Genomic DNA, 54854 nt, shown 5'->3' with positions numbered 1-54854 from the left:
TTCGTCATGGGGCAATATGCGTGGGCGAACAGCGATGCGATCATGATTGCCTATATTCGAGATGACTCTTCAGTGGAGGAGCATCTTTCGTCGTTCCTAGCTGCGGGCGTTCAGAGCCGACCCGATCCTTGGCAAACCCACCGTCTACCCATGGCAGCCACAGGACTTCGATCGACGATCTCATCATCCCACCACCTCCGCAGATTTAGCTATCCAGCGGGAGTTGGTTCAGGCGCACCAGGTAACATCGCTATTTGGCATGTGTGGTTAGATAACCGTAATAGCGTATGATCGGCGGTTGTAGCGAAGGGCTGTGCTGACTGGTAGAGCGTGCGAGAACCCCTGCCGGTAGGTAATCGGCCGCAAGGCGCTATCTGTTTGATAATTCAAGAAATGGCCGGCCAATTTGTGCGGTAATCGGCGGTGTTTGGCGGACCGCGTGGGATTCGAACATATACGGCGAAGTAATCGGCTGGCGATCGGTTATTCCATAAGCAATGTCGGCTTTCGGGAAGTCTCAAGTGTCAGTCGAGCGACTGAAATGGGACGCTGAGCGGTCATTCCTGCGAAGCTCCTATAGGATTGTGAAGGGTCCAACCGAGACTTCCCCGTGAAATCTTTTTTCAGCCCTTTTCTCCTTCTCAATCGTCACAGCGAGCCCCCTCACCCCATCATCGCATCCCCCCTCACCGCCTCCACCACGAACTCCATCACCGCCTTCACCCGTTGCGGCAGGTTCCGCCGTGAGGGGTAGACCAGCGTGATCGGCAGCCTGGCCGGCGGGAAGTCCGGCATCAGGCTGATGAGGCGGCCGGCCGCGATGTCGGGGCCGGCGAGGATGTGGGAGAGGATGGCGAGTCCCCCGCCGGCCAGGGTGGCGCGATGGATGGCGACGGCGCTGTCGGCCGTCAGCCGCGGGGCGATGCGAAGGCGCGTCTCGTCGGCGCCGTCGGAGAAGGACCATTGGCGCCCGTCGCCGGCGCGGGCGTAGCAGATGCAGTCATGGCGAGGCACCTCCTCCGGCCGCGCCGGGGCGGGGCGCCGCTCGAGATAGCAGGGCGCGGCCACCAGGAAGGCCGTGGTCCAGCCGATGCGCCGGCCCGTCAGGCTGGAATCCTCGACGGCGCCGAGCCGCACTTCGAGATCGATGCCCTCGCCGACGAGATCGGAGGGCGCCTCGCGCAGCAGGAGATCGACGCTGAGGCCGGGATGGCGGGCAAGCAGCTCCGGCAGGCGCTCGGCGAGGGCAAGGCCGAGCGGGGCAGGCAGGGAGAGCCGCACCTTGCCGGCGACGACAGCCTCGCCGGTGCCCGCGCTCTCGCCCAGCGCCTCCACCGCCTCGATCACGCGCAGGGCCATCGGGATCAGCCGCTCGCCCTCCGCCGTCAGCGCCAAGGCCACGGTGGTGCGGTGAAGCAGGCGCAGGCCGAGCCGCGCCTCCAGCGCCGAGACCTGGCGCGACACCGCCGGCTGGGTGAGATCGAGATCGGCCGCCGCCGCGGTGAAGGAGCCCGTCTGCGCCACGCGCAGGAAGGTCCGCAAGGCGCCAACGATGTCCATTCCCCACCCCCCATACTTTTGCGCATAGGCCTTATGCCCGGAGTTTAGGCAGGTAAGGCTTTACTGTCCAGCTATTACGGATATTTTATATCCATAAGGATATTAGATATCCTTAATAAGGGAAACGGACATGAGCCAGCGCCTGAATTACGCCCAGCAATCCCCGGAACTCTTCAAGAAGCTCTCGGATCTCAGCATGGTCCTGAAGGGCAGCGTGATCGAGGAGAAGATCCGCGATCTCGTCAACATCCGCGCCTCCCAGCTCAATGGCTGCGCCTTCTGCCTCGACATGCATGTGAAGGAGGCCAAGATCCACGGCGAGAGCGAGCTGAAGCTCTACCACGTCGCGATCTGGCGCGAATCCAACCTGTTCGTGCCGCGCGAGCGCGCGGCCCTCGCCTGGACCGAGGCGGTGACGAAGCTGCCGGAAGGCGGCATTCCCGACGAGCTCTATGAGCGTGTGCGCGGCCAGCTTTCGGAGAAGGAGGTTTCCGACCTCACCTTCGCGATCGCCATCATCAACACCTGGAACCGCGCCTCCATCGCCTTCAAGGCGGTGCCGGGCTCGGCCGACAAGCTCTACGGGCTGGATAAGGCCGGGCTGAGCTGAGGACGGAGCGCGGAGTCTCCTGGGATCGCAGGCGTCCTCGTCTGCATCTTCCTTCCTGAAAGCGCAGCGCTTCCAAGAGCAGGCGAGGACGCCTGCGATCCCAGGGAAGAAAACCTCATCCCCGATCATCACCAGCGGCACGCGCCTCACCGGCGCCATGGCCGCGCACAACAGGAGGCCAGCATGAGCCTGAACGACACCTTGACGCCCGCCAGGGCCAAACCCGACGAGCTCGTACCCTCGCGCTATGCGGTGCAGATCGGCGAGATCGACGTGCTGATCGTCAGCGACGGCGTGCTGCCGCTGCCGACCCAGATGCTGGGCCACAATGCCGACCCGGCCCAGCGCGCGGCCTGGCTCGACGACATGTTCCTGCCGCAGGACGCCTTCGACTGGGCGCTGAACGTGGTGGTGGTGCGCAGCGGCGCGCAGACCATCCTCATCGATGCCGGGCTGGGGCTCGACCCCGACCTCAACCTGCCGCGGGCCGGCCAGCTGATCAAGCGCCTGGAGGCGGCCGGCATCGATCTCGGCGCCGTGACCGACGTGGTGCTCACCCATATGCATATGGACCATGTCGGCGGCCTGCTGGTCGATGGCGTGAAGGAGCGGCTGCGGCCGGACCTCAAGATCCATGTGGCTGAAGCCGAGGCCAAGTTCTGGGAAGCACCTGATTTCTCCCATGTCGCCATGCCGGAGGGCTTCCCGGACGCACTGCGGGCGACCGCCACGCGCTTCGCCAAGGAATATGCCAGCCAGCTGCGGCTGTTCGAGGAGGAGCACGAGGTGGCGCCCGGCGTGGTCGTCTCCCGCACCGGCGGCCACACGCCGGGGCACAGCGTGGTTCGCCTCGCCTCCGGCGGCGACAAGCTGATGTTCGCCGGCGACGCCATGTTCGCGGTCGGTTTCGAGCATCCCGACTGGTTCAACGGCTTCGAGCACGACCCCGAGGAAGCGGCCCGCGTGCGCGTCCGGCTGCTGCGGGAGCTGGCGGGGAGCAACGAACTGCTGGTCGCCACCCACTTGCCCTTCCCCTCGGTCGGCCGCGTGGCCGTCGACGGCGAGGCCTTCCGCTGGGTGCCGGTGTTCTGGGATTACTGAGCGCTTTGCCCCGGTAGCGCAGCTCCTCCGAGTGCGGACACCCCATCATACGCGCCAAGATGCGGTGAAAGGTGCAACGCCAGCCACTCCTTCGCCCCGTTCTTACGAGGCGAGGGGGCACACACATCGAGCCCTGTCGGTATCCGGTCATCTCGCCCGCCCCTTCGTCTCGCGTGCGTATAGGCGAGACGTCCGCGCTCCCGGAACCATCACAAAGGAGATTCCCATGAAAATCGTCATCATCGGCGGCACCGGCCTGATCGGCTCCAAGACCGTCGCCCGCCTCGTCGCCAAGGGCCATGAGGTGATCGCCGCCTCGCCCAATACCGGCGTCAACACCATCACCGGCGAGGGCCTCGCCGAGGCGCTCGAAGGCGCGCAAGTGGTGATCGACCTCGCCAATTCGCCCTCCTTCGAGGACAAGGCCGTGCTGGCGTTCTTCGAGACCTCCGGCCGCAACCTGATCGCGGCGGAGAAGGCGGCCGGCGTCGGGCATCACATCGCCCTCTCGGTCGTCGGCACCGAGCGCCTGCAGGACAGCGGCTATTTCCGTGCCAAGCTCGCCCAGGAGAAGCTGATCAAGGCCGCCGGCATCCCCTTCACCATCGTGCACTCCACCCAGTTCATGGAGTTCCTCGGCAGTATCGCCCAGTCGGGCGCGGTGGATGGCAGCGTGCATCTGTCGCCCGCCTTCGTGCAGCCGATCGCCTCCGACGACGTCGCCGACGCCATGGCCGAGGTGGCGCTGGCCGCACCGGTGAACGGCACGGTGGAGATCGCCGGCCCGGAGCGCTCGCGCCTCAGCGATCTCGTCGCCCGCTATCTCAAGGCCAGCGGCGATCCCCGCACGGTGGTTGCCGACCGCGAGGCCCGCTATTTCGGCGCCCGCCTCGAGGACGGCTCGCTGGTCAGCGACGACAATCCCCGCCTCGGCCGCATCGGCTTCGAGGAGTGGTTCGCCAAGAATCCGAGGAAGTGAGCAGCGGCACCTCGCCGCGAAGAACGCAGGTAGCCTTCTCCACGCAGTGGGGAAGGTGTCGGTGCGAAGCACTGACGGATGGGGTGTGGCGGGCAACACGCAGCGCTTGACCAGATGGCGCGACGGTTGCGCGAGCTTCCGAGAAGACATCGCACTGCTCGCCACACCCCATCCGACCCGACTTCGTCGGGCCACCTTCCCCACTACGTGGAGAAGGCTTCCCGCGCCAGATCATCCCCCCAACCAGGAACCCCAGCCATGATCCGCCCGCTTCTCGCCGCTTTCGCGATCTCCGCCTTGCTCACCGCCCCGGCTGCCGCCGACGGCAAGGCCGCCAAGGTCTCGCTCGTCTATGAGCATGAGCTACCCAACGTGCCGGGCAAGAGCCTGAAGGGCGTGCTGGTCGAATACGGCCCCGGCGGCTTTTCCGAGGGCCACACCCATCCCACCTCGGCCTTCATCTACGCCACCGTGCTGGAAGGGGCGATCAAGAGCCAGGTCAATGACGGGCCGGTGAAGGTCTACCGCGCCGGCCAGAACTTCTCCGAAATGCCGGGCGACCGCCACGGCGTCAGCGCCAATGCCAGCAAGACCCGGCCCGCCAAGCTGCTGGCAGTGTTCGTGGTCGACACCGCCCAGAAGGAACTGACCTTCCCGCTGCAGAAATAAGGCGTTGCGGCTGGGCTTGGCGCAGCACGAAAAGCCCTCTCCACGCAGTGGCCGATGCACACATCTCCGCATTGCCGATCCATGGCGGCGGAAATCCTTCCCCGACTTCGGGGAAGGTGTCATTTCGCAGAAATGACGGAAGGGGGAGAGTGGCACCAATAGGCCGGAAAATGGTGAGAACGCGCCACTCTTCCCCACCCGAGCCGGCTTTACCGGCCCGGCGCGCACAAACTGTGCGCGCGACCTCCCCGAAACCGGGGAGGGATCCCCGCGCTTTACCTGTCCTGGTCGAGGGCTTTTCGAGCCGTTCTCGACATGGCCGAGATACCCGCATTTCCCCCACCGAGTCCCAGCCATGGTCGATGATCCCGCTTTCCTGCCCCTCGTGCTGATCGACCTGCTCGGGCTAGCCGGCATCATCGTCTGGCATCTCCAGGGGCGCCGGCGCCCGCGGGCGCGCCTGATCGTGCAGATCCTGTTCTTCGCGGCGATGACGGCCCTCGTCGCGTTCAACGGCATCTGGCCGCATCAGCTCGGCGCCAACGAGACCACCGGCCTTGCCGCCTTCGTCGCGAAATCGGCGCGGGTGCTGTGGTGGACGCATCTGGCCTGGGCCGTCATCGGCGTGATGCACATCTATATCGCCATCGATCGCCGGCCCCGCGAGGCCCATCTCCTGCAGGATCTGTTCGTGGCCCTCGCCTATCTCGGCGTCGCCCTCTCGATCCTGGGCTTCGTGTTCGGCGCGCCGGTCGGCACGCTGGTGGCGACCTCCGGCGTGGTCGCCGTCATTCTCGGCCTCGCTTTGCAGAACACGCTCGGCGACGTCTTCTCCGGCATCGCGCTGACCTTGGGGCGCTCCTATGCCATCGGCGACTGGATCGTGCTGAGCGACGGCACCGAGGGGCGCGTGGTCGAGACCAATTGGCGCGCCACCAACCTGGTCACCGGCGCCCATAACCTCGTGGTGCTGCCCAACAGCCTGCTGGCCAAGCTCAGCCTGACCAATCTCAGCCGCCCCGACGAGACCCACTGGATCAGCCAGAGCGTACGGATCGCGGCCAGCCACAACCCGCACGACAGCATCGAGACGCTCAGGGCCGTGCTGCGGGCCTGCGACGAGATCCTCACGGATCCCGCGCCGATCGTGGCGCTCAAGACGATCGATGCGCTGGCGATCGAGGCCGAGCTGCAGTTCTGCGTGGCCAGTCCGGCGCGCCGCACCCCGGCGCGAAACGAAGTGCTCGACGGGCTCTACCGGACCTATGGCGCGGATGGCCTCGCCTTCGCGCCGGCGGTGGGCCTCATCCAGCCCGCGACAGCACCCAATCGAAGCTATCCTTCCACAGCTGCTCGGGAATCTCCTGCGACAGGATGCCGACCAGATCGGACAGCCTGACGTTGCGCAGCTTCTCGCGCCAGGCCTCGTCCGCCTCCCACATGATGCGCGCCACGGCGCAGGGCCCGCTCTCGCAATAACCCTTGGGGCGACAGGGATTGTTGGCGCGGATATTGCTGCACACGAAGGTGCGCGCCGGCCCTTCAACCGCCTCGACGATCTCGAGGAAGGTCAGCTCGGCCGGGGGCCGCGCCAGCCGGTAGCCGCCGGAGGGACCGAGCGTGGTATCGACCAGCCCGGCCTGCGACAAATGCTGCAGGGCCTTGGAGAGATATTCCTTCGGCACGCCGTGGAACTCGGCCAGCGCCTTGGTCGAGAGGTAGCGCCCCGCCGGCAGGCCGGCGAGGATCGCACAGCAATGCAGCGCCCATTCGACTTGGCTTTTCAGGATCATGCGTTCATTCCGCAGCGGCAGTACGCGCCGATAATTACGGATATACGATATCCCTATTGGTGCAGCGTGTAAATGCGGGGTGTCCCGGGTGCGCGGACGTCTCGTCCGCTCTTCCTTTCTTCCTTCCTGCCTGCACAGCGTTTCCAAGAGCGGACTGGAAGTCCGCGCTCCAAAAATCTCCCCCTTCCCCTCATCTTGCGCTATCAAGCGGCCAAACCCTGCCTCGGAGATTTCAACCTTGACCGCTGCCGCCCCCATCGCCCGCGCTTTGCTGTCCGTTTCGGACAAATCAGGCCTGATCGACTTCGCCAAAGGCCTCGCCGCCCATGGCGTCGAGCTGGTCTCGACCGGGGGCACGCGCAAGGCGCTGGAGGAGGCCGGCCTCGCCGTCAAGGACGTCTCCGACCTCACCGGCTTTCCCGAGATGATGGACGGCCGCGTCAAGACGCTGCATCCCAAGGTGCATGGCGGCCTGCTCGCCATCCGCGGCAACCAGGAGCACCGCGCCGCCATGGCCGCGCACGGCATCGGCCCGATCGACCTCCTCGTCGTCAATCTCTACCCTTTCGAGGCGACGCTGGCCCGCGGCGGCAGCTTCGAGGACCTGATCGAGAACATCGACATCGGCGGTCCCGCCATGATCCGCGCCGCCGCCAAGAACCATGACGACGTCACCGTCATCGTCGACGTCGCCGACTACGACGACGTGCTGGCCGAGCTTGCCGAGAACGAAGGGGTGACCAGCCTCGCCTTCCGCCGCCGCATGGCCGCCAAGGCCTATGCCCGCACCGGCGCCTATGACGCCGCCATCTCCAACTGGTTTGCCGCCACGCTGGAGGAGGATACCCCCACCTTCCGCGCCTTCGGCGGCACGCTGGCCGAGGCGTTGCGCTATGGCGAGAACCCGCATCAGAGCGCGGCCTTCTACCTCACCCCCGAAAAGCGCCCGGGCGTTGCGACCGCCCGCCAGCTCCAGGGCAAGGCGTTGTCCTACAACAACCTCAACGACACCGACGCCGCCTTCGAATGCGTGGCCGAGTTCGACCCGGCCAAATCGGCGGCGGTGGTGATCGTCAAGCACGCCAATCCCTGCGGTGTCGCCGAGGCGCCGACGCTGCTCGAAGCCTATGAGAAGGCCTTTGCCTGCGACCCCGTCTCGGCCTTCGGCGGCATCATCGCGGTGAACCGCACGCTCGATGCCGATACGGCCCGCAAGATCGTCGAGATCTTCACCGAGGTGATCGTGGCCCCCGGCGCCAGCGCGGAGGCCATCGCCATCATCTCGGCCAAGCGGAACCTGCGCCTGCTCGTCACCGGTGCCCTGCCCGATCCGCGCGCGGAGGGCCTTACCGCCAAGACGCTGGCGGGCGGCCTGCTCGTGCAGTCGCGCGACAATGCCGTGGTCGACGACATGACGCTGAAGGTGGTGACCAAGCGCGCACCCACGCCCGAGGAAATGGCCGACCTTACCTTCGCCTTCCGCATCGCCAAGCATGTGAAGTCCAACGCCATCGTCTATGTGAAGGACGGCGCCAGCGTCGGCATCGGCGCCGGCCAGATGAGCCGCGTCGATTCGGCCCGCATCGCCGCCGCCAAGGCAGTCGACGCCGCCAAGCTGGCCGGCCTGCCGGAAACCCTGACCAAGGGCTCGGTGGTGGCGTCGGACGCCTTCTTCCCCTTCGCGGACGGCCTGGAGGCCGCGGTGGCGGCCGGTGCCACGGCCGTGATCCAGCCGGGTGGCTCGCAGCGCGACGCCGAGGTGATCGCCGCCGCCGACGCGGCCGGCCTTGCCATGGTGTTCACCGGCACGCGCCACTTCCGGCATTGAGCGCCTGCCGAACGGGGCGCAAACGGCCTTTTCCGCGCGGCGGGAAGGCTGTTTGCTCTTTATGCGTGGTGGCAATAGGCAAAGCGGCGGCTGACCAGCTCGCGCCGGCGAGGTCTCCTGCCTGTTCCCGCAGGTATAGCTGCCCGTCCTCGCAATGACGCATCCAGGCTGTCGTAATGCCCTGGCCCGGTCGCAGCCTCAACCCTTCTATCCACAGCCTATAGCTGTAGATGATCCCACAGTTGAACTGCCGACAGGCCCGGTGATAGTTTCGCTCTGAAATCCATAAGCTTGCAGCGATCTTTTGGATTTCATTGGGGTACTGGGGAGACTTGCGGTGTCGGAAAAGTTTGGAATGAAGCCATTTTTTGCGCGCGTGGTCGCGGCGGCCGGTTTGGCGTTGGCGATGGCTGCCCCATCGGTGGCCGAGGAGGCAGCCCGGGTGGTGCATCAGGGCAGCGTGCAGACCAGCGTTCCGGCCGGCGTCACGGTGATCGTCAAGAAGATCACGCTGGGCGATGACGCCACGGTGGTCAGCCTCGTCGCCTCCTTCGACAGCCGGCAGACCAATCGCGTCAATCTCAACGACGTCAACGCCTTCCTCGACATCGGTAACGACCAGAAGCTCAGCCTGCGTCAGCCCGAGGACAATCCCTATCTGATGATCCAGAACGGCCAGAGTATGGATGGCGAACTGGTGTTTCCCGGCCGCATTCCGGCCGATGCCGGCGAGGTCCGGCTGGTCTTCAACGACGGCAATGCGGGCGATGACCTCAACGCCCCCGGCCTGACGCTCAAGATCCCGGTCAAGGCGCAATGAGGCGCCTCGGCGCCGCCGCGGCGCTGCTGGGCCTGGCTCTTCCGGCGCTGCCGGCCTCGGCCCTCATTATCGAGCATCGCCGCGAGCCGATCGGCGGGCAGCCGACCGCGTTTCGCCCCAGCGATATCGGCGCGAGCCGCTGGCACCCCTATGCCTTGCCACCCACGCGCTTTACGCCGCAGGCTCCCGCAAGCCGGCTCGGCCCGGCCGGCGGGACGACCAGCCTGCGCCTCAGGGAGGTGCCGGCCAAGCTGCGCAGCCGCACGCAGGCGTTGCTCGAGCAGTTCGGCGCCCGCGAGAGCGAGGGCAAGATCCTGATCAGCCTGCCCGGCGACGTGCTGTTCGACTTCGACAAGACCGACATCCGCGCCGATGCCAAGCCCGTGCTGGCACGGCTCATCGAGGTGCTCAAGGCCTTCCCCAAGGCGCCTGTAGAGATCGGTGGCCATACCGACGCCAAGGGCGAGGACGACTACAATCTCGCTTTGTCCGAACGCCGGGCCGCCTCGGTCAAAGCCTATCTCGCCCGCGGCAAGATCGGTCCCGCGCGCCTGGCCATCAAAGGCTATGGCGAGACTCGCCCCATCGCGCCCAACCAAAAGGCCGGCGGCGCCGACGATGCCGAGGGCCGCCAGCGCAACCGCCGGGTCGAGTTCGAGATCGGCAAGCCGCCCGAATAACGGGCGCTTCCGTCCCGGCGACCAAGCAACCATCACGATCAAGCGAAAGGCGACACCATGGCATTGATTCCCTGCCCTGCCTGTACCCAGCGCGTCTCGGAACAGGCGCTCGCCTGCCCATCCTGCGGGCATCCGATAGCCGTCGCCGGCGAGGGCAAGCAGACGGCCATCCGCGTGCTGGGCGGCGTCGCCGGCACCTATGTGTCGGCCAACGCCCTGGTGCAACTCGTGCTCGGCGTGGTGTTCTGCATCAGTGTGGCCGCAGTGATCATGACGGTCATCATCGTCAACGGCTGAACCGCGGCACCCGCTCAGACCGCCACCTTGGTGCAGATTTCGACCAGGCAACCATTGTTGTCGCGCACATAGGCGACGATTTGGCCCCAGGGCTTCTGCGCCGGCGGCGATACCGCCTGCGCTTCCGCGAACAGGGCCTTCTTGTAGGCGAGTTCGACATCGTCGACCACCAGCGCGATCTCGATGCCCGCCGGCGGCGCATCCGGCCGGTTGGGCTGGAAGGGGCCGGTCATGTCAGTGACGAAGCGCTCATCGGCAAAGCACAGCGAGGTCTCGCCGGTAACGAGTTCGGCGAACTGCCCCTCGGCGATGAAGCGTGTCTCCAGCCCGAAGGCCTGCTTGTAGAAGGCCGAGGTCTCGACGACGTCACGGACATAATGGACGACATAACCGAGCTTCATGGGCGTGTTCCCTATTTGTTCGCATAAGCGATAAAACAAAGAGCCAGTTTTGTCCAGTCCGAGAAGCGGGATTTTGGGGTGAGTCGAGAGGCACTCCCTCACCCCTGGCCTTTCACAGCGGCTTGTAGGCGATCGCCTCGATCTCGATCCTGATGTCGATCATCAGCCGCGCCTCGAGCGTGGTACGGGCCGGCGGATTGGCGGGGAAATAGCTGCCATAGACCTTGTTGAAGGCACCGAAATCGCGGGCATCGGCCAGGATCACGGTGGTCTTGACCACGTCCTCCAGCCCGGCCCCGGCCAGGGCCAGAGCCTTGCCGAGATTCTCCATCACCTGGCGGGTCTGCGCCTCGATGCCACCCGGCACCACCGAACCGTCCGGCAGGGTCGGCACCTGGCCGGAAATGTGAATGCTGTCACCCGCCCGAACGGCCGGGGACAGGGGGACATGGGAGGTGCCGAAATGCTGCTTGGTCATGGGAATTCCTTCAGAGGGATCAAAGACACGGCACTTGCCGCCCCCTCGCCCCGCCCGCGGGGAGAGGGTAAGGGTGAGGGGCAGCATGGATGTCTGCCAAAACAAACGCTGAGCCGCCCCTCACCTCTATCCTCTCCCCGTAAATACGGGGAGAGGAGGCGCAAGCGTCGCGCTCATTTGTCACTCTTATCATCTCGCCCCACCGCTACGAGGCAGCAACACACGCGGATCGCTGTCTTACTTCACTGCACCTAGCGCCAGGCCGCGCATCAGATAGCGCTGCAGCCAGGTGAACAGGATCGCGATCGGGATGGTCGCCGCCAGGGCGGCCGCCATCACATAGTTCCATTCCACCGTATAGCGCCCGGCCACTAGGTTCACCACCTGCAAGGGCAGCGTATAGGCCTCCTGCTTGCGCAGCATGGTGAGGGCGATGACATATTCGTTCCAGGCATTGATGAAGGTAAAGATCGCCGTCACCGCCATCGCCGGCAACGCCAGCGGCAGGAATACCTTGACCAGCGTGGCGAAGGGACCGGCGCCCTCGATCCAGGCCGCTTCCTCCAGATCCTTGGGGATGGTGGAGAAATAGCTCTGCAGCATCCACACCGCGAAGGCGAGGTTGAAGGCGATGTAGATGAAGGTCACGCCGCTCAGGCTGTCGATCAGCTGAAATCCGAGGCGGTTGCCGAGCTCCACCAGGAGACGGAACAGGCCGAAGACCAGCACGATAGGTGACAGCATCTGCGAGATCAGCAGGAACTGGCGGAAGGCCCCACGCGCGGCGAAGCGGTAGCGGCTGAGCGCATAGGCCGCGGGAATGGCGACGAGCACCGTCAGCACGGTGGTGACCAGCGACACGATCAGCGAATTGACGAGCGCCGGCCCGAAGGCGGTCTCGGTATACATGGTGATGAAATTGCTCCAGACCGGCCGGCTCGGCCACCAGGAGGAGGACAACATCTCCTCCGTCGGCTTGAGCGCAGTCACCAGCATCACGGCGAAGGGAAAGAGCGTGAGGACGACCAAGGGCGCCAGCAAGACCCAGTAGAGGATGGAGCGTTTGAGCTTGCTCATGCCTGTTCCTCCTCGCGCATGGCCAGCCGCACATAGATGATGGCGAAGACGAGCAGCAGCCCGAACATGATGATCGACACCGCTGCCGCCTCGCCGAACTTACCCAGGCGGAAGGCGAGCTTATAGAGATAGGTCACCAGGATGTCGGTGGAATTGGCCGGGCCGCCCTGCGTGGTCACCCAGATGATCGGGAAGGAATTGAACACGTTGATGGTGTTCATCACCAAGGCGATGTTGATGAAGGGCTTCAGCAGGGGCAGCGTGATGTGGGTGAATTGCTGCCAGCGGCTCGCGCCCTCCACCGCGCCGGCATCGTAGAGATCGTCGGGCACCGAGGAGAGGCCGCCGAGGAAGATCGTCACCGTGAAGGGAATCGAGACCAGGATGCCGATCAGGATCTGCATCGGGAAGGCGGTGGTGGCGTCCGCCAGCCATTCGATATTGCTGTTGATCAGCCCCAGGCCCCGCAGCCCGGAATTGAGCATGCCGCTCTCGCCGTTGAGCGCCCAGCGCCAGACCACCGCCGTCATGGCGAGCGACACCGCCCAGGGCAGCATGATGATGACGCGGGCCAGGCTCCGCCCGTAGAAATCATCGTTGAGGATGAGGGCGATCGGCACAGAGACGATCAGCGTGCCGGCCACCACGCCCACAGTCCAGACCAGCGTGCGCCACAGCGCCGCGAGAAAATCGGGATCGGCGAACAGGGCCTGAAAATTGGCGAGGCCCGAAAACTCCCTGAGCATGCCGAAACGGTTGACGTCATGCAGCGAAATCTGGCCAATCTGGTAGAGCGGCCAGAAGATGATGAAGGCCGCCATCAGGAAGCTGGGCAGGATCAGAAGATAGGGTGTCGCACGCCCCATGCAGTGTGTGTCTCCTCGGCGCGAAGGGAATGGCTGATTGGTCTTTTACAGCACGAACTGTGCTGCCCCACACCCTTACCCCAGTCCACTCCAAAAGGAGTGGACTGGGGTAAGGATGAGGGGCAGCTTATCGCTTACCCATGGAGCAGCGATCATTCGCTGCCGCCTCCACCCGTCATCCCGTTATTTTTTGGCGAGGATGCCGTTGACCTTGGCAGCCGCTTCCTTGAGCGTCGGTTCGATCTCGCCCTTGCCCAGATAGATGGTCTGGATCGCATTGGAGGTGGTCTGGGCAATGTCTTCCCAGCCGGGGATCACCGGCGCGAAGATGGCGCCGGGCAGGAGGGAGGCGAACACCTTCAGGTCCGGATCGTCGGCGAAATGGGGATCCTGGGCTTCCTTGGCGTTCACCGGCAGGAAGCCTTCGTTCTTGTCGAAGGCGGTGCGCTGCTCGGTGGAGAACAGGAAGACGAGGAATTTGAAGGCCTCGTCCTTCACCTTGGAGTTCTCGAACAGCACGATCGAATCGGTCACGCCATAGGTAAAGGGCTTGCCTTCAGGCCCGATCGGGATCGGCGCCACGCCATATTTCAAATTGGGCGCTTCCTTCTTGATCTGGCCGGAGAGGAAGGGCGCGGTGATCACAGTGGCGACCTTGCCCTGCTTGAACAGGTTCTGCACGTCCTCACGGGCATAGGAGGTCACACCCGGCTCGGTGAGGCCGCCGTCGATGAAGCCCTTATAGAGCTTGGCGGCATCAATAGCCGCCTGGCTGTCGAGGCCGGACTTGCCGTCCTTGACGATCGTCCCGCCATTGGCCCACAGCCCGTAGTAGAAATAGACGTCCGTCTCGATTTCCTTGCCCTGCAGGCCGAAGGGAGCCACGTCAGGCGAAGACGCCTTGATCTTGGCGGCGGCGGCCTGGAAATCGGTCCAGGTCTTGGGGAACTCGGTCACGCCGGCTTTGGCGAAGACGTCCTTGTTGTAATACATGCCGCGGGCGGAAGCCGCGATCGGCAGACCGTAGGTCTTGCCGTCCATCACCGAAGGCGACAGGAAGGTCGGGATGAAGCTGCCCTTGAACTCGGGCGTGATGTAGCTGTCGAGCGGAGCGACCACACCCTGCGAGACATAATCGAGCAGCCAGCGCGTTCCGATGATCGAAAGATCGGCATTGGTGCCGGCCGAAATGTCGGTGGTCAGCTTCTGCTGAAGATTGTCCCACGGCACCACTTCGATCTCGACCTTGGTGTCGGGATTGGCTTTCTGGAACGCCTCCGCGGCTTCCTTGAAATAGGGGCCGGTCGCCTTCGAATATTCGGCGATGGTCACGCGCACCGTGCCCGCCTGTGCCGTGGCGGCGCAGGCCAGGAGACTGGCGCCTGCGAGCAGCATCGCCATCCGTCCGATCATTGTCATGAAACGTCCCCGTCCTTGTCATTGCTGCGGTCGTTGCCGCGCCCCCGCGCGCCTCGCCGCAAGAGGGCGCTAATGTTCCCCGTAATCGAAAACCGCGCAAGCAGATTTGACCAATCGGCACACAGCCGACGTGGAATTGTCAGTCCTATCGCATTACCCCCAATCTTCACTGGCGGGAGGCGGCATGCGGCTTTGCCTTCGCGCCATCGGCATGCATAGATGGCGCCCGTTTTCGTTCGCAAAGAACCATCCGTTCTCACGAGTCTTCCGATGTCCGATCCTGCCAGCCACCCCGATCCCTTCGGCCTCTCGGGGCGCCATGTCCTGGTCACCGGCGCCGGCGGGGGCATAGGGCGGGCGATGATCGAAGCCTTCCGCCACGCCGGCGCCATGGTCTCCGGCGCAGACCGGGATGCGTCCCTCCTGGAAAGCCTGCCTCTGCAGCACCGACTCGTTTTCGACCTCACCGACGCCAAGGCCTGCACCGATGCGATCACCGGATTGGTGGCACAGGGCAACACGCCTGACATCCTGGTCAACAATGCCGGTTTCACCCGCGCCGAGACGCTGGATGACGTCGACGACGCGGTCTGGGACAGTGAGTTGGCCATCAACCTCACCGGCGCTTTCCATGTCACCCGGCCCGTGATGGAAGCGATGGTGGCACGCGGCGGCGGCTCGGTCGTCTTCGTCGCCTCGGTCAACGGGCTCGGCCATTACGGCAACCCGGCCTATTCGGCCGCCAAGGCCGGGCTGATCGCCTATGCCAAGTCGATCGCGGTGGAAGCCGGCCGGAACGGCATCCGCGCCAATGTGGTCTGCCCCGGCTCGGTACGCACGCCGGCCTGGGACCATCGCCTTGCCAAGGATCCGACGATCCTCGAAGATGTCGTCTCCCATTACCCTCTCGGGCGGATGGTGCGCCCCGAGGACGTCGCCAATGCCGCCGTCTTCCTGGCCTCCCCGCTCGCCGCCGGCGTGACGGGGGCGGTCCTGCCGGTCGATGGCGGCCTGACCGCCGGCAATCTGCGCTTCGTGCGCGACATCATCGAGAGGAGGTCGTGACATGGCGGGCCTGCAGGTCAAGGCGCTGCAAAAGCGATATGGCTCGGCCGTGATCCTCAAGGGCATCGACCTCGATGTCCGCGACGGCGAATTCGTGGTGCTGGTCGGCCCCTCCGGCTGCGGCAAGTCCACGCTGCTGCGCATGATCGCCGGTCTCGACGAGATTTCGGACGGCGAATTGTGGATCGGCTCGAAGCTTGCCAACAAGCTGTCGCCGCAGCAGCGCAACATCTCCATGGTGTTCCAGAGCTACGCTCTGTTTCCGCACATGACGACGCGCGCCAATATCGGCTTTGGCCCGCGCATGCGCGGCGAGAGCGCCCAATCGATCGAGCCGCGCGTCAAGAAGGCCGCCGGCGTGCTCAATCTCCACGACTATCTCGACCGCTATCCCCGCCAGCTCTCCGGCGGCCAGCGCCAGCGCGTTGCCATGGGCCGCACCATCGTGCGCCAGCCCGAGTTGTTCCTGTTCGACGAGCCGCTCTCCAATCTCGACGCCAAGCTGCGCGTGCAGATGCGCACCGAGATCAAGGCGCTGCACCAGGACCTGAAGACCACCATCGTCTATGTCACGCATGACCAGATCGAGGCTATGACCATGGCCGACCGCATCGTGGTGATGAATGCCGGTCATATCGAGCAGGTCGGCACGCCGCTCGAACTCTACGACCGGCCGGCCAACCGCTTCGTGGCGAGCTTCCTCGGCTCGCCCTCGATGGGCTTCATTCCCGGCACGGTCGAGAAGGGCGACGGCATACCCCGTTTGCGAACGCAGAACGGCCTCTCGCTGCCGATGGGCGACAGCACCGCTACCTCCGGCCAGGCCGTCGAGATCGGCATCCGCCCTGAGCATTTCCTGCTCGGCAATGAACAGAACGGCTTTCCCTTCGTGGTCGGCGTGGTCGAGCCCACCGGGGCGGAGACCCATCTGTTCGGTACCATCGACGGCATCGCGATGCGCGCCGTGTTCCGCGAGCGCCTGTCGCCCCAGCCGGGCGAGACGTTCCACCTCAATGTCGACCGTGCGAATGTCCACGTCTTCGATCCGCAGAGCGGTGCGCGGCTGTAAGGCGGGAGGCTAGGGATTTCGTGCCTCTGGTCTCGCTGAGGGTCGTGCGAGACGGGGTGGTCAATGAAGAGACTCGACGCTCGCGCCCCCTCGCCCCGTTTACGGGGAGAAGGGGGTGTCAGTGTCGCGCCAGCTATTCAAACCGGTTTCCTTTCAGGACCTTGCATGCCCTTCGACACCAATCCCTTCCCCGACGATCCCGAACGCCACGCCCTGTGGGAGATGCTGGTCCGCCGCGACATCGAGGCCTATCTCAAGGCGGACTGGCCGGCAGTGGAGGGCGATTTCCTCGCCGAAAGCTTCTTCGGCCTGAGCGGCCTCAAATCCGCCAATCCGGACGAATGGCGCATGATCTTTCCGCGCCTCGATGATTACCGCGACCGCTGGCTGAGCCAGGCCAGGCTCTCGGCGGCCACCGCCTATGCCGAACCGCGCCGCGAGGCACTCTATCGCATCACTTCGCTGCAAGAGATCGACATCAACGGCGAGCGGGCGGTGGCACACAAGAAGTTCGACGGCACCATCGCCAAGGCCGACGGCAGCATCGATGCCATCAACTGGCAGACCCTTTATCTGTGCAACCGGGTCGACGGAAACTGGAAGATCGCCGGCTTCGTCGGTTACCTGCCCAATCCGATGGGGACAGCAAGCTGAGCAGGGCGGGCTGACATCGACGCTATTGCCGCCCCGTGCCATGGTTTGGGCTGAAGCCTCCGACAACAATGAAAAGATGGCCGAGAATGCGCGTCAATCATGAGAGTCAGTCCCTCGGACGCAAGCTGCCCTTCCCTATCGCCCTCCTCTTCGTTGTAGGCAGCGGCATCGCCCTGGCAGCCTGCGCATCGGGAAGCGGCATCGACAAGCGGCAGGTCCGTCAGGACGCCGCCGCCAGATGCGCCAGCGCCCAGGACAAGACCGGTTGCCAGCAAGCCCAGAGCCGGCGGCTTGTCGACGAGGGGTACATCTCGATCTGCCGCGCCAAGGGGCTGGCGGACCATTCCCCGGCGATGAAACGCTGCAGGGGCGAACTTGCCTATGCCGACTGCGTCCGCACCATCAGCGATTATCAGGGCTACACCGCCCAGATGAATCCGCGCGGCCCCTGGGAAGCCCCACCCAGCGCCGTCTGCAAGAGCCATCTGGTCGCGGATTGAGCAGGATTTTACGGTGCGGGAGGCTCACTCGGCGCCTCCCGCGCCTCGTCCCTACAGCTCCCCTTTCTTCAGGCTGGAAGCGATGAAGTCGGCCTGCCGGATGGCGAGCGCCACGATGGTCAATGTGGGATTCTCCGCGCCTCCGCTGGTGAACTGGCTGCCATCCGAGACGAACAGATTCTTGATGTCGTGCGTCTGGCCGTGCTTGTTGACCACGCCATCGGAAGCCTTGGCACTCATGCGGTTGGTGCCGAGATTGTGGGTGGAGGGATAGGGCGGCGTCGGGAAGGTCCTGACGGCGCCCACAGCCTCATAGATCGCCCGCCCCTGCCGATAGGCATGGTTGCGCATGGCGGTGTCGTTCTCGTGGTCGTCGAAATGCACATTGGCGACCGGCATGCCCGCCTTGTCCTTGGCGCTTGCATGCAGGGTGATGCGGTTGGCCTCGCTCGGCATGTCCTCGCCGACGATCCACATGCCGGCCATGTGGTCGTAACTGTCGAGGGCGGAGGTGAAGGATCGCCCCCAGGCGCCGGGATCGAGGAAGGCTGCCATGAAGGGCAGGCCGAGCGACAGCGTCTCCAGCTCATAGCCGCCGGCGAAGCCGCGCTTGGGGTCGTGGCGCGCCTCGTCCCGCACGATGCCGGCCATGGTAGTGCCGCGATACATGTGCACCGGCTTTTCGAAAACGCCGTAGACCGAGCCGGTGGTATGGCGCATGTAGTTGCGGCCGACCTGGCCGGAGCTGTTGGCCAAGCCGTCCGGGAACAGGTTCGAGGCCGAGTTGAGCAGCAGACGCGGGCTCTCGATGGAATTGCCGGCAACCGCGACGACGCGCGCCTTCTGGCGCTGCGTCTTGCCGTCCTTGTCGAGATAGACCACGCCGGTGACCTTGCCCTTCGCATCATGCTCGATCTTGACGGCCTGGCTGTTCGGCCGAACCTCGAGATTGCCGGTCTCCTCTCCCTTCGGGATCTCGGCATAGAGGGTCGACCATTTCGCGCCCGATTTGCAGCCCTGGAAACAGAAGCCGATCTGCTGGCAGGAGCCGCGCCCGTCGCGCGGCTGGCTGTTGATCGCCATGCGCCCGGTATGCACTTCCTTGTAGCCGAGCTTCTTGGCGCCGGCTTCCAGCACCTTGTAGTTGTTGTTGCCGGGCAGGCCGGGAATGTTGTTGGTGCGTGTCACCCCCATCTTGTCCTCGGCCTTGGCATAATAGGGCTCGAGTTCGGCGAGGGTGATCGGCCAATCCAGAAGATTGGCGCCCGGCAGGCTGCCATAGGTGGAACGGATCTTGAACTCGTGTTCCTGGAGGCGCAGCGAGGCGCCGGCCCAGTGCACGCTCGATCCGCCGACCGCCTTGACGATCCAGGCCGGCAAATTGGGGAAGTCCTTGTGCACGCGCCAGCTTCCGGAAGTGGTGCGCATGTCCTTCCAGGCGAGTTGGCCGAAGCTCTCCCACTCGTCGTTGACGAAGTCTTCGATCTCGTAGCGGCCGCCTGCTTCCAGGATCACGACCTTCACGCCCTTGAGGGCCAGTTCGGTGCCCAGCGTGCCGCCGCCGGCGCCGGAGCCGACGATCACCACGACGGAATCGTCGTTCAGATCAAAAGGAGCTGCCATGGTTCTGTCTCCTCCAGGGCGTCTTGCGCATGGACGGGCTCGTCTCAGGCCGCAAGGACGCGTCGAACCAAAGAATGAGAGTAAAAATGCGTTCTCGCTGAAACGCGCTTTGCTCGGGAATGGGTGCCGCCGGCAGGAAGACCCGGCCGGTCAGAATGATCGAGGGAATCCGGTTTCTGCAGGCCGGGTCAGAGCCACTCGATGTCGGAGAAGCCACGGTTGATGTAGCCGCCCTTGTCGGCGGAGGAGCCCTCATAGCCGAAGAGCGGCCAGACCTCCTTCTGGTTGTAGAGGCCGACCACGAGGCCTGAGCGCACGGCACCGAAGAAGGGCGATGCCTCGACCTTTCGAAGGATCGCAAGCCTCTCCTCTTCCCAGCCGAGATCGGCGTAGCGCTTGCCCCCTGCTGCGGCGGCCAGCCCGTCCAGCGTGGTCACGCCATCCTCGAACAGCGCCTTGCTGGCCGCATCCTTGCCCGCCTTGGCATCGAAGTCCTTGACGGCAATGGCGTAATAGCGATCGGGCAGCCGGTCGTGGGGATAGATGTCGCGCGACATCCGGATCAGCGTTTCCAGCGTCTCCGGCTTCAGCGTGGTGGCGTCCAGCGCCCAGGCCTCCCGCGGGCAATAGAGCGCGCCGCCGGAGACCACCAGCGCAACGCCGGTCGCAGCCGAGACGATAAAACCGCGACGGGACAGTTCACCCGCCTGCCTGGCTTTCTTCATGTTGTCCTCCCTGCATGTTGCGCCGGGGCTGCCATCGGCGCCCCGGTCTGCCGTTCTTGTGACGCCGAGCGGCCGCCTACAGGCGGCCGTTGGGCTATTTGTAGCGCCCGCCCCGCTGCAGCACCTCGATCTTGTAGCCGTCCGGATCCTGGATGAAGAAGAAGCGAGCGGCTCCCGAGCCATCCGGGAAGGACAGGGTCTTCAAATCGCCGGGTGCGAGGCCGAGGGCCGAGATCTTCGCATGCGTCGCAGCAAGGTCCGGCACGGAGATCGCCAGGTGGCCATAGCCGTCCCCGAGCTGATAGGGCTCGGTACGACCCTTGTTGACCGTCAGTTCCAGCTCGAAGCCGGTCTCGTCGCTCAGATAGATCAGGGTGAAGCTCTCGAAGGCGAAGCGGCCGGCGACATCGAGCCCAAAGGCCTTGCGATAGAAATCGACCGAACGCTCCTCGTCGAGAACGCGGATCATGCTGTGAATCATGCCCATGGGAACTGGCCTCTACTTTTGAACGCTGAGTGACTTGAGATAGGCAATGATCCGCGCCCGCTTGGCGGGATCGGCCTGGCGATAGGGCATGGTGGTGCCCGGCTTGAAGGCCTGGGCATTGGTGATCCACTTGTCGAGGCTGTCGCCATCCCAGGCGAAGCCGGCATTGGCGAGGGCCGCCGAATATTTGTAACCCGGATAGGTTCCCGCCTTGCGGCCGACGATCTCGGCCAGGTTCGGCCCCTGGCGTGGACCCGCCTTGGGATCGACGACATGACAGGTGCCGCAGCTGGTGACGAATTGCTTCTGGGCGGCGACGAGATCGTCGTCCGCCTGGGCGGTGGAGATGCCGAGCAGCCAGGCTCCCGCCATGACGGCAAGCGCCTTGCCCATCCCTCCTTGCGTCCCACCCATCATGACCGCCTGTTTGGTTTGCGACTATGGACAGGAGGTTAGGTGCCGGCTTCAGACACCGGGTAGTAATATTGCATTACACGTCGAGAATTCGGAAAATAGGTTGTCTTCAGGCAAAGCAGCGCGAAGCCCTGGCAGAACCGAGAGCAACGGCTGCCGGCCCTACTCCGCGGCGACGAGATCGAAGGCGGCAGGCCGGCGCGAAGCGGCCGGTCGCAGCTCGGCGACATATTTCAGGCAGCAGCAGCGCAGGAGCGAGGTGAAGTTGCGGACGTCGCCGTGAAGGTCCAGCACTTCGTCATGCAGGCGGGTGACGAAACGGCCGAGCGACATGCCCTGGTCGACCGCAAGCTCCTCCAGAATGTCCCAATAGACGGCTTCGAGGCGAATCGAGGTCGCGTGCCCGCCGATACGCACCGAACGCGTATGCGTCTCATAGGTCTCCGGCGGCTGGGAGGCGAACAGATGGCACATGGCATTCCCCCGATCGGTGCGTCCTTGCAATGCCTGCCGATTGCGGCACGTCGCAAAACGCTTTGCTTTCTTTGACTCTTTCCAAAGAGAGCGGGTCTGTCAATCGGCGAACGTCGCGCCCGGGCGTTGCTGGTATCGGGATGCTATTTCGCGCCTGCCCGCCGAACCCTGAGTTCGTTGCCGGCCTTGGCATCGAGGCCGATCATGTCGAGGATGGCGATGAAGGCGATCAATCCGATCACCGCGAAGGCGATCTGGAAATCGATCAGCGGCAGCGAGCCGTTCGTGCCCGGAAACCACAGCTCGGCAAGGCGCAGTGCTGCGGCAGCCACGCCGACGCCCAGGCCCATCGACATCTGTTGGGCGACGTTGAAGAGGGTGTTCGCCCCGCTCATGCGCGCTTCCGGCACGTCGGCGAAGGCGATGGTATTGAGGGCGGTGAACTGCATCGACCGCGTCAGGCCACTGGCGAACAGCAAGGCGCAGATCAGCGGGAAGGGCGTCGCCGGTGTCAGCAGCGCATAGGAAGAGATCAGCACGGCGTTGGCGAGGCCGTTGCCGAGCAGCACCTGGCGGAAGCTGAAGCGCCGCAGCACCGGCGTGGTGAAGGGCTTCATCACGATATTGCCGGCAAACACCCACAGCACCAGCAGGCCGGCCTGGTAGGCATCGAGCCCGAAGGCGAGCTGGAACATCAGGGGCGCCAGGAAGGGCACCGCGCCGATGGCGACGCGGAACACTGAGCCGCCCAAGATGGTGATGGAGAAGCTGCGGATGCGCAGGGCCCAGGGATCGACCAGGGGATGCTCAGCCCGCCTTGCATGGAGAACGGCGACTGTCGTGACCACGGCGCTCGCCGCCAGCCAGATCGCCGCCAGGGACATCGAGCTGTCCTGTCGCGAGATCAGGTCGAGGCCGTACATCAGGCCGAAGCAGGCAACGCCGATCAAGACGAAGCCGGTCCAGTCGAACGGCTTGGCGCCATCCGGCTTGCCGGCGGGGATCAGCTTCATGGTGAGGATGAAGCCGATGATGCCGAGCGGCACGTTGAGGAAGAAGATCCAGTGCCAGGTCGCATAGGTGGCGAGGAAGCCGCCGATGGGCGGGCCGAGCACGGGCGCCGCCAGGCCGGGCCAGGTGATGGTGGCGATCGCCCGCATCAGGTCCTGCTTGGCGGTATTGCGCAGCACGATCAGCCGCCCCACCGGCACCATCAGGGCGCCGCCGACGCCCTGCAGGATCCGCGCCGCCGTGAAGACCGGCAGGCTGGAACTGAGGCCGCACAGGATCGAGGCCACGGTGAAGATTACGATGGCCCAGCCGAACACGGCACGCGGGCCATATCTATCGGCGACCCAGCCGCTCGCCGGGATCAGCACGGCCAGAGTGAGCAGATAGGCGGAGATGCCGATATTGAGGTCGATCGGCTGCACGCCGAAGGATTCGGCCATCTGTGGCAGGGCGCTGACCACCACCGTGCCGTCCAGCATCTCCATGAAATAGGCGCCTGCGACGAGAAAGGCCAGGATGGAACTGCTCGCCGGCTTGGATGTCATGAAGGTCGGTTCCGAAGGCTGAAGGCGGCGGAAAGTTTCTGCCGCGCCATTGGTCGGACCATAGAAAAAGAAGACGAGACTGGAAAGGAAAAGCTGAAGATGGACCTAAAAGAGAACGATCGTTTCCAAATTCATTTTCACGCATAGGCCCTGACGAAGAAGGCTACGGTCATGCCGATCGCGATCACCAACGTAGCGAGGCGCACGGCGGCGGATGGCAGACGGCGGCCCGCCTGGGCACCGAGATAGCCGCCCGCGAGCGCCCCGCCTCCCACCATCAGCGTCTGCGTCCATTCCACCGCCCCGGCGAGCGCGAAGCAGAGGACGGCGGCGCTATTGGCGGCGGTGACCATCAGCGTGCGCGCTGGGTTCAGCGCCTTGAAGTCGGCTCCATCGAGCAGGCTCCAGGCCGCGATCATCATCAGCCCGACGGCGCCGCCGAAATAGCCGCCATAAAGGCCGAGCAGGACCTGGATCGCCAGCACCGCGGCAGGCCCCGCCGTCAGCCGCGCCCGCAACACAGCGCCGAGCCGAGGCCCGGCCGCCAGCATGAGGGTGGCGACCAGCAAGAGCCAGGGCAGCAGCTGGTCGAACATCGAGGTCGGCGTCCACAAGAGCAGCAGCGCGCCTGCCAAGCCGCCGGCCAGGGTGACGGCGAGCATCCATCCGGCCGGCGCGCCGCAGATCGGGGTGAAGCCGCTGCGATAGACATAAGCACTGGCCGCCCCGCCGGGATAGAGCGCCACCGTACTCGAAGCATTCGCCGCAACCGAAGGCACGCCCGCAGCGATCAGGGCCGGCAGCGTCACGAAGGAACCGCCGCCCGCCATGGCGTTCATCGCGCCAGCAAGCAGCCCGGCACCAGCAAGCAGGAGAAAATCGGACATGCAGGCTTCCTGACATTCGGCCGTCTGCTTGACAATCGGGAAGATCCGATCCCTTCCTTCGGATAAAACGAAGGAAAGGATCATGCGTTTCGATCTCACCGATTTGCGCTTGTTCGAGGCAGCGGTACGGGCTGGCAGCATTTCTGGCGGAGCCGAGCGCATGCATATGGCACTTGCCTCCGCCAGCGCCCGGGTGAGCGGCATGGAGGCCGCGCTCGGCACCGCCCTCCTCACCCGAAGCCGCCGCGGCGTCGAGCCGACCGCCGCCGGGCGGGCACTCCTGCATCACGCCCGCACCATCACCGCCCAGGTCGAGCAGATGCGCGGCGAGCTGCTGTCCTTTTCCTCCGGCCTCAAGGGCGAGATCCGCATGTTGTCGAACACCGCTGGGCTGGTCGAGCTGGTGCCGGCGGCACTGCGCGTCTTCCTGGCCAGCCATCCCGGCGTCGATATCGATCTGGAGGAAAGAACCAGCGCCGAGATCGTCGAGGCTGTCAGCGCCGGCACGGCCGAATTCGGCGTGATCGCTGCTACCGCCGATCTGGCCGAACTGGAAACGCGCGCCCTCGGCGTTGATCGCCTGGTGGCCGTAACGGCCAGTGCCAGCGCTCTCGCGGCCCGGCCGGAGATCGGCTTTGCCGAACTGATCGGCGAGCCTTTCGTCGGCCTCGCCGGGGGCGCCCTCACCGACCATCTCGCCCGCCAGGCAGGCCGCCTGGGACGGCGCATCGCCTACCGCGTCAGGCTGCGCAGCTTCGATGCCGTCGCTCGCCTGGTCGAGGCCGGCATCGGCGTCGGCGTACTGCCGCTCGCCGCCGTCGAGCGCTATGGCAGCCCGCACCTTGCCACGCTGCGCCTCAGCGACGGCTGGGCCGACCGGCACCTGGTGGTCTGCGCCAAATCCCTCGCCGGCCTGTCGATGCATGCCCGCCTGCTCATCGACGAACTCGAGCGGCAGGGGGCGTCTCCGCGAGATTTGAGTGGCTAGATCTCAGGCAAACACCACCTCGACCGTGCCGAGTTCTCCGAAATCGGCGGTAAAGGCCTGGCCGGCCACCGCCTGCAGGATCAGCGGTCCCCCGCCGATGGCGATGAGGTTGCCCGGCGGCACCTGCCGGCTGCGGCGCGCCAGATAGAGCGAAAGATCCGCGATGGCTGCCCTGACATCGGCCATTACACCTTCGCCATGGCTGCGGCCAACCACGGCGCCGTTCATGCTGGCGACGACCTCCATTCCCCTGAGATCGGCCAGGTGCCGGTCGTAGACGGGCACGCCCCTGCAGGTCGCGACATGCAGGCCGAAATCGGCCGTCGCCGTCCAGGAATTGAGCGGCACCGCGCCCTTCACCCGTCGGCCGAGGATCGTGATCATCGGCACGCAGCCGATGATGGCCTCCTCGATCTGCGCCGATGTCACTGGACGGTGCGGATCGGGATAGGAATCCCCCATCAGCAGGCCGAGGCTCCATTCGGCGCCCAGGACGCCCGGCGGCAGGCGCAAGAGGGTGTGACTGGGCAGCATGCTCGCACCGAGCAGCGGCCCGAACACCGGACCGTCGCATTGCAGGACGCGCCGGGTGGCCGGGATCGTCGCCGTTGCAAAATAGCCCACGACATTGTCGTCCATGGCGGCAAGCGCCGCATCCTGGACCTCCTCCGCCATCTGCTCCGATGAAATCAGGTGAAGCGGAAGATCGCCGATGCCGCTGCCGGAGCGATTGGAAGCCAGCGCCTCACCGAGTTCGGCAACCGACGCTCTCATTCTCATCCTCGATCGGTTCGAAGCCCTGCCCAGCAGCGCATTATACGGCTTTCCAAAGCTGGCCTTCAAATCAAGAGAGCATAATATTCCGCCCGCGTTTCATAAACGCCGCATAAGGAAAATGGATCGAGCGAAGACGATCGCCTGGGTGGGTGTCGTCCCTGCGGACAATGATACTTGCGAACGATACCCTGTTCGCCGGGGAACACTTGTCCGCCGCCATGTCTGCTTTGATTGCTCCGGCACCTCAGGGCAATCCGCGTTGTGGCGAAAATACACTGGGCGCCGGTGGATCGAATGAACATGCGCGCCCTCCTATCCGTCGCCCTCCTCGCCAATCTGGCAGCGGCCTGCACCTACGGTCCGGCTTCGATCGAGACCGTCAAACCCTTCACCGGAAACGTACCGAGAATTCCCGGTAATTACGCCACTGAAGCCAGGCTGCCGAAGCCGGCGCGGGATCTACCCACCATCGGCGTGCGAAGCACCCCGGAGTACCCGAACGCATCGAACGACTATCAAAGCTGCGTGAATGGAGCGACCCGGCACGAAGTCAACAATGTTGCCGGTGTCGAAGCCTGCAACGGGGCCTATGCCTACGCACAATGAGCCGAAATCGCACCCGGCCAGCCTGAACGCGGCGGGACGATGGCGCGGGCGGGAACGGTGACGCCGCTCGACCTATGCCATTAAGTAAACTTAATGTGAGTCAGATCGCCTGCCGGAATGCGATTGCGAGTGCACAAAAGGCGAAGACTTTACCGGGTATTTAAGGTTTCCCTGCCACGCATGGAGCGCGAAGCGGGATGGTGGAGCTGATGAGATTCGAACTCACGACCTCTGCAGTGCGATTGCAGCGCTCTCCCAACTGAGCTACAGCCCCGGCTGCCCGGAAGCGTCGCCATTTAGTGTTCGCGCCTCCCTCCTGTCAAGCGGCCTTGCCACGCATGCTCGTTCGGAGCGGGGTCGGAATCGATCAAGTTTGGTTTTGCCGTATCGATGGATGTTTTCTCTAGAATTCTCAGTCTGGCTATCGCCTGGGCTTTCGAAATGGTCTTCGGCTATCCGCGCTGGCTTTATGCGCGGATCGGCCACCCTGTCACCTGGATGGGCGCCCTCATCGGCTGGCTCGACCGGCGGCTGAACTTCGCGGAGGACGCCCCTTCCACCCGCCGGGGCGCCGGCATCGTCACCACCGGCATCCTGGTGCTGATCGCCGGGCTCGGCGGCTACATCGTGGAGCGGCTCTGCCTTTCCGTCACCTACGGCTTCATTCCGCTCGGCCTGATCGCCTCCTCGCTGATCGCCTCCAAAAGCCTGGGCGACCATGTCGAGGATGTCGCGCACGGGCTGGAGGTCGGTGGCCTGGCCGGCGGACGCAAGGCGGTCTCGATGATCGTCGGGCGCAATCCCGAAACCCTGGACGAGCCGGGCGTGTGCCGTGCCGCGATCGAGAGCCTGGCCGAGAATTTCTCCGACGGCGTGGTGGCGCCGGTGTTCTGGTATGCCCTGTTCGGCCTGCCCGGGATCGCCGTCTACAAGATCATCAACACCGCCGATTCGATGATCGGCCACCGTACCCCGCGCCACCAGGCCTTCGGCTGGGCCGCCGCGCGGCTCGACGACTGGCTGAACCTCATCCCCGCCCGCCTGACCGCCCTGATCATCAGCGCGGCCGCCTTCATCAGCCATCGCCGGGGGCGGGCCGCCATCACCGCCGTGCGGCGCGACGCCGGCAAGCATCGCTCGCCCAATGCCGGCTGGCCCGAGGCGGCCATGGCCGGCGCACTCGACCTGCGCCTCGCCGGCCCGCGCATCTATGGCGAGACCCTGGTGGAAGACGCCTATATGGGCAATGGCCGGGCCGATGCCGGCGCGGCCGATATACGCCGCGCCCTCGATCTCTACCACATGGCCTGCGTGATCCTGTCGGCCGTGATCGGCCTGCTGACCTTCTACCTGATCTACAAGCAGTATCAGTGAGCGCATCCCCTTTCCCGGGTGGAGGGAGGGGTTGGCGCGAGGGCTTGCCGGCGCACGCGCACCCGCGATGAGCGATTTGGCGCCTCCGCCCTACAGCCCGGCAATCCGCGCGATCGCCGCCATGTCGAGATGGCCGGCGAGATGGGCGGCGAAGGCGTCCAGCGTCTCTTCCACCACGGCTTCATAGGCCAGCGTACTGCCCTGCCCGCCGAGGCGGGTGAGCCAGGCGGCGCGCTGGCGGTCGTCGGCGAACAGGCCATGCACATAGCAGCCGGCGATACGTCCGTCCGCCGAGGCGGCCCCATCGGCGCTGCCGTCGTCGAAACGCAGCAGCGGGCGAGCAAGCGCCGGCCCCTCGGTGACACCGACATGCATCTCATAGCCCGAGAAGGGCGCCTCGTCCGCGCAGCTCTTCCCGCTTATCGCCACCAGGCGCTTGTCGCCGCCGAGGCGGGTGACGGCGTCGAGGAGACCGAGGCCGTCGACCTCGCCCGGCGGCCCCTCGATGCCGTCGGGATCGGCGATGCGCCTGCCGAGCATCTGGTAGCCGCCGCACAGGCCGAGGACATGGCCTCCACGCCGGGAATGGGCCGCTATGTCGATGTCCCAGCCCTCACCGCGCAGGAAGGCGAGGTCGGCGATGGTCGCCTTCGAACCGGGCAGGATGACGAGATCGGCCACCGGCAGGGGCTGGCCGGGCTTCACCATGACGAGATCGACCTCCGCCTCCTGGGCTAGCGGATCGAGATCGTCGAAATTGGAGATGCGCGGCATCATCGGCACCGCAATGGTCAGCTTGGCACCGGCACGACGGGAACCGTAGGAGCCGAGCGCCAGCGCATCCTCGGCCGGCAAGCGAGCGGCCTGCGGAAAATGCGGCACCAGGCCGAGGGCCGGCCAGCCCGAGCGCTCGGCGATGAAGGCCATGCCGTCGGCGAACAGGCTGGCATCGCCGCGCATCTTGTTGACGATGAAGCCCCGGATCAGGGCGGCATCCTCCGGATCGATAGCCGCCTGGGTGCCGAGGATCTGCGCGATCACACCGCCGCGGTCGATGTCGCCGGCCAGCAGCACGGGCGCGTTCACCGCGCGGGCAAAGCCCATATTGGCGATGTCGCCGGCGCGCAGGTTGACCTCCGAGGCCGAACCCGCTCCCTCGACGAGCACGAGATCGGCTTCGGCCCTCAGACGCTCGAAGCTGTCGAGCACATCAGCCATCAGCGCGGGCTTGAGCGCCTGGTAGTCACGCGCGCGAGCCGAGCCGCGCATGCGGCCCTGCACGATGATCTGGGCGCCGATCTCCGATTGCGGCTTCAGCAGCACCGGGTTCATGTGCACGCTGAGCGCGACCCGCGCCGCCCGGGCCTGGAGCGCCTGCGCCCGGCCAATCTCGCCGCCATCCTCGGTGACGGCGGCGTTGTTCGACATGTTCTGCGGCTTGAAGGGACGGACCCTCAGGCCCTGGTCGGCAAAATGGCGGCAGAGCCCCGCCACCAGCAGCGACTTGCCAACATCCGAGCCCGTGCCCTGGATCATGAGGATTTTGGCGGTCATCGGCGTCACGAACTCCTGCGCAGCCGTCCCAAGGGAATGAAGTCCGGCGACGTCGGCGTACAGGGGCGGCGCTCCCAGTCACCATACCAGGTCTCCACCTCCAGGCCCGCTTCGTCCAGCGCCTGTTCCAGCTCGGAACGCGAGGCAAAGGCAATGCGCGAATGGGACGACAGCATCCGCCCCTCAGCAAGGATGCGATAATGGGTGCCGTAGGTCACGATATCGGTGGCGGGGTCATGCGCGACGTCGTTCCAGGCCTCCACGGGCCCGAAACGCGGATGCTCGATCCGCCGGCCCGACTGCTCCGGCGTCCATTCGCGCCATTCGGCCACGGCCGGGTTGCGGCTATCGAAGATGAAGCGCCCCTCGGGCTCCAGATGTGCCGCGATCGTGCGCAGGGCGGCGATACGATCCTCCGGCGTGAGAAAGACCTGGAAGGCATGGCCGGTCATCACGATGAGGTCGAAGCGGCGGCCGAGACGCACGGTCCGGCCGTCGCCCTGCACCCAAGTCACCCTATCGCCCCCCGGGCGGCGGCGGGCAATATCGAGCATGGCAGTGGCGGGATCGACGCCGAATACGGTGCACTCAGGCTGAAGCGCCACTTCCGCCGCAAGATCGCCCGTGCCGCAGCCGAGATCGAGCACCGAAGCGCAGGCCGCCGCCAGAGACGCGCAGCATGCGCGATCGGCGCTCCACTCGTTCTCCACGTCATAGAAGCTGGCGATATCCGGATCCTCATAGAGCCGGTCGGGGCGGGCGTTGTCGTGGTTCACGGGCTTGTCGGTCCTGCTCAGCTCACGGGAGGAATTGCCTGCCTATCACCCCTATCCGGTGCCGCAAAGTCCGCCGATTCGCGACGCGTATTGCAACACCCTGTGCCCGACTGAACAGGCTTTGGTGCCAAACACGCATTTGGACATGGATTCGCCACGCACAGGCTTATGATGGGCGGGTACTGGAATCACCCGGCTGGGCTGTTTATCCTGCCGCCGATCGAGATATTTGGATGATGGCATGGCTGATCCCAAGGCAGGCATGAGCGAGGAAGCGGCCCGCGACGCGCGTGCCTTCGATATGCTCGTGCTGCGTGCAAGGCTTGCCCTGTTCTGGGAACGAACCTGGCCGCGCCTGGCCGTGCCGCTGGGCATCGCCGGCCTGTTCGTGGCGCTGAGCTGGTTCGATCTGTTCGCCGTGCTGGCGGGCCTGCCGCGACTTCTCCTCTTCCTGGTCTTCCTTGCCGGTCTCCTCGCCTCGCTCTGGCCGCTCACCCGCTTGCGGCTTCCCAATCGGGATGCGGCGCTGCAGCGCATCGACCAGGCTATCGGCCTGCCGCATCGGCCGGCCACCACCCGTCAGGACAGGATGGTGCAAGGAGGCGGGGACCCGCTCGCCGAAGCGCTATGGCGCCGGCATCTGCGCCTCGCCTTGGAGGCGAGCCGCCGCGTGCGCCTCGGCCTGCCCTCGCCGGGCCTGCCGCAGCTCGATCGCTACGGCCTGCGCGTCGGTGCCATCCTGGCCCTGTTCGTCGGCTTTTTCTATGCCGGGGCCGAACGCCTGCCGCGCCTCCTCGACGCTCTTGCCTCCCCCCGACACGACATCGCCGCGCTGTTCTCAGGCCAAAATGGCGACCAGCCTGGCATGCGCATGGATGCCTGGGTGACGCCGCCGCCCTATACGCGCCGCGCGCCCCAGGTCCTCTCGCAGGCCAATCAGGGCGCGCCGATCCCGGTGCCGCAGGGCTCCGTCCTGGTCGTGCGCCTTGCCGGCGACAAAGGTGCGACAATCTCGGGCACCGAGATCGCGGCACAGGCCGGCACCGAAGACGTCCCCTCTTCGGCGGCGACGGATCAGGAAGCGGCCGTCGTCGAAAAACGCCTCAAGCTGGTGGCCGATACCGGCGTCGATATCAGGCATGGCGACGGCAGCCTGACGCGCTTTGCCTTCACCGTCCTCCCCGACAGGCCGCCCACCATCGCCTTCGAGGGGCCGGTGAAGCCCGACGGCAAGGGCGGCATGATCTTCAGCTACAAGATCGACGATGACTACGGCGCCACCGCCGTCGAAAGCCAAGGCACGCTGTTGACGGATGGCCATCCGCTCTATCAGCCGCCGAAGATCGCCCTCTCCGCGCCGGCAGGCCATGCCCGCTCCGGCACGGTGACGGCGACGCGCAATCTTTCGGCCGATCCGCTGGCCGGCGCGACCGTCAAGATGACGCTGGTGGTGCGTGACGATGCCGGCAATGAAGGTCGCAGCGAGCCGCAGGACGTCACCCTGCCCCAGCGCGAGTTCCAAAATCCGCTCGCCCGCGCCCTGGTGGAGCAGCGCCTCAACCTGGCCGTCGATGCCAACCAGGCCCGCGAGATCAAATACGCGCTGGAAGCGCTGATGATCGCGCCGGAGGACTTCACCAAGGACGCCGGCCTCTATCTCGGCCTGCGGACCGTGCGCGACCGGCTCGACCGCGCCAATTCCGATGACGCCTATCGCGACGCCGCCGACTATCTCTGGCAGATCGCGCTCGCCATCGAGGAGGGCGACGGCACGCTCGCCGAACGCCGGCTCAAGGCCGCACGCGAAAAGCTGAAGGAAGCGCTGGAACGCGGTGCCTCGCCAGAGGAGATCGAAAAGCTCACCCAGGAATTGCGACAGGCCCTCAACGATTTCCTGCAGGACTATGCCAAGCGCCAGCAGCAGGCCCTCAAGCACAATCAGAAGCCCGGCGACAAGCCCGCGCGCAACATTACCCCGGAGGAATTGAACAAGCTGCTCGACCAGCTCGAGAATTCGGCCAAGAACGGCAAGAAGGACGATGCGCAGAAGCTGCTCTCGCAGCTCGACGACATCCTCAACAACCTGGCCAATCCCGAGGACAGCGTCGGCCAGGGCGATCCCTCGATGCAACAGATGCAGCAATCGCTCAACGACATGGGCAAGATGATCCTGCGCCAGCAGCGCCTGCGCGACCAGACCTATCGCCAGAACCAGCCCTTCGGTCAGGGACAGGAGGGCCAGGGACAGAACGGACAAGGGCAAAACGGACAGGGCCAGGAGGGCCAAGGTCAGAGCGATCAAGGCCCGGGTGATCAAGGCCAAGGCGGCCAGGGTCAGGGCGGACAGGGTCAAGGGCCGTCTGGCCAGGGGCAGCAAGGCCAAAACGGGCAAGGGCAGCAGGGCAACCCGGATCAAGGCGGCCAGGGCGAGGCTTCCCCCTCCCTCGACCAGCTGAAGGAGCGCCAGCAGGCGCTGCGCCAGCAATTGGAGAAGATGCAGAAGAATCTGCGCGAGAGCGGCGCGGAGACACCCGGCTCCCTGGGTGAGGCCGGGCAGGCCATGCGCGATGCCGAAAACCAGCTCGGCGAGCAGGATGGTGAAAACGCCGTCAATTCGCAGGGGCGGGCGATCGAAGCCATGCGCAAGGCGGCAAAGGGGCTCGCCGAGCAGATGGCGCAGGCCCGCAAGAACGGCAAGGGCCCGCAGCAGGGCAACAACGGCCGGGGAGGCCGTGATCCTCTCGGCCGGCAGCTCCCCAACAGCCCTGACATGAATGCCGACGGCTCGACCGAAGCCTCCCCCTCCAGGCGCGCCGGCGAAGTGCTGAACGAACTGCGTCGCCGCCTCGCCGATCCCAACCGCCCCAAGGCGGAGACGGATTACCTGGAGCGCCTGCTCAACAAGCAGTGAACGATCCCTGGAAAGCAGACGGAGCGCCTGCGTTCGCCCTTAACACTGGTTTGCTCCTGGGCCGTGTTCGAAGGCGGGAAGGAAGCCACCTGCCAAGGGCCTATCCGGCTCGGCCGAGCCTAGAGGAAACCTTCAATGCCACGGCGCCTCAATGCATGGCGATGCCCATTGCGCGCGCCGGCACCGGCTTGCCAAAGCCGGTCAATGGTGGGACACACGCCCGGTCACAAAGGAACCGGCCGCGCCATGAATCCCTCCTCCGAAACGGTCGCAGGAAGCGCCAATTCTACCTCGGCGCTGCGCTACTGGCTGGCCGGCGCGGGCCTGATCGCCCTCGCGGCGCTGATTCTCTTCGCCATGGGCCGCAATCCGATCTGCACCTGCGGCACGGTGAAGCTCTGGGTCGGCGATCCCAACACCGCCGACAATTCCCAGCACATCGCCGACTGGTACACGCTCTCGCACGTCATCCACGGCTTCCTGTTCTTTGGCCTGTTCTGGCTGGTGGTGCGGGGTCGCCCGCTGGGCTTTCGGGCCCTCTTGGCTCTGGTGGTCGAGGCGGGCTGGGAGATCCTCGAAAACAGCCCGCTGATCATCAACCGCTATCGCGAGGGCACCATCGCGCTGGGCTATGAGGGCGACAGCATCCTGAACTCGGTGAGCGACATCCTGTTCATGCTGGTGGGCTTCCTCATCGCCTCGCGCCTGCCCGTCTGGGTGACGGTGGCGCTCGCCATCTTCTTCGAGCTGCTCGCGCTCTATGCCATCCGCGACAATCTCACCCTCAACGTCCTCATGCTGGTCTACCCGATCGCCGGCATCAAAGCTTGGCAGGGCGGACTGTAAGGCTTCCCGGCCGGTTGACAAATCGGCCTCTCCCTCCCCAAGTCGCAGCATTGCGAAGGGAACCGACCGCCTCGGCCAAAGCGTTTTACGATTTGACGGAATCGGCAAGAATCGCAAAGACGCGTTGAAGTGATGAGCTAGAATAATAGGGTCTTCGGTCATGAACGCGCTTTGCTCCGGCGCACGCCGCATCCTCTTCCTCAGCGTCTCCGCTGGAGCCGGCCATATGCGGGCAGCCGGAGCGCTGAAGGAAGCCACGCTCTTGCTGGCGCCCGATGCCAAGGCGATGCATCTGGACGTGATGGACTATGTGCCGTCGACCTTCCGCAAGATCTACACCGATTATTACATCAAGCTCGTCACCAAGCATCCGGCCCTGTGGGGCATGCTCTACCAGGCGAGTTCGGAAGCCCAGCCCGACGCGGTCTCCCAGAAATTGCGGCGGGCGGTGGAACGCCTCTCGACCCGGCCGCTGCGCAGCGCCATCGACGATTTCGCGCCCGACGCCATCGTCTGCACCCATTTCCTGCCGGCCGAACTCCTGATGCGCGAGATCGGCAAGGAGCGGCTCGACGTGCCGGTCTTCGTGCAGATCACCGATTTCGACCTCCACCGCATGTGGGTGATCCCGCGCATGTCCGGCTTCTTCGCCGGCAATGAGGAGGTCGCGTTCCGGCTGCGTGCCCATGGCATCGAGGCAGACCATATCCACGTTACCGGCATTCCGATCATGCCGGCCTTCGCGCAGAATCATGACCGCGCCGCCTGTGCCGCCGCCTTCGGGCTCGATCCCGCCAAGCGCACCTATCTGTTGATGGGCGGCGGTGCCGGCCTCGGCGTCGGGCCGGTGGCCAAGCGCCTCATCGCCGCCGATCCCGAGCTCCAGCTCGTGGTGCTGGCCGGCAAGAACAAGAAGACGCTGGAGGAACTCGAGGCCCTGGCCGCGAGCCAGCCCGGCCGGCTCTTTCCGCTCGGCTTCACCAATGAGGTGCCACGCCTGATGGCGGCGGCGGATCTCGTCATCACCAAGCCCGGGGGCCTGTCCACCTCCGAATGCCTGGCGATGGGCGTGCCGATGCTGCTCAGTTCCCCCATCCCAGGGCAGGAGGAGCGCAACGCCGATTATCTCATGGAGAACGGCGCGGCTATGAAGGCCATCGACGAGATCGGACTCGAGTACCATGTCGCCCTGCTGAAGGCCGAGCCGGGGCGCCTGGAAATCATGCGCCGCCAGGCCCGCACCCTCGGCCGCCCCGAGGCCGGGCGGGACGCCATGCGCATCGTGCTGGAGGCTCTGGCGTGACCGGCCTCGACCTTCCGCACGCCCCGGCCGTAGCGCGGCGCGGCGGCCTCGCCCAACCGCTGGCGCCCGTCGTCCTGGTGCTCGTGCTCGCCTTCTTCTTCGCCAATGTCGAGATCCAGATCGAAGGCGGTCATGGTTGGGCTACCAGCCTGCCGACCTGGCGCATCGAGCATCACTGGCTGCTCGACATCTTCTGGGGCGGCCGACCGATGACCGGCTACCACGCCTGGGTGTTCCCGTTCATGGCGATCTTCTTCCACTTTCCTCTGGTGTTCGCCTGGGCCTGGTCGTGGCGGCTGGAAGCGCGCGTGATCGCCTGCATCATGATCTTCTGGCTGAGCGAGGACTTCCTGTGGTTCGTGCTGAACCCCGCCTTTGGCCTCGCCCGCTTCAGCCCCGAATTCGTGCCCTGGCACATCCACTGGTTCTGGGTGGCGCCGGTGGACTACTGGACGATGTCGACTGCGGGCATCGTACTGCTTATCTGGTCTTATCGGGGCTGGGAACGCCTGTTTCCGAAGGCATAGACGAAACCGCGAAAATCGGCTCCAAGGACGATGTTCCTTCAGGGTTGCACGATGATTCGCCGCTCACTGTCCTTTGCATTGCTTTGCGTTTTACTTGCCGCCTCGCCCGCCCTTGCCCGAGACGCCGGCATCTGCCGCGGCTTCAATATCGAGGACGATCCGCTCGGCGTCGATCTCTACGAAGTCACCGCGCCGGGCCGGACCTATTTCGTCAAGAGCGCCTCTTCGGACGGCGAGGATTGCCCCTCGACCTCGGCCGAATGCCAGGCCCGCAGCTTCCTGATCACCGGCGACCGCGTGGTGGTGAACCGCACTTCCGGCGGCTTTGCCTGCGCGAGCTATCTCAACCGCAAGGGTTCGGACGTGGCGCTGTGGCTGCCCCTCTCGGCCCTGCGCAAGAGCAATGTCCAGCCCGATTGGAAAGGCAATTGGCGCAACGCCGAAGGCAACGCCATCCTCGATATCAAGGAAATCAAGGGCGGTGACATCTCGGTGAACGGCTCGGCCTCCTATAACAACGGCCAGAGCGTCAATACCGGCGAATTCAACGTCTTCGGCGAGGCGCGGGAGTCGACGCTCACCTTCGCCTATGACGGCGAAAAACAAGGGCGCATCGAAGATGCCCGCAGCGGCGACGGCACCTGCACCGTGCGCATGGCCCAGCTCGGCCCCTATATCGCGGTGGTCGACAACAATGCCTGCGGCGGGTTGAACGTCACCTTCACCGGCCTTTATTTCAGGCAATGATCAGAGAAAGAGACATGTTCCGTTCCAGTCTGGCCGCCGTAGTGCTGCTCGCCGCCGCCACCGGTTCCGCCTTCGCCGCCAACGGCGTCTGCCGCGGCTTCAACTTCCAGAACGACCTTTCCGCCATCGGCCTCTACGAGGTTGCCGAGAGCGGACGCACCTTCTTCATCAAGGGACCGACCAGCCAGCGTGAAAGCTGCCCGTCCCTCTCGCCGGCCTGCCGGCAGCGTTCCTTCCTGGTCGAGGGCGACAAGGTGGTGGTGAACGAGATCGAGGGCGATTTCGCCTGCGCCAACTATGTCGACCGCAAGGGCACGGACATTGCGAGCTGGCTGCCCTTGTCATCCCTCTCGCGGGTCCAGGTCCAGCCGCGCTGGGACGGTCGCTGGAGCACCTATGACGGGCGCTCGGTCATCACCATCAAGACGACCGGCAACGGCCGCATGTTCGTGCGCGGCAACGCCACCTACGATGCCGGTTCCTATGTCAACACAGGCGAATTCGAGGTCGAGGGCGACGCCAACGAGCAGGACTTCGCCTTCGGCTATTATGGCGGCCAGCAGATGGGCTATGAGGAGGCCAATGCGGGCCCCAAGCGTTGCGCGGCCCGCATGGTCCAGCTCGGGCCCTATATCGCGGTGATCGACAACGATGCCTGCGGCGGCGAGAACGTGCGCTTCACGGGGCTTTATTCGCGGCAGTGATTGGAGCGCGAACATCTTGTCCGCCTCTTGGAAACCGTTCACTCGGGGTAGAAAGAGGCGGACATCGCGACATGCATTCATGTTGCTGAGATGTCCGCGCACCAAATTTGCCTACCCCCGCATCCTCAGCCCCTTGGGATCGAACAGCGGCTCGGGCGCCACCCTGGCCGGGCGGCGGTCACCGATGATCTCGATCTCATAGGGCGCCGAGGCGTCGAAGGCCGCCGCCTCGACATAGCCGAGCGCCACCGAGGCCTTGGCGTGGTGGGCATAGCCGCCCGAGGTGACCCAGCCCACCACCTTGCCATCGAGCCAGATCGGCTCGTCGCCGATAACGTCGGCATCGAGGGCGTCGACCACGAAGGTGGCGAGGCGGCGCCTCGGGCCTTCATCGCGGGCGCGCAGCAATGCATCGCGTCCGATATAATCGTTCTTCTGGGTCGAGACGAAGCGCTCGAGCCCGGCCTCCCAGGGTGTATATACAGGCCGGTATTCGCGCGACCAGGAGCCGAAGCTCTTTTCCAGGCGCAGCGAGTTGAGGGCGCGGCCGCCGAACAGCCTGATGCCAAGACCGGCGCCTTCCTTCATCAGCAGATCGAACAGCGCGCGCTGGTGCTCGGGCTTGACCCAGATTTCATAGCCGAGATCGCCCGTATAGGTGACGCGCCCGATCAGGGCGGGCAGGATGCCGACATTGAAGCGGCCGACCGCCATGAACGGGAAGGCCTCCTTCGAGAGATCGGCGTCAACTATGCGGGCGAGGAGTTCGCGCGACTTCGGGCCGGCGATCTGCAAGCCGACGAGGTCGAGGCCATGGGCGCGCAAATTGACGCCGGCCTCGGGCAGGCGGGCCTGGAACCAGCGCATGTGATATTGCTCGGCAAGCCCCGAGCCGAAGATCATGAAGCGGTCGTCGGCCTCGCGAGCCAACGTGAAATCGCCGATCAGCATGCCGTTTTCGTTCAGCATGGGCGTGAGCACCATGCGCCCCCTCGCCGGCAGGCGGTTGGGCAGGATGGTATCGAGCCAGGCTTCCGCCCCCTTGCCTGAGATCTCGTATTTGGCGAAGTTCGAGATCTCGAGCAGGCCGACGCCCTCGCGCACCGCGGCACTTTCGGCGGCGACATGCGGGAAGTCATTGGCGCGGCGGAAGGAGAAATCGTCCTTGGCCTCTTCCTTGGAGGGCGCGAACCAGAGCGCGTGTTCCAGGCCGTTCATGTCGCCGAACACGGCGTTGCGGCTCTCCAACCGGTCATAGACAGGCGTGGTGCGGAAGGGCCGGGCCGCCGGCAGTTCCTCGTTGGGGAAGCGTATCCGAAAGCGCCGGGCGTAGTTCTCGCGCACCTTGGCGTTGGTGTGGGAGAGCGTGGTCCAGTCGCCATAGCGGGCGACATCCATGCCCCAGACGTCGAAGCCGGGATCGCCATGCACCATCCAGTTGGACAAGGCGAGGCCGACGCCGCCACCCTGGGAGAAGCCGGCCATGACGCCGCAGGCCACCCAGTAATTGCGCAGGCCCCTGATCGGGCCGACCAGCGGGTTGCCATCCGGCGCGAAGGTGAAGGGTCCGTTGATGACGCGGCGGATGCCGGCATTCTCGAAGGCCGGGAAGTGACGGAAGCCGACTTCCAGCGACGGGGCGATGCGGTCGAGATCGGGTTCGAGCAGGTTCTGGCCGAAATCCCAGGGCGTGGTCTTCTCCGACCAGGGCACGCAAGCCTGCTCATAGGTGCCGAGCAGCATGCCGCCGCGCTCCTGGCGCATATAGATCTCGCCCTCGAAATCGAGCGCGGTGATCACCTCCTTGCCGGTGGAGGCGTTGATCTCGGCGACCTCGGGCATGTCCTCGGTGAGGAAGTACATATGCTCCATGGCGAGCACGGGCAGCTCGAGGCCGACCATGCGGCCGCATTCGCGCGCCCACAGGCCGCCGCAGTTCACCACATGCTCGGCGTGGATATTACCCTGCTCGGTGACGACGTCCCAGCTGCCGTCCTCGCGCTGGGCCATGTCGACGACGCGGTTGCGCAGCACGATCTCGGCGCCGAGGATCTTCGCCGATTTCGCATAGGCGTGGGTGGTGCCGTAGGGGTCGAGATGGCCCTCCAGTGGATCGTACATCGCACCGGCGAACTGCTTTTCGTCGATCAGCGGCATCAGCTTCTTGGCTTCGGCGGCCGAGATGATCTCGGTGTGCATGCCCAGATACCGGCCCTTGGCATGGGCCATCTTCAGCCAGTCCATGCGTTCCTTGGTGCCGGCCAGCATGACGCCACCGGTGAGATGCAGGCCGCAGGACTGGCCGGACAGTTCTTCGATCTCCCGGTAGAGCTCCACGGTATATTGCTGCAGCTTGGCGACATTGGGATCGCCGTTAAGCGTGTGGAAGCCGCCCGCGGCGTGCCAGGTCGAACCCGCCGTCAGCTCCGCGCGCTCGATCAAGGTGATGTCCGTCCAGCCGGCCTTGGCGAGATGGTAGAGCACCGAGCAACCGACGACGCCACCGCCGATGACGAGGACACGGGTGTGGGATTTCATGGGGGAGTTCCTTGGTGTGGGATTCCCGTCTCCCAGGTTGGGAAAGGGGCCAGGGGTGAGGGTTGGGACCAACGCCTACCCCCTCACCCCCAGCCCCCAGGCCATTCAAAGTGGAATGGCCGATACCGACTCGGGAGAGGGGAGTAACGTTTCAAAAATCCGTGGGCGCGCCGCCCTCTTCCTTGCGCTTCGCCACGAAGGCCGCGAGTTCCTCGCGGATGGTCGGATCCATCGGCGGTTCCTCATAGGCAGCGAGGCGTTCCTTGTAGATCCGGTTGGCGCGGTCATAGCCGGTGGGCGATCCCGCCTCCTGCCAGGTCTCGTAATTGCGCCAGTCGGAGATCATCGGAGCGAAGAAGGCATTGCGATAGCGTGCCTGGGTGTGGGCGCAGCCGAAGAAATGGCCGCCGGGCCCGACCTCGCGGATCGCCTCCAGCGCCAGTTCGTCGTCATCGACCTGGAAGGGCATCAGGAAATGCGTGATCATGTCGAGAAGGTCGGCATCAACAACCATCTTCTCGAAGCTCGCATGCAGGCCACCTTCCATCCAGCCGGCGCCATGCATCAGCAGGTTGACCCCGCCCATCACCGCGCCCCACAGCGAGAACACGCTTTCATAGGCGGCCTGTACGTCAATGGTGTTGGCCGCGCAGGTGTTAGAGGAACGGTAGGGCAGGCCGTAGCGGCGGGCGAGCTGGCCGCCCACCAGCGCCGCCTTCATCTGCTCGGGCGTACCGAAGGCGGGCGCGCCGGTCTTCATGTCAACATTGGAAGTGAAGCCGCCATAGGCGAAGGGCGAGCCCGGCCGCACCGACTGGGCCAGCACCAGCCCGGCCAGCGCCTCGGCATTCTGCTGGGCCACGGCGCCGGCTATCGTCACCGGCGCCATGGCGCCCGCCAGGGTGAAGGGCGTCAGCACAGTAACCTGGTTGCGGCGCGCCATCTGGATCACGCCCTCCATCATTGGCGTATCCAGGCGCAACGGCGAGGAGGAGTTGATGATGGTGAAGAGCGAGGGTTCGCGCTCCAGCGTCTCCTGGTCGATGCCGCGGGCGATGCGCGCCATCTCGATGGCGTCGAGATTGCGCTCGCGGCCCAGCGAATAAGCGTGGATTGGCTTGTCCGACAGGGTCAGCATGTCCGAGAGCGCATCGAGATGGCGCACGGAGGCATGGATGTCGGCCGGCTCGACCGGATAGCCGCCCCACAGATGGATGGTGTCGAGCGTTTGCCCAAGCCGGATGAGGTTCTGGTAGTCCTTGCGATTGCCAGGCCGGCGGCCGCCCTCGCGGTCGGCCACATTGGGGGCGCTCGCCACCGAGCAGAAGGCGAGATGATCGCCGCCGAGCACAACGTTGCGGGCCGGATTGCGCGCATGCAGCGTGAAGCTTTCAGGTGCAAGGCCAATCTTGGCCTCCACCAGACCGCGGGGAAAGCGCACCCTGTCGGAACCCGGATCAACCTCGGCGCCTTCGGCCTTGAGAATGGCCTTGGCCTCGGCATGCAGCACGTCGAGGCCGATCTCTTCCAGGATCTGCAGCGCGGCGAGATGGATGGCCTCGAGCTGGTCGTCCGAGACGGCCTTCACCGCCGGAAACGGGCGCCGGGGCTGGGGCTTGCGAGCCGGGGCCGCACCACCGGCACGCTGGCGCTCCTCGCGGCCACGGCGGCGCGGCCGCTCCGAGGTTTCGAGCGAAAGTTCCATCGGAGTTTCCATGGCGTGCCATTCCCCTGTCCGAAGAGCACGGGCCTGTCATCCCCGGCCGAGCCCTTTATGGGCGAGTGGAAGGGGATCCAGGGGCCACGAGGCATTTTGGGCTCCTGGATCCCCTTCCCGAGGCCTGCGGCCTCGCCGGGGATGACAGCACTCTTCGATTCACGAATTCGAAGAGAGCCTAGCGCGCACCTGGACCTGCCGCCACGGCGAAACGGCGCTATCGTTTTTTTGGATCGGGCCATCGAATAAAGGCGCACACGGGGCGCGGAAGGTGGAGGTAGTGTTGGTAGGCCTTCGGTGCGCCGGTCTGAAGTCCGGCACAGCAATTTTCGAGAATAATCATGTCCCGCTACCAGCTTTCCCATCTGCCACGCATCACCGGAGGGCCAGGGGCCCGGGAACTCGCCGGCGAGCTTGCATCCGCCAGGCTCGGCAAGGGGGCGCAGGTGCTGCTGGTCGCCGATCCCGGCCTGAAGGCGACCGGCCTGATCGACGATGTCGAGGCGTCGCTGCGCAAGGCCGGGCTCGGCGTCTCCGTCTTCACCGAATTCGGTGGCGATCCCACCATTGCCTCGGCCGATGCCGCAGCCGCCCAGGCACGGCGCACCAAGGCCAAGGCTGTGATCTCGCTCGGCGGAGGCTCCGCTCTCGACCTCGGCAAGGTGGTAGCCGCCGTCGCGACCACGGCCGCCACGGCCCGGCGCTCCGCGCAGGACTACGAATTGTGCAAGCGCCCCTTCCCACGCAAGCGCCTGGTCTCGTTGGTCATCCCCACTACCTCCGGCACGGGCTCCGAATGCACCCGCACCGCCATCCTCACCCGCTCGGACAAGGCCAAGGTCTGGCTCTGGGGCGAGGAGCTCAAGCCCGACGAGGTGATCCTCGATCCGGAAACCACGCTCTCTTTGCCGCCGGTGCTGACGGCCTGGACCGGCATCGACGCCCTGGTCCACGCGCTGGAGGCCACCACCAACGGCAACGCCACGCCGGCCAACAACGTCTATGCACATGAGGCCATCCGCCTCGCCGTCGCCAACCTGCCCGATGCCGTCGGCAAGGGCAGCGACCTCGCCGCCCGCGAGGGGCTGCAGCGCGCCGCGGCGCTGGGGGGCATCGCCATCGACAATTGCGGCACCGCCGTCGCCCATAATATCGGCCATGCGCTGGGCTCGCTCCGCCCGGTCCAGCATGGCCGCTCGGTGGCGCTCGGCATGATCGCCACGCTCGATTGGAACATCGAAGGCGATGACGGGCGCTTCGCCGCCGCCGCGCGGGCGATGGGGCTCGCATCATCAGCCGCCTTGCCCGCCGCCTTCGAGAAGCTGGTGCGCGCCATCGGTATCAAGGTCTCGCTTGCCGACGAATTCGCCGGCATCACCTCGACGCGCCTCGCCGAGCAGATGGCCCGGCCCGAAAATGCCGCGATGCGCACGTCCAACCGTCGCACGATCGAGGAGGCCGACCTGATCCGCTTCGCCGAACGCGTGCTGACGCAGGCCTAGGAGCGCAGTGCCTCCAAGAGGCGGACGTCCCGTCCGCTCTTCCTATCGACATGCCCTTCGTTTTCAAAAGCCGGCTGAAAGCCGGCGGTCCCAGGAAGGCCCCCATGCTCACCACCCCCCTCACCCGCTCCGACTGGGAAGCCAAGGCGGCAGCCCTCAAGCCGGAAGGACGCGCCTTCATCGACGGACGCTACGTTCCCGCTCTTTCCGGCAAGACATTCACGAAGACCTCACCCATCGACGGCCGGACGATTGCCGAGGTCGCCGATTGCGGCGCCGAGGACATCGAGGCGGCCGTGACATCAGCCCGCGCCGCCTTCGAGGATGGGCGCTGGCGCCTGAAGCCGCCAGCTGAGAAGAAACGCATCCTGCTACGCTTCGCCGAGCTGATCCGGGCCGATCTCGAGCATCTGGCTTTGCTTGAAACCCTCGACGTCGGCAAGGTGATTGGCAACTCGCTCGCCGTCGACGTGCCCTTCTGCGCCGACTGCATCCAGTATTACGCCGAGTTTGCCGACAAGAGCTTCGACGAGGTTGCGCCAACCGGACCCAACGATCTCGCCATTGTCAGGCGCGAACCGCTCGGGGTGATCGGCGCCATCGTGCCCTGGAACTACCCACTGATCATCACCGCCTGGAAGATCGGCCCTGCCTTGGTCGCCGGCAACTGCGTGGTGCTGAAGCCGGCGGAACAGTCGCCACTCTCGGCGCTGCGTCTGGGCGAACTCGCCCGACAGGCCGGCCTGCCGGACGGCGTGCTCAACGTTGTGCCCGGTTTCGGCGAGAAAGCCGGCAAGCCCCTGGCACTGCATCCTGACGTCGACATGATCTCCTTCACCGGCTCTACCGAAGTGGGCAAGCTGATGCTGCGCTATGCCGGCGAGAGCAACATGAAGCGCGTGGCGCTGGAATGCGGCGGCAAGAGCCCGCATGTCGTGCTTGGTGACGCCGATCTCGACGCCGCCGCTTCCGGCATCGCCTGGGGCATCTTCTATAATCAGGGCGAGACTTGCCACGCCGGCTCGCGCGTGATCGCCCATGCCTCGATCAAGGACGAACTGGTCCGGAAGATCGGTGAGGTCGCCAAGAGCCAGATCCCACTTGGCCATCCGCTCGATCCAACAGCCCAGATGGGCGCCCTGGTCGAAAAGGGCCATATGGAGCGCGTGCTCAGCTATATCGACATCGGCACACGCGAAGGCGCGACGGTGGCCCATGGCGGCAGCCAGGCGATGGCGGAGAGCGGCGGCTACTATGTCGAGGCCACCATCCTCGACGGTGTCGAGCCGCAGCACCGCGTGGCGCGCGAAGAAATCTTCGGCCCGGTCGTGGTCGTCAGCACCTTCACCGACGAGAGCGAAGCGCTGCACATGGCCAATGATTCCATCTACGGCCTCGCTGCCGCGGTATGGACCGGCAATATGAACGCCGCGCACCGCTTCACCTCGGGCATTCGCGCCGGCACGGTGTGGGTGAACTGCTTCGACCGCTCTTCGCTCGCCACGCCTTTCGGCGGCTTCCGGCAATCGGGCTTCGGCCGCGACCGCTCCCCCCACGCCATCGAGAAGTACATGGATTTCAAGACAGTGTGGACAGCGTACTGATTTGGAGCGCGGACATCCCATGAAAATCACCGGCATCGAGATCACCCATCACCGCCTGCCCCTCGACCCGCCCTTCCATGCGAGCTGGGATTCGAAGCCGCGCACCGCCTTCGACGCCACCATCGTGCGGGTGACCACCGATGAGGGCCTCACCGGCTATGGCTCCGGCGACACCATGACCGGCTTCGAGGGCCATGAGCGCTTCTTTATCGGCCAGGATCCGATGGCGATCGAACGCCATTACCGCATCCTCTCCAACATCCAGTTCCACTATGGCCGTTGCTGGCCGCTGGACCTGGCATTGTGGGACCTCGCCGGCAAGATCACCGGGCAGCCGGTGTGGAAGCTGCTCGGCGGCCTTTCGAACAAGGTGGCCGCCTATGCCTCCTCGGGCACGCTGCGCAAGCCCGAGGAACTCGCCGACGCGGCCGAGGCCTATCTCGGCCAGGGCTTCAAGGCACTGAAGATCCGCTTCCATCGCGGCGACTGGAGGGCCGACATCAAGGCGTTGGAGGCGGTGCGGGCCCGTATCGGCAACCGGCTCGACCTGATGGTCGACTGCAATCAGGGCTGGCGCATGTCCTGGGACGCCTATGCGCCGTGGACGCTCAAGGAGGCGATCCCTGTGGCCCGCGAACTCGAACGGCTCGGCGTCTACTGGATGGAGGAGCCACTGCACCGCTCCGACCGGGAAGGCATGCGGCGCCTGCGCGAAATGGTCGACATCCGCATCGCCGGCGGCGAGATGACGCGCGAGCTCTACGAGTTTCGCGACCTCATCCGCGATGGCTGCCTGGACGTGCTGCAGCCCGACGCCGCCTTGGTCGGCGGGATCACCGGCCTGCGCCGCGTCGCTGCGATGGCGCAGGAGAACAATCTCACCTTCACGCCGCATACCTGGACCAATGGCATGGGCGTCGCCGCCAACTGCCACCTGACCGCCGGCCTCGCCGACGCGCCCTTCATCGAATTTCCCTACGACCCGCCGGAATGGAGCCTGCCACGCCGCGACTTCATGATGGCCGAGCCCCTGGCGGTCGACGCCGAGGGCATGATCACGCTGAGCGAAACGCCCGGCATGGGCTACGCGCTGGATGAGAAGATGCTGGAGAAGACGCGGATCTGATTTGCCACCGCATGCATCCTTGCTTGCCCTCAGGAACACCCCACTCTCCGGCAAGGGAAGAGCTGGCGAGACGCCGAGCCGTAGGGCGGTCTCCTGCAACGCCTTTCCATCGAACCATCATTGGGCCATCGGTCGGAGCCGTGCGAAAGAGCAGCATTGAGGCACTCGTAGCAAGGAATGGCATGTCGCCAGGCACACGAACTACCACCACATTCGCCCAGATCTGGACACGCTTCCACGGGCGCCTCCTCCTCATTCTCCTGCTCGGCCTCTTGCAAATCTGCATCGCCACCGCGACCTTGCTTTTCCTGACCATGGTGTCCTGGGCATACACCAGCGGCGACATTCAAGCCGGATTGGCCGGGGGCCCGGAAGACTGGATGCCTTTCCCAGTGATCGCGGCGGCCCTCCTCGTCATCATCGGCACCGCGATGATCATTCTGATGCGCCGCGAGTTCCCTCTACTCACGCTTTGGTGGCGTCTGTTTCTATGCGCCATGCCCATGCTGATCGCATCGGGACTCTGCGCCTCTATAATCCGTTCTGGTTAGTCGCAGGCAAGGCCGGTCGTCTCAGGTGCCATCAAAACCTCAGCGCGAACATGCCCTCGGACCGTTGATCAGGCAGATGAGAGCGTACCCCAAGGCCCGCAGAAGGCGACGAACAGCCCGCATGGGCTACATGCTGGATGAGGCGATGCTGACGACGATGCAGTTGGGCTGAGGAGCGCCCTTTTTTGCGCCGGTTGGCTCTACCGTCGACTAGGCAAAGCCACTATAGGCTCCGCCCTCTACCGCCCCCGATGCCGCGATAGCACCAGGGTTGCTCGTGCCCTGATACCGGGAAAGCGGGTGTTCACCCCGCTCCAGCGCCAGAACAGCCGGTTGCCTCGCCGCCAGGCCGTCACCATGCCGCCGTCGACGCAGGTGCCGCGGCCGTAGCGAATATGCTCGCGGTAACGCACGATGGCGCCGTGCTGGCTGCGCCGGATCAGCACCCCGCCGCAATGCAGGCTGGGATAGTCGATGCGGGCGTTGCCGTTGATGTCGAAGACGAGATGGATGCGCCAGCGGCTCGGCGGCGCGCCGCGCTCGCTCTGCACGCCGGTACCGACCCAGGCGAGATGGCGCTTGGCCGGCAGCGTGGCGGCAAGCGCCGGAACCGTCGCGGCGACGAACAGGAAAGTGAGGACGAGACGGAGCATGGTCTTCATCCCCTTTGCCTAGCCAGAGCCACGGGCCTTGGCAAGACGATGTCACTCACGGTTGCGAAGAGGTAAGCTCGCCTTCGGAATAGCGGGGAAAACGCATCATGGCCGATGCCGGTGATTTCAGGCGGATCGCCCTGTCGCTCGCGGGCACCAGCGAGGCGCCGCATTTCGAGCGCACCGCCTTCAAGGCCGTGCGCATCTACGCCACCCTCGCCCCCGACGGCCTCAGCGCCAATCTGCGCTTTACGCCGGAAGAGCAGGAATTCAAATGCCTGCTTGCCCCTGATGTTTTCCGCCCTGTTACCAATGCCTGGGGCCGGCAGGGCTGGACCACGCTCACCCTTTCCGCCGCGAGCGAAGCGGAATTGCAGGACGCGCTCGCGATGGCGTGGAGGCACGGTGCAGCGGCGAAGAAAAAGCGATGAGTTCATTCCATGCCGCCTCAGCGTGCCTTGTTTCGATTCCGGTCCCGTGGGAGAGAATCGGAAACGGAAGCAGAAAAAGGGTTGGAATGACCGAGCATATTGCAATCGGGGCTGTCTACGCCCGAGCTTGGGTCCTGTTCCGGCAACGTTTCATCTGGCTGATATTGCTCAATGTTCTACAGACTGTGAGCGTGTTGATCGGCTTGTTCCTGCGAGAATTCTTCCTGGCGACGTCTGTGTCTCCCAACGCGCCCTCTTACTATATTCTCGCCATCCATCCGGCCGGTGCCTACGGCCTGCCGGTTGCAGCCGGTGCTCTGTTCCTGTTTGCCAGCATGGGCATGGTGCTGGTGATGGATGAGGGGCGCCCCACAAGGACCAGCAGCGCCTGGGGTTCCCTGCTGCGGCGCTTCGTGCCGGTTCTGCTTGCCGTCGTCCTGTGTTTCGCCGCGCTCGGCTTCATCCTTTATGGCTGGGTCACCCTCATGGAGAGCCTGTCGCGCTATTTCGCCAGCCGTATCCTCCTGCTCGGCCTCAGCCTCGCGACCTTGGTCCTTCTGATCACCGTCTCCGCCCTGCTCTTCGCCACGCTGCCGGCGGCCGTGCTGGAACGCGGCGGCCCGTTCAAAGCCATCCGTCGCAGTTTCTCCCTTACCGCAGGGCAGCGCTGGCGGATCGCCGCCATCATCATGTTGCTGCTTCTGGGGCTGGTCATCGCCTTCATGATCATGCGGATAATCGCGCCCCCTCTTGGCGCCACGCTGGGCCTCTCCAGCAGCACTACCGTGGCAATCGCGATCTGGCTTGCCTACGACCTGTTCCTGTTGATGCTCAGCTTGCTGGTCATGGCGGCCTATCAGCAGATGGTCCGCCTCAAGGACGGTATTTCGGCCGAGGATGCCGGCAAGGTCTTTGAATAAGGCCCTCAGCGGGCCCCGGCTCGCGCCGCCACGCGTGCCCGCCCCTCCGCCACCGTCTGCACATCGGAGAGTTCGTCGATACGCAGGGGCACGCCGAACCAATGCACCGCCAGGGCGATGGCCAGAAGGCCTGCCACGTCCAGCATGGCGCCAATCGGCGCGGCATCAGGATCAATGCTCGCCAGGGCCAGCCGGAGCAGGATGAGGAACGCCAGCGCGAGCAGCAGGAGCCAGATCGCCGCCATCGAGACTGCGGCGGGGCCGAAGGCGACACCGACCTTGCAGTCGCAGGCAAGGCAGCGCGCCGAGCCCGTCGGCCCCAGCGTCAGCTTGCGCCGGACGGACAGGCAGGGCGCTTCCCCGCAATGGGGGCAGATATTGGCCATGGCAGGCTCCGCTCAGGCCGTCCGCAGCCGCGCCGCCCGTGCCTCCCACCAGACCAGGCCGAGGCTGGCGACGACGATCAGGGCAGCACCCGCGAAGACGTGGGGCTTGGGAACATCCTGCCACAGGAGGTAGCCATAGATGAAGGCCCAGACCAGACCGGTATATTCCACCGGCGCCAGGGCCGAGGCCGGAGCGTAGCGATAGCCCTCATAGAGCAGGTACTGGGCGACGCCCGACACCAGGCCGAGGCCGAGCATCAAGCCCCACCCCACGGCATCCGGCGTCTTCCAGATGAAGGGCAGCGCCGCCCCGCACACCAGCACGAACAGGCCGGATGTGGCGATCATCTGGTTGGCGGTGCTTTCGGAGCGGTTGATCAGGCGGATCAGCACCGTGCCCCACGCCCAGCAGAAGGCGGCGAACAGCACCATCGCCGCCGGCAGGAAGTCGGGCCGGCCCGAGGGATCGGCCGCCACGATCACGCCGAGGAAGCCGGCAAGCACGGCAAGCCAGCGCGCGACGCTGACTTTCTCCTTCAGGATCAGGATGGAGAGCACCACCGCCATCACCGGCGCGCCGAAATACATGGTGGTGAGATCGGCGAGGCCCAGATAGCGCGAAGCGTTGTAGAAGCTGAGCCAGGCCACCAGCAAAAGCACGCCGCGCGAGGTCAGCGCCCATTTGTTGCGGCTCTGCCAGATCGGCGGCTGGCCCTGGCGCCAGGCGATCGCCATGCCCACGACCAGGATGACGACCGAGCGCAGGAACAGGATCTGCGGCACCTCATAGCTCGCCACCAGCCATTTGACGGCGGCATCCTGGATGGCGAACAGGCAATAGCCGACCGAGGCCAGCGCGATGCCGGTCAAAGGGCGTGAATTGGGGAGAAAGGGGAGGCATGAAGGGGTACGCGAGGCAGCAAAACGGAGCTGATGGACTGGCTATACCATCGTCCCCGGCCCGACGCGAGCGAGAGCCCTGTGCTCAGATGTCGCGACTAGCCTTCTCCCTGATACCAATCCGCAGAATACATGACCCATCATCCCCGGCCGAGCGCAGCGAGGGGAAGGGGATCCAGGGGCTAGCGAGCGTAGACCCCGGCCCTGGATTCCCTTCCCGCCTCCTTCGGCGGCGCCGGGAATGACAGCGTTCTATCCACACGCACCGGTCACGATTCATGAAGGTTGGTATAAGTGGCTCGGAGCCCTCCTGCCGGCATCGCTCGCGAGCCGAAACGTCGAGACCGACAGACTGCCCCCTTCCTTTGGCGCCCCTAACCTCCATGCGTCATCATGCCCCTCGTCCAGGTCGCGCAGGGAACATTGAGTTTGGCCGAACCGGATGATGTAAGAGGATGCGATTTTCTCCCGATCGCCGCGATCAACGGGGTTCGACATCATGGACAGGCGCTGGCTGCCGCTGAACGCTTTGCGGGCCTTCGAGGCGGTGGGGCGGCAGGGGAGTTTCACCGGCGCAGCCCAGAGTCTGCTGGTCTCCCAAAGCGCCGTCAGCCGCCATGTCATCGGCCTCGAAGATTTCCTCGGCGTGCCCCTGTTCGATCGCAAGCCGTCGCAGCCGGCCCTGACCGAGGCCGGCAAGCGCCTCCTGCCTGTCGTCGAAAAGGCCTTCGAGCGCATCGACACCACGCTGGAGGAGATCATGCGCGAGCGGGGCGAGCCGCAGCGCTCTCTCAGAGTGCTGCTGCCGACGACCTTCGCCCAGCGCCTCGCCGTGCCGATCCTGCGCCATTTCCGGGCCGAATTCCCGGATCTCCGGCTCGACATCGATTCCCGCCCCGTGCCTGGCAATGCCGAGCGGGAGGCCGACGTCGCCGTGATCTACACGCCGCCGCGGGTAGCGCCGCAGGTACTCGACCTCCTCTGGATGGTGAAGCTGACCATCCTGTGCCATCCCGACGTCGCCGCGCGAGCCGATAGCACCGACATCGCCGGCTTCCTGGCCGCCAACGATCTCCTCCACGTCAAGCTCGACAGCCGCCCTCCAGCCTTCCTGTGGCAGAACTTCGCCAGGGCCGCGCATGTCGCACCGGGATCGCTCGATCGCGGCCTCGTCTTCGATACCGCCCAGCTCGCAGTGCAATATGCGCTATCGGGCGAAGGCCTGGCGCTGGTGGATCCCGTGCTGTTCGAGGACGAGATCCGGGCCGGCCGCCTGGTGCGGCCCTACGACATCCATGTCGATGACGGCTATGGCTATTACCTCTCCATCCACCCCGACGATCTCGACCGCCCGGAGATCGCCCTGTTCCGTTCCTGGCTGATCCGCCGTTTCTCGCGCCCGCCCTTCCTTCAGGAAAGCGCGGCACCGGCCGTCTGAGCTGCCTTCTCCCCCTTTCACCGCTCTCCTGCCACGAGTTCGCTGCCTTGCGTTCCTCCTACGCTTCCATCGCCGCCCTACTGGTCGCCGTCGCCGGCGTGCTGGCCGGCAATGGCGTTCTCACCACGCTTTTGCCGGTGCGCGCCGAGCTGGAACATTTTCCGGCGCTGGCCATCAGCCTGATGGGCTCGGCCTATTTCGGCGGCATGCTCGCCGGCGCCTTCCTGACCCCGCGCCTCGTCCAGCACTTCGGCCATATCAAGGCCTTCGGCCTGTCCTCGATCTGCGGCGCGGCGATGATCCTGGTCGCCGGCACCCTGGTCGAACCGCACGCCTGGGTGATCATCGGCTTCCTGCGCGGCTTCTTCCTGGCCGGCATCTACGCCATCGTGGAAAGCTATCTGCAGGGCAGAGCGGAGAACCGCATCCGCGGGCGCCTGCTCGGCCTCTACTCGATCACCCAATATGGCGGCTGGGCCATCGGCAACCAGTTCATGCGGCTGGGCGATCCGGCCGCCTTCACCATTTTCGGTATCGCTGCGGCGGTGGTGATCGTCTGCCTGACGCCCTTGCTGCTGATCGAGGACGGCCCGCCACCCAGGGACGGCCGTCGTCCCGGCATGCGTCTGCTCTGGCTCCTGCGCACCACGCCGGTCGGCTTCGTCTGCGCCACGCTGATCGGCTTTGCCAACGGCCCGTTCTGGTCGCTGACGCCTGTCTACGCCACCAAGCTCGGCATGGACGGGGTCCAGACCGGCACGCTGATCTCGGCCATCACTCTGGGCTCGGCCGCCTTCCAATTTCCGGTCGGCCGGCTCTCCGACGCCTTCGACCGGCGCAAGGTGCTGATCGGCCTCACCCTCGTCACAGCTCTGGTCGAGATCGGCATCTACTGGTCCGGCAAGCTCCTGGTCGGCTGGCCCTTCGTGATCACCGGCTTCGTGCTGGGCGGCATCATCTCGACGCAATATTATGCGAGCTCGGCCTATACCAACGACATCACCGGCCGCGACAATGCCGTCGGCGTCGCCGCTGCCCTGCTGTTCCTCTATTGCATCGGCGCCGTGCTCGGTCCGATCACCGCCTATTATATCATGCAATGGCTCGGCGATCCCGGCCTCTACCTCCACAATGCCGGCATTCACGCCGCCATGGCGGTGTTCATCCTGCTGCGGGTGCTGAGGAGCCCCGGTCCCGACAAGGCTGGCACGACCACGATCTGATCAGCCATCTAACAAGGATCTTCTTCTCCCCTCGCGGGAGACGGCTTGTCGCGCCCCCACTTTGCCATCCCTACCAATGCGCCGCCACTGCCGCGCAGCCGATCAAGCCCGGCGTTGGATGGGTGATCAGCCGGATCGGGATCTCGCGCAGGAACTTCTCCAGCGGGCTCTTGGCCTCGAAGGCAGCGCGGAAGGCGTCCTCATCCATCAGCGGCGAGAGCTTCTGCACCACGCCGCCATAGAGGAAGACGCCGCCCTTGGCCGCGAACATCAGGCCGACGTCGCCGGAAAAGCGGGCGAGATAGTCGAAGAACAGATGCGTGGCCTCCACCGCCACCGGATCGCTGGCCGCCACCGCCGCCGTGCCGATCTCGGCGGCACTGCGCTCGGCGGGATGGCCGGCAAGGGCCGCGAGCGCGGCGTCGATGCGCTGCAGTCCCGGCCCCGACAGCACATGCTCGCCCGAGACGCGGCCGATCCTGCTGCGGATGAGCTCATGCGCCTTGCCCCAGTCCCCGGCCGGCGCGCCGATCTCGGCATGCCCACCCTCGGAAGGCACCGCGATCCAGCGCGAGCCACCACGCACCAGGGCACCGACGCCCAACCCGGTACCGGGCCCGAGCACCGCCATATTGCCGCCGGCCGCGCTGGCGGTGACATTGCCGATCACCGTGGTGTCGGCCTGCGCCAAATGCGGCAAGGCGTGGGCGACGGCCTCGAAATCATTGATCACGTCGAGACGCGCAAAGCGCAGTTCCGCCGCCAGGGTCGGCGGATTGAACAGCCAGCTCTGCCGGTTGGTCGGCCCGACCATCTCGCCCGCCACCGGCCCGGCAATGGCGACGACCCCGGCATTGGGCCGCTCGCCGACATCGGCAATATAGGCTTCGATCGCATCGCGGAAGGTAGGAAACCGCTTGTTCTCGTAATGCCGCTCGCTGCGATAATCGGTGCGGCCCTGAACGACGAGGGCAAACCGGCTGTTGGTGCCGCCGATATCGCCCAGCAAGGTCAGGTTCGTCATGAGAATCTCGTCTCCCCGAGCAGCGCGTTCACGACTGAACGCTTGTTTGCTCTAACTTCTTGTTTCCAGCCAATCCAACGGACTGGCTAAAGCGTCTCTGCGATTCTCGACGATTCCGTCAAATCGCAAAACGCTGTTGATTGTTGCCGGTGAGGCTGACAGTTGCGGATGAGATTTTCAAGCCTGCCCGCACCAAGATGTAGCGCCTGCATTCCCCCCGTCAAAGCCCTTTGAAGAACCGAACACGGATCAATCCGGCCGCCCTTCGTGCCGCCGCCAGGCCGGCCCGATCACCGGATGGGCCATCAGGGCCTTGTACAGCGCCCGGAAAGCCGGCAGGGCACGCGCCTGCTCGTGCCAGCCGGCGATCATGGCGGCATAGACATCGACGATTGTGACATTGTCACCCAGCAGGAAGGGCCCGGCGATCTCGTTGGCGAGCAGGGTGAAGATGCGGTCGGAATCCCGCCGGGCCGCTTCGGCGACCGCCGCCCGCGCCGCCTCGCTGGCATCGGTGGTGAAGCGATCGGCGTAATAGGTCCGCAATGCGGCCGGATAAGCATTGGTCGCCAGGAACATCAGCCAGCGCAGCGAAACGGCCCGCGCCGTAGAGCCGGCGGCCGGCAGCAGACCGGCCCCGGCGGAAGCCTCGTCGATGGTGAGCAGGATCGCCGCCGTCTCCGTCAGCACGGTGCCGCTGGGCAGGATCACCACGGGGACCTGCGCAGCGGGATTGACGGCGAGGAAGTCGGGCGCCTGCTGCTCGCCCTTGTCGGTATCGATCAGGATGCGCTCGGGCGTGATTCCCGCCCAGGCAAAGGCAACGTCGACGACGAGGGAGCCGGTGCCGGGACACCAATAGTGCCGCCACTGCCGCATCGCATGTTCCTCCCGAGCATTACCATTGCCGTTTTATTGTTAGGCCGGATTCCGCCTCATTGCGAGCCGGATGATCAATGCGGACGAGACGCCATGGACTGCTTAGGACAGCGGGATGGATCGGGAAGGCCATATCGGTCTTGCCAGCGTAATGGCCGCCGATGGCGAAGGCATAGCCCCTATAGTGCCTCTTACACGGAAAGTGCCGGGCTCGCGCCCCGGCTCGTACCTGGCTGCAGGCAAGCCAGAAGGCCCGCACCTTGCGGACCACGGTCATTCATCGAGAGGCAAGGCGGGAGGGGCATCCCGATATCGCAATGCCGGCACCGAAGGTCGGGACGTCCCCGCCCTTCGGCAGCAGCCACCTCAGTGGGAGAGAAGCAGCAGAATGAGGAGTCCCAGGATCAGCACAAGGGCGCCAGGCTTCCAGCTCCAGCTCTTCACCGCCATGCCGAACACGGTGGCGATGGTCGACAAGATCGCGATGATCGAGCAGATGCCCCAGCGTCCGCTGGTGCCACCGATGGCCAGCGCAACCACGATGCCCAGAGTCCAGGCCATTCCGATCGCGGAAAAACGCAGGAACCCCTCATAGGTGTTCTTGTGATCGGAAAAGTCGTGCGAGGTCATCGTGTCGTGATGTGCTTCGGCCATTTTCATCCCCAGAATTGGACAAGGGCCTTTAACCCGAAGAGCCGCTTTATGCAATGCGGCGCTTTGGTGGCAGGCCCCAGCAGACGGCGGAGCCTGCGTCAATACCAGGCATCGGGCATGGCGGCCTTGCGCTCGGCCACGAAGGCCTCCAGAGCCTCGCGCT

Annotated in this window: 57 protein-coding genes, 1 tRNA gene and 1 pseudogene (2 of these 59 only partly in view); 32 read left to right on the top strand and 27 right to left on the bottom strand. The window is 65.3% G+C overall.

Translation table 11 applies throughout. The annotated features are described in order from the left end of the window. Positions 1-291, top strand: partial view of a hypothetical protein gene (locus ACR9ZN_RS26290; RefSeq protein ID WP_481273568.1) — the final stretch only. The gene continues 435 nt to the left of window position 1, outside the view; 291 of the gene's 726 nt are visible here — the last part of the coding sequence; its start codon lies off the left edge, out of view; it ends in the stop codon at positions 289-291. 372 nt (positions 292-663) lie between these two features. Here ACR9ZN_RS26290 and ACR9ZN_RS26285 read toward each other — a convergent pair whose 3' ends face one another. Next, positions 664-1560, bottom strand: a complete 897-nt coding sequence (locus ACR9ZN_RS26285) for a LysR family transcriptional regulator (protein ID WP_481273567.1) — start codon at positions 1558-1560, stop codon at positions 664-666. Positions 1561-1690: 130 nt separating this feature from the next. On the opposite strand from ACR9ZN_RS26285, the gene ACR9ZN_RS26280 reads away from it, so the two are divergent. From ACR9ZN_RS26280 to ACR9ZN_RS26260, 5 genes are all read left to right on the top strand, one after another. Then, the gene (locus ACR9ZN_RS26280) at positions 1691-2170 is read left to right on the top strand and encodes a carboxymuconolactone decarboxylase family protein (protein WP_481273566.1); all 480 of its coding nucleotides are present in this window, start codon (positions 1691-1693) and stop codon (positions 2168-2170) included. Between the two features lie 183 nt (positions 2171-2353). Next, entirely contained in the window at positions 2354-3271 is a 918-nt protein-coding gene (locus ACR9ZN_RS26275; protein ID WP_481273565.1) for an MBL fold metallo-hydrolase, read from the top strand. 226 nt (positions 3272-3497) lie between these two features. Then, positions 3498-4250 carry an SDR family oxidoreductase gene (locus tag ACR9ZN_RS26270; protein ID WP_481273564.1) on the top strand — a complete coding sequence of 251 codons (753 nt, stop codon included), beginning with the start codon at positions 3498-3500 and terminating at the stop codon, positions 4248-4250. 258 nt (positions 4251-4508) lie between these two features. Continuing rightward, positions 4509-4919 (top strand): cupin domain-containing protein, encoded by a 411-nt coding sequence (locus tag ACR9ZN_RS26265; RefSeq protein ID WP_481273563.1) that lies wholly within the window; start codon positions 4509-4511, stop codon positions 4917-4919. A 355-nt stretch (positions 4920-5274) separates the two neighbouring features. Beyond that, complete coding sequence (locus tag ACR9ZN_RS26260; RefSeq protein ID WP_481273562.1) at positions 5275-6318, top strand: mechanosensitive ion channel family protein; 1044 nt, start codon at positions 5275-5277, stop codon at positions 6316-6318. Here the strand turns inward: ACR9ZN_RS26260 and ACR9ZN_RS26255 are convergent. Beyond that, the gene (locus tag ACR9ZN_RS26255) at positions 6224-6712 is read right to left on the bottom strand and encodes an RrF2 family transcriptional regulator (protein WP_454812126.1); all 489 of its coding nucleotides are present in this window, start codon (positions 6710-6712) and stop codon (positions 6224-6226) included. The two genes, ACR9ZN_RS26260 and ACR9ZN_RS26255, sit on opposite strands and share 95 nt — an antisense overlap. A 238-nt stretch (positions 6713-6950) precedes the next feature. Here ACR9ZN_RS26255 and purH point away from each other — a divergent pair, with 238 nt between their 5' ends. The 4 genes from purH to ACR9ZN_RS26235 all read left to right on the top strand — a co-directional run bounded on the left by purH (position 6951) and on the right by ACR9ZN_RS26235 (position 10337). Beyond that, a complete protein-coding gene (gene purH, locus ACR9ZN_RS26250; RefSeq protein WP_481273561.1) occupies positions 6951-8540 on the top strand; it encodes a bifunctional phosphoribosylaminoimidazolecarboxamide formyltransferase/IMP cyclohydrolase in 1590 nt (529 codons plus the stop codon). Positions 8541-8895: 355 nt separating this feature from the next. Beyond that, the gene (locus tag ACR9ZN_RS26245) at positions 8896-9360 is read left to right on the top strand and encodes a hypothetical protein (protein ID WP_441772888.1); all 465 of its coding nucleotides are present in this window, start codon (positions 8896-8898) and stop codon (positions 9358-9360) included. Next, positions 9357-10040, top strand: a complete 684-nt coding sequence (locus ACR9ZN_RS26240) for an OmpA family protein (protein WP_481273560.1) — start codon at positions 9357-9359, stop codon at positions 10038-10040. Before ACR9ZN_RS26245 ends, ACR9ZN_RS26240 begins: the two co-directional genes overlap by 4 nt. Before the next feature lie 57 nt (positions 10041-10097). Continuing rightward, positions 10098-10337 (top strand): hypothetical protein, encoded by a 240-nt coding sequence (locus ACR9ZN_RS26235; RefSeq protein ID WP_481273559.1) that lies wholly within the window; start codon positions 10098-10100, stop codon positions 10335-10337. 14 nt (positions 10338-10351) lie between these two features. Here ACR9ZN_RS26235 and ACR9ZN_RS26230 read toward each other — a convergent pair whose 3' ends face one another. The 5 genes from ACR9ZN_RS26230 to ACR9ZN_RS26210 all read right to left on the bottom strand — a co-directional run bounded on the left by ACR9ZN_RS26230 (position 10352) and on the right by ACR9ZN_RS26210 (position 14578). Beyond that, positions 10352-10738 (bottom strand): VOC family protein, encoded by a 387-nt coding sequence (locus ACR9ZN_RS26230; RefSeq protein ID WP_481273558.1) that lies wholly within the window; start codon positions 10736-10738, stop codon positions 10352-10354. A gap of 112 nt (positions 10739-10850) precedes the next feature. Then, positions 10851-11216 carry a RidA family protein gene (locus tag ACR9ZN_RS26225; RefSeq protein WP_481273557.1) on the bottom strand — a complete coding sequence of 122 codons (366 nt, stop codon included), beginning with the start codon at positions 11214-11216 and terminating at the stop codon, positions 10851-10853. Positions 11217-11453: 237 nt separating this feature from the next. Then, positions 11454-12293 carry a carbohydrate ABC transporter permease gene (locus ACR9ZN_RS26220; protein WP_434959340.1) on the bottom strand — a complete coding sequence of 280 codons (840 nt, stop codon included), beginning with the start codon at positions 12291-12293 and terminating at the stop codon, positions 11454-11456. Then, positions 12290-13159, bottom strand: a complete 870-nt coding sequence (locus ACR9ZN_RS26215; RefSeq protein ID WP_454812116.1) for a carbohydrate ABC transporter permease — start codon at positions 13157-13159, stop codon at positions 12290-12292. Before ACR9ZN_RS26215 ends, ACR9ZN_RS26220 begins: the two co-directional genes overlap by 4 nt. A gap of 183 nt (positions 13160-13342) precedes the next feature. Next, positions 13343-14578, bottom strand: a complete 1236-nt coding sequence (locus ACR9ZN_RS26210; protein WP_481273556.1) for an ABC transporter substrate-binding protein — start codon at positions 14576-14578, stop codon at positions 13343-13345. Between the two features lie 270 nt (positions 14579-14848). On the opposite strand from ACR9ZN_RS26210, the gene ACR9ZN_RS26205 reads away from it, so the two are divergent. From ACR9ZN_RS26205 to ACR9ZN_RS26190, 4 genes are all read left to right on the top strand, one after another. Next, positions 14849-15643 carry an SDR family oxidoreductase gene (locus ACR9ZN_RS26205; RefSeq protein WP_434959337.1) on the top strand — a complete coding sequence of 265 codons (795 nt, stop codon included), beginning with the start codon at positions 14849-14851 and terminating at the stop codon, positions 15641-15643. 1 nt (position 15644) lies between these two features. Continuing rightward, positions 15645-16712, top strand: coding sequence for an ABC transporter ATP-binding protein (locus tag ACR9ZN_RS26200; protein ID WP_481273555.1), 1068 nt, complete (start codon positions 15645-15647; stop codon positions 16710-16712). 165 nt (positions 16713-16877) lie between these two features. Beyond that, positions 16878-17366: a hypothetical protein gene (locus ACR9ZN_RS26195; protein ID WP_481273554.1), complete on the top strand. Its 489-nt coding sequence runs from the start codon at positions 16878-16880 to the stop codon at positions 17364-17366. Positions 17367-17452: 86 nt separating this feature from the next. Continuing rightward, on the top strand, positions 17453-17866 hold the full coding sequence (locus tag ACR9ZN_RS26190) for a hypothetical protein (RefSeq protein ID WP_481273553.1): 414 nt from the start codon (positions 17453-17455) through the stop codon (positions 17864-17866). Positions 17867-17917: 51 nt separating this feature from the next. On the opposite strand, the gene ACR9ZN_RS26185 is transcribed toward ACR9ZN_RS26190, so the two are convergent. From ACR9ZN_RS26185 to ACR9ZN_RS26155, 7 genes are all read right to left on the bottom strand, one after another. After that, positions 17918-19489, bottom strand: a complete 1572-nt coding sequence (locus tag ACR9ZN_RS26185; protein ID WP_434959334.1) for a GMC family oxidoreductase — start codon at positions 19487-19489, stop codon at positions 17918-17920. 188 nt (positions 19490-19677) lie between these two features. Beyond that, the gene (locus tag ACR9ZN_RS26180) at positions 19678-20214 is read right to left on the bottom strand and encodes a twin-arginine translocation signal domain-containing protein (RefSeq protein WP_434959333.1); all 537 of its coding nucleotides are present in this window, start codon (positions 20212-20214) and stop codon (positions 19678-19680) included. A 94-nt stretch (positions 20215-20308) separates the two neighbouring features. Further along, positions 20309-20683, bottom strand: coding sequence for a VOC family protein (locus ACR9ZN_RS26175; RefSeq protein ID WP_454812107.1), 375 nt, complete (start codon positions 20681-20683; stop codon positions 20309-20311). Positions 20684-20713: 30 nt separating this feature from the next. After that, a complete protein-coding gene (locus ACR9ZN_RS26170; RefSeq protein ID WP_434959331.1) occupies positions 20714-21094 on the bottom strand; it encodes a c-type cytochrome in 381 nt (126 codons plus the stop codon). A 183-nt stretch (positions 21095-21277) separates the two neighbouring features. Beyond that, positions 21278-21589, bottom strand: a complete 312-nt coding sequence (locus ACR9ZN_RS26165; protein WP_068289590.1) for a ribbon-helix-helix domain-containing protein — start codon at positions 21587-21589, stop codon at positions 21278-21280. Positions 21590-21732: 143 nt separating this feature from the next. After that, positions 21733-23145, bottom strand: coding sequence for an MFS transporter (locus ACR9ZN_RS26160; protein WP_434959330.1), 1413 nt, complete (start codon positions 23143-23145; stop codon positions 21733-21735). A 137-nt stretch (positions 23146-23282) separates the two neighbouring features. Continuing rightward, a complete protein-coding gene (locus tag ACR9ZN_RS26155; RefSeq protein ID WP_481273552.1) occupies positions 23283-24032 on the bottom strand; it encodes a sulfite exporter TauE/SafE family protein in 750 nt (249 codons plus the stop codon). Between the two features lie 82 nt (positions 24033-24114). Between ACR9ZN_RS26155 and ACR9ZN_RS26150 the strand changes: the two genes are divergently transcribed. After that, a complete protein-coding gene (locus ACR9ZN_RS26150) occupies positions 24115-25020 on the top strand; it encodes a LysR family transcriptional regulator (protein ID WP_434959328.1) in 906 nt (301 codons plus the stop codon). Between the two features lie 3 nt (positions 25021-25023). Here ACR9ZN_RS26150 and ACR9ZN_RS26145 read toward each other — a convergent pair whose 3' ends face one another. Beyond that, positions 25024-25794, bottom strand: a complete 771-nt coding sequence (locus ACR9ZN_RS26145; protein WP_481273551.1) for a hypothetical protein — start codon at positions 25792-25794, stop codon at positions 25024-25026. 297 nt (positions 25795-26091) lie between these two features. Between ACR9ZN_RS26145 and ACR9ZN_RS26140 the strand changes: the two genes are divergently transcribed. Further along, a complete protein-coding gene (locus ACR9ZN_RS26140) occupies positions 26092-26403 on the top strand; it encodes a hypothetical protein (protein ID WP_434959326.1) in 312 nt (103 codons plus the stop codon). A gap of 198 nt (positions 26404-26601) precedes the next feature. Here the strand turns inward: ACR9ZN_RS26140 and ACR9ZN_RS26135 are convergent. Continuing rightward, positions 26602-26677, bottom strand: a tRNA-Ala gene (locus ACR9ZN_RS26135). A 116-nt stretch (positions 26678-26793) separates the two neighbouring features. Here ACR9ZN_RS26135 and cbiB point away from each other — a divergent pair. After that, entirely contained in the window at positions 26794-27777 is a 984-nt protein-coding gene (cbiB, locus tag ACR9ZN_RS26130) for an adenosylcobinamide-phosphate synthase CbiB (protein WP_481273550.1), read from the top strand. 90 nt (positions 27778-27867) lie between these two features. Here the strand turns inward: cbiB and ACR9ZN_RS26125 are convergent, their stop codons facing one another. Both ACR9ZN_RS26125 and ACR9ZN_RS26120 read right to left on the bottom strand, forming a co-directional pair. Then, positions 27868-29331: a cobyric acid synthase gene (locus tag ACR9ZN_RS26125; protein WP_481273549.1), complete on the bottom strand. Its 1464-nt coding sequence runs from the start codon at positions 29329-29331 to the stop codon at positions 27868-27870. Positions 29332-29336: 5 nt separating this feature from the next. Continuing rightward, on the bottom strand, positions 29337-30107 hold the full coding sequence (locus tag ACR9ZN_RS26120) for a class I SAM-dependent methyltransferase (RefSeq protein ID WP_454812094.1): 771 nt from the start codon (positions 30105-30107) through the stop codon (positions 29337-29339). Between the two features lie 241 nt (positions 30108-30348). On the opposite strand from ACR9ZN_RS26120, the gene ACR9ZN_RS26115 reads away from it, so the two are divergent. The 6 genes from ACR9ZN_RS26115 to ACR9ZN_RS26090 all read left to right on the top strand — a co-directional run bounded on the left by ACR9ZN_RS26115 (position 30349) and on the right by ACR9ZN_RS26090 (position 37145). Next, entirely contained in the window at positions 30349-33018 is a 2670-nt protein-coding gene (locus tag ACR9ZN_RS26115; RefSeq protein WP_481273548.1) for a TIGR02302 family protein, read from the top strand. A gap of 246 nt (positions 33019-33264) precedes the next feature. Then, a complete protein-coding gene (locus ACR9ZN_RS26110) occupies positions 33265-33864 on the top strand; it encodes a DUF2585 domain-containing protein (protein ID WP_454812091.1) in 600 nt (199 codons plus the stop codon). Between the two features lie 160 nt (positions 33865-34024). Continuing rightward, on the top strand, positions 34025-35167 hold the full coding sequence (locus tag ACR9ZN_RS26105) for an MGDG synthase family glycosyltransferase (RefSeq protein WP_481273547.1): 1143 nt from the start codon (positions 34025-34027) through the stop codon (positions 35165-35167). Further along, on the top strand, positions 35164-35694 hold the full coding sequence (locus ACR9ZN_RS26100; protein WP_481273546.1) for a hypothetical protein: 531 nt from the start codon (positions 35164-35166) through the stop codon (positions 35692-35694). The genes ACR9ZN_RS26105 and ACR9ZN_RS26100 overlap by 4 nt, the downstream gene beginning before the upstream one ends. Positions 35695-35745: 51 nt before the next feature. Beyond that, a complete protein-coding gene (locus tag ACR9ZN_RS26095) occupies positions 35746-36441 on the top strand; it encodes a hypothetical protein (RefSeq protein ID WP_434959318.1) in 696 nt (231 codons plus the stop codon). A gap of 14 nt (positions 36442-36455) precedes the next feature. Then, positions 36456-37145: a hypothetical protein gene (locus tag ACR9ZN_RS26090; RefSeq protein ID WP_434959317.1), complete on the top strand. Its 690-nt coding sequence runs from the start codon at positions 36456-36458 to the stop codon at positions 37143-37145. A 111-nt stretch (positions 37146-37256) separates the two neighbouring features. On the opposite strand, the gene ACR9ZN_RS26085 is transcribed toward ACR9ZN_RS26090, so the two are convergent. Together ACR9ZN_RS26085 and ACR9ZN_RS26080 are read right to left on the bottom strand one after the other, a co-directional pair. Then, the gene (locus ACR9ZN_RS26085) at positions 37257-39683 is read right to left on the bottom strand and encodes a GcvT family protein (protein ID WP_481273545.1); all 2427 of its coding nucleotides are present in this window, start codon (positions 39681-39683) and stop codon (positions 37257-37259) included. 151 nt (positions 39684-39834) lie between these two features. Then, the gene (locus ACR9ZN_RS26080) at positions 39835-41388 is read right to left on the bottom strand and encodes a trimethylamine methyltransferase family protein (protein WP_434959315.1); all 1554 of its coding nucleotides are present in this window, start codon (positions 41386-41388) and stop codon (positions 39835-39837) included. Positions 41389-41741: 353 nt separating this feature from the next. Here ACR9ZN_RS26080 and ACR9ZN_RS26075 point away from each other — a divergent pair, with 353 nt between their 5' ends. The 4 genes from ACR9ZN_RS26075 to ACR9ZN_RS26060 all read left to right on the top strand — a co-directional run bounded on the left by ACR9ZN_RS26075 (position 41742) and on the right by ACR9ZN_RS26060 (position 46183). Then, positions 41742-42902: an iron-containing alcohol dehydrogenase gene (locus tag ACR9ZN_RS26075; protein ID WP_434959314.1), complete on the top strand. Its 1161-nt coding sequence runs from the start codon at positions 41742-41744 to the stop codon at positions 42900-42902. Positions 42903-43006: 104 nt separating this feature from the next. Beyond that, entirely contained in the window at positions 43007-44506 is a 1500-nt protein-coding gene (locus tag ACR9ZN_RS26070) for an aldehyde dehydrogenase (RefSeq protein ID WP_481273544.1), read from the top strand. A gap of 19 nt (positions 44507-44525) precedes the next feature. Next, the gene (locus tag ACR9ZN_RS26065; protein ID WP_454812082.1) at positions 44526-45632 is read left to right on the top strand and encodes a mandelate racemase/muconate lactonizing enzyme family protein; all 1107 of its coding nucleotides are present in this window, start codon (positions 44526-44528) and stop codon (positions 45630-45632) included. A 182-nt stretch (positions 45633-45814) separates the two neighbouring features. Beyond that, on the top strand, positions 45815-46183 hold the full coding sequence (locus tag ACR9ZN_RS26060; RefSeq protein ID WP_481273543.1) for a hypothetical protein: 369 nt from the start codon (positions 45815-45817) through the stop codon (positions 46181-46183). A gap of 239 nt (positions 46184-46422) precedes the next feature. On the opposite strand, the gene ACR9ZN_RS26055 is transcribed toward ACR9ZN_RS26060, so the two are convergent. After that, the gene (locus ACR9ZN_RS26055; protein WP_434959311.1) at positions 46423-46836 is read right to left on the bottom strand and encodes a hypothetical protein; all 414 of its coding nucleotides are present in this window, start codon (positions 46834-46836) and stop codon (positions 46423-46425) included. 107 nt (positions 46837-46943) lie between these two features. Between ACR9ZN_RS26055 and ACR9ZN_RS26050 the strand changes: the two genes are divergently transcribed. After that, entirely contained in the window at positions 46944-47267 is a 324-nt protein-coding gene (locus ACR9ZN_RS26050) for an MmcQ/YjbR family DNA-binding protein (RefSeq protein ID WP_434959310.1), read from the top strand. An 86-nt stretch (positions 47268-47353) separates the two neighbouring features. Continuing rightward, positions 47354-48187 carry a hypothetical protein gene (locus ACR9ZN_RS26045; RefSeq protein WP_481273542.1) on the top strand — a complete coding sequence of 278 codons (834 nt, stop codon included), beginning with the start codon at positions 47354-47356 and terminating at the stop codon, positions 48185-48187. 5 nt (positions 48188-48192) lie between these two features. On the opposite strand, the gene ACR9ZN_RS26040 is transcribed toward ACR9ZN_RS26045, so the two are convergent. After that, positions 48193-48573: a hypothetical protein gene (locus tag ACR9ZN_RS26040; RefSeq protein WP_481273541.1), complete on the bottom strand. Its 381-nt coding sequence runs from the start codon at positions 48571-48573 to the stop codon at positions 48193-48195. A gap of 12 nt (positions 48574-48585) precedes the next feature. Then, positions 48586-49443 (bottom strand): DMT family transporter, encoded by an 858-nt coding sequence (locus ACR9ZN_RS26035; protein WP_481273540.1) that lies wholly within the window; start codon positions 49441-49443, stop codon positions 48586-48588. A gap of 529 nt (positions 49444-49972) precedes the next feature. Here ACR9ZN_RS26035 and ACR9ZN_RS26030 point away from each other — a divergent pair. From ACR9ZN_RS26030 to ACR9ZN_RS26020, 3 genes and pseudogenes are all read left to right on the top strand, one after another. Then, positions 49973-50911, top strand: coding sequence for a LysR substrate-binding domain-containing protein (locus ACR9ZN_RS26030; protein ID WP_454812071.1), 939 nt, complete (start codon positions 49973-49975; stop codon positions 50909-50911). After that, positions 50845-51513 (top strand): annotated as a pseudogene (locus ACR9ZN_RS26025) (MFS transporter); the annotation flags it as partial. The gene ACR9ZN_RS26030 and the pseudogene ACR9ZN_RS26025, both read left to right, overlap by 67 nt. A gap of 18 nt (positions 51514-51531) precedes the next feature. Then, positions 51532-52134 (top strand): MFS transporter, encoded by a 603-nt coding sequence (locus ACR9ZN_RS26020; protein ID WP_434959757.1) that lies wholly within the window; start codon positions 51532-51534, stop codon positions 52132-52134. A gap of 70 nt (positions 52135-52204) precedes the next feature. Here ACR9ZN_RS26020 and ACR9ZN_RS26015 read toward each other — a convergent pair whose 3' ends face one another. The 4 genes from ACR9ZN_RS26015 to ACR9ZN_RS26000 form a co-directional block, all read right to left on the bottom strand. Next, positions 52205-53158 (bottom strand): glucokinase, encoded by a 954-nt coding sequence (locus ACR9ZN_RS26015; protein ID WP_481273539.1) that lies wholly within the window; start codon positions 53156-53158, stop codon positions 52205-52207. Between the two features lie 249 nt (positions 53159-53407). Then, complete coding sequence (locus tag ACR9ZN_RS26010; protein WP_454812065.1) at positions 53408-54037, bottom strand: glutathione S-transferase family protein; 630 nt, start codon at positions 54035-54037, stop codon at positions 53408-53410. A 366-nt stretch (positions 54038-54403) separates the two neighbouring features. Continuing rightward, positions 54404-54691: an aa3-type cytochrome c oxidase subunit IV gene (locus ACR9ZN_RS26005; protein WP_434959303.1), complete on the bottom strand. Its 288-nt coding sequence runs from the start codon at positions 54689-54691 to the stop codon at positions 54404-54406. A 98-nt stretch (positions 54692-54789) separates the two neighbouring features. Beyond that, positions 54790-54854 carry the end of a trimethylamine methyltransferase family protein gene (locus ACR9ZN_RS26000; RefSeq protein ID WP_454812064.1) on the bottom strand. The gene runs 1471 nt beyond the window's last position, so 65 of the gene's 1536 nt are visible here — the last part of the coding sequence; its start codon lies off the right edge, out of view; it ends in the stop codon at positions 54790-54792.

Source organism: Labrys sp. HAY1-8F (assembly GCF_056754975.1).
The sequence above is the reverse complement of the archived record's forward strand: the minus strand, read 5'-3'. Positions and strand labels throughout refer to the sequence as shown.

Bases quoted from the DNA above. Each gene is read 5' to 3' on its own strand.
- ACR9ZN_RS26285 (WP_481273567.1), bottom strand. From the start codon at position 1,560: ATGGACATCGTTGGCGCCTTGCGGACCTTCCTGCGCGTGGCGCAGACG.
- ACR9ZN_RS26280 (WP_481273566.1), top strand. From the start codon at position 1,691: ATGAGCCAGCGCCTGAATTACGCCCAGCAATCCCCGGAACTCTTCAAG.
- ACR9ZN_RS26275 (WP_481273565.1), top strand. From the start codon at position 2,354: ATGAGCCTGAACGACACCTTGACGCCCGCCAGGGCCAAACCCGACGAG.
- ACR9ZN_RS26270 (WP_481273564.1), top strand. From the start codon at position 3,498: ATGAAAATCGTCATCATCGGCGGCACCGGCCTGATCGGCTCCAAGACC.
- ACR9ZN_RS26265 (WP_481273563.1), top strand. From the start codon at position 4,509: ATGATCCGCCCGCTTCTCGCCGCTTTCGCGATCTCCGCCTTGCTCACC.
- ACR9ZN_RS26260 (WP_481273562.1), top strand. From the start codon at position 5,275: ATGGTCGATGATCCCGCTTTCCTGCCCCTCGTGCTGATCGACCTGCTC.
- ACR9ZN_RS26255 (WP_454812126.1), bottom strand. From the start codon at position 6,712: ATGATCCTGAAAAGCCAAGTCGAATGGGCGCTGCATTGCTGTGCGATC.
- ACR9ZN_RS26245 (WP_441772888.1), top strand. From the start codon at position 8,896: ATGAAGCCATTTTTTGCGCGCGTGGTCGCGGCGGCCGGTTTGGCGTTG.
- ACR9ZN_RS26240 (WP_481273560.1), top strand. From the start codon at position 9,357: ATGAGGCGCCTCGGCGCCGCCGCGGCGCTGCTGGGCCTGGCTCTTCCG.
- ACR9ZN_RS26235 (WP_481273559.1), top strand. From the start codon at position 10,098: ATGGCATTGATTCCCTGCCCTGCCTGTACCCAGCGCGTCTCGGAACAG.
- ACR9ZN_RS26230 (WP_481273558.1), bottom strand. From the start codon at position 10,738: ATGAAGCTCGGTTATGTCGTCCATTATGTCCGTGACGTCGTCGAGACC.
- ACR9ZN_RS26225 (WP_481273557.1), bottom strand. From the start codon at position 11,216: ATGACCAAGCAGCATTTCGGCACCTCCCATGTCCCCCTGTCCCCGGCC.
- ACR9ZN_RS26220 (WP_434959340.1), bottom strand. From the start codon at position 12,293: ATGAGCAAGCTCAAACGCTCCATCCTCTACTGGGTCTTGCTGGCGCCC.
- ACR9ZN_RS26215 (WP_454812116.1), bottom strand. From the start codon at position 13,159: ATGGGGCGTGCGACACCCTATCTTCTGATCCTGCCCAGCTTCCTGATG.
- ACR9ZN_RS26210 (WP_481273556.1), bottom strand. From the start codon at position 14,578: ATGACAATGATCGGACGGATGGCGATGCTGCTCGCAGGCGCCAGTCTC.
- ACR9ZN_RS26205 (WP_434959337.1), top strand. From the start codon at position 14,849: ATGTCCGATCCTGCCAGCCACCCCGATCCCTTCGGCCTCTCGGGGCGC.
- ACR9ZN_RS26200 (WP_481273555.1), top strand. From the start codon at position 15,645: ATGGCGGGCCTGCAGGTCAAGGCGCTGCAAAAGCGATATGGCTCGGCC.
- ACR9ZN_RS26195 (WP_481273554.1), top strand. From the start codon at position 16,878: ATGCCCTTCGACACCAATCCCTTCCCCGACGATCCCGAACGCCACGCC.
- ACR9ZN_RS26190 (WP_481273553.1), top strand. From the start codon at position 17,453: ATGCGCGTCAATCATGAGAGTCAGTCCCTCGGACGCAAGCTGCCCTTC.
- ACR9ZN_RS26185 (WP_434959334.1), bottom strand. From the start codon at position 19,489: ATGGCAGCTCCTTTTGATCTGAACGACGATTCCGTCGTGGTGATCGTC.
- ACR9ZN_RS26180 (WP_434959333.1), bottom strand. From the start codon at position 20,214: ATGAAGAAAGCCAGGCAGGCGGGTGAACTGTCCCGTCGCGGTTTTATC.
- ACR9ZN_RS26175 (WP_454812107.1), bottom strand. From the start codon at position 20,683: ATGATCCGCGTTCTCGACGAGGAGCGTTCGGTCGATTTCTATCGCAAG.
- ACR9ZN_RS26170 (WP_434959331.1), bottom strand. From the start codon at position 21,094: ATGGGCAAGGCGCTTGCCGTCATGGCGGGAGCCTGGCTGCTCGGCATC.
- ACR9ZN_RS26165 (WP_068289590.1), bottom strand. From the start codon at position 21,589: ATGTGCCATCTGTTCGCCTCCCAGCCGCCGGAGACCTATGAGACGCAT.
- ACR9ZN_RS26160 (WP_434959330.1), bottom strand. From the start codon at position 23,145: ATGACATCCAAGCCGGCGAGCAGTTCCATCCTGGCCTTTCTCGTCGCA.
- ACR9ZN_RS26155 (WP_481273552.1), bottom strand. From the start codon at position 24,032: ATGTCCGATTTTCTCCTGCTTGCTGGTGCCGGGCTGCTTGCTGGCGCG.
- ACR9ZN_RS26150 (WP_434959328.1), top strand. From the start codon at position 24,115: ATGCGTTTCGATCTCACCGATTTGCGCTTGTTCGAGGCAGCGGTACGG.
- ACR9ZN_RS26145 (WP_481273551.1), bottom strand. From the start codon at position 25,794: ATGAGAGCGTCGGTTGCCGAACTCGGTGAGGCGCTGGCTTCCAATCGC.
- ACR9ZN_RS26140 (WP_434959326.1), top strand. From the start codon at position 26,092: ATGAACATGCGCGCCCTCCTATCCGTCGCCCTCCTCGCCAATCTGGCA.
- cbiB (WP_481273550.1), top strand. From the start codon at position 26,794: ATGGATGTTTTCTCTAGAATTCTCAGTCTGGCTATCGCCTGGGCTTTC.
- ACR9ZN_RS26125 (WP_481273549.1), bottom strand. From the start codon at position 29,331: ATGACCGCCAAAATCCTCATGATCCAGGGCACGGGCTCGGATGTTGGC.
- ACR9ZN_RS26115 (WP_481273548.1), top strand. From the start codon at position 30,349: ATGGCTGATCCCAAGGCAGGCATGAGCGAGGAAGCGGCCCGCGACGCG.
- ACR9ZN_RS26110 (WP_454812091.1), top strand. From the start codon at position 33,265: ATGAATCCCTCCTCCGAAACGGTCGCAGGAAGCGCCAATTCTACCTCG.
- ACR9ZN_RS26105 (WP_481273547.1), top strand. From the start codon at position 34,025: ATGAACGCGCTTTGCTCCGGCGCACGCCGCATCCTCTTCCTCAGCGTC.
- ACR9ZN_RS26095 (WP_434959318.1), top strand. From the start codon at position 35,746: ATGATTCGCCGCTCACTGTCCTTTGCATTGCTTTGCGTTTTACTTGCC.
- ACR9ZN_RS26090 (WP_434959317.1), top strand. From the start codon at position 36,456: ATGTTCCGTTCCAGTCTGGCCGCCGTAGTGCTGCTCGCCGCCGCCACC.
- ACR9ZN_RS26085 (WP_481273545.1), bottom strand. From the start codon at position 39,683: ATGAAATCCCACACCCGTGTCCTCGTCATCGGCGGTGGCGTCGTCGGT.
- ACR9ZN_RS26080 (WP_434959315.1), bottom strand. From the start codon at position 41,388: ATGGAACTTTCGCTCGAAACCTCGGAGCGGCCGCGCCGCCGTGGCCGC.
- ACR9ZN_RS26075 (WP_434959314.1), top strand. From the start codon at position 41,742: ATGTCCCGCTACCAGCTTTCCCATCTGCCACGCATCACCGGAGGGCCA.
- ACR9ZN_RS26070 (WP_481273544.1), top strand. From the start codon at position 43,007: ATGCTCACCACCCCCCTCACCCGCTCCGACTGGGAAGCCAAGGCGGCA.
- ACR9ZN_RS26065 (WP_454812082.1), top strand. From the start codon at position 44,526: ATGAAAATCACCGGCATCGAGATCACCCATCACCGCCTGCCCCTCGAC.
- ACR9ZN_RS26060 (WP_481273543.1), top strand. From the start codon at position 45,815: ATGTCGCCAGGCACACGAACTACCACCACATTCGCCCAGATCTGGACA.
- ACR9ZN_RS26055 (WP_434959311.1), bottom strand. From the start codon at position 46,836: ATGCTCCGTCTCGTCCTCACTTTCCTGTTCGTCGCCGCGACGGTTCCG.
- ACR9ZN_RS26050 (WP_434959310.1), top strand. From the start codon at position 46,944: ATGGCCGATGCCGGTGATTTCAGGCGGATCGCCCTGTCGCTCGCGGGC.
- ACR9ZN_RS26045 (WP_481273542.1), top strand. From the start codon at position 47,354: ATGACCGAGCATATTGCAATCGGGGCTGTCTACGCCCGAGCTTGGGTC.
- ACR9ZN_RS26040 (WP_481273541.1), bottom strand. From the start codon at position 48,573: ATGGCCAATATCTGCCCCCATTGCGGGGAAGCGCCCTGCCTGTCCGTC.
- ACR9ZN_RS26030 (WP_454812071.1), top strand. From the start codon at position 49,973: ATGGACAGGCGCTGGCTGCCGCTGAACGCTTTGCGGGCCTTCGAGGCG.
- ACR9ZN_RS26020 (WP_434959757.1), top strand. From the start codon at position 51,532: ATGCGTCTGCTCTGGCTCCTGCGCACCACGCCGGTCGGCTTCGTCTGC.
- ACR9ZN_RS26015 (WP_481273539.1), bottom strand. From the start codon at position 53,158: ATGACGAACCTGACCTTGCTGGGCGATATCGGCGGCACCAACAGCCGG.
- ACR9ZN_RS26010 (WP_454812065.1), bottom strand. From the start codon at position 54,037: ATGCGGCAGTGGCGGCACTATTGGTGTCCCGGCACCGGCTCCCTCGTC.
- ACR9ZN_RS26005 (WP_434959303.1), bottom strand. From the start codon at position 54,691: ATGGCCGAAGCACATCACGACACGATGACCTCGCACGACTTTTCCGAT.